The 54441-nt window shown below is 69.1% G+C and carries 50 protein-coding genes and 1 pseudogene; 50 read left to right on the top strand and 1 reads right to left on the bottom strand.

The genetic code is table 11. The annotated features are described in order from the left end of the window. Window positions 1–194 precede the first annotated feature (194 nt). From fliD to SLW55_RS20225, 17 genes are all read left to right on the top strand, one after another. Window positions 195–1517 (top strand): flagellar filament capping protein FliD, encoded by a 1323-nt coding sequence (gene fliD, locus SLW55_RS20305; protein ID WP_152236986.1) that lies wholly within the window; start codon window positions 195–197, stop codon window positions 1515–1517. 151 nt (window positions 1518–1668) lie between these two features. Continuing rightward, on the top strand, window positions 1669–2088 hold the full coding sequence (fliS, locus tag SLW55_RS20300) for a flagellar export chaperone FliS (RefSeq protein WP_010341674.1): 420 nt from the start codon (window positions 1669–1671) through the stop codon (window positions 2086–2088). Then, window positions 2085–2384: a hypothetical protein gene (locus SLW55_RS20295; protein ID WP_150411152.1), complete on the top strand. Its 300-nt coding sequence runs from the start codon at window positions 2085–2087 to the stop codon at window positions 2382–2384. Before fliS ends, SLW55_RS20295 begins: the two co-directional genes overlap by 4 nt. Further along, the gene (locus SLW55_RS20290; RefSeq protein ID WP_017916432.1) at window positions 2381–2959 is read left to right on the top strand and encodes a PilZ domain-containing protein; all 579 of its coding nucleotides are present in this window, start codon (window positions 2381–2383) and stop codon (window positions 2957–2959) included. Before SLW55_RS20295 ends, SLW55_RS20290 begins: the two co-directional genes overlap by 4 nt. A gap of 92 nt (window positions 2960–3051) precedes the next feature. Continuing rightward, on the top strand, window positions 3052–3684 hold the full coding sequence (locus SLW55_RS20285; protein WP_017908534.1) for a response regulator transcription factor: 633 nt from the start codon (window positions 3052–3054) through the stop codon (window positions 3682–3684). A 267-nt stretch (window positions 3685–3951) separates the two neighbouring features. Next, a complete protein-coding gene (rpoN, locus tag SLW55_RS20280; protein ID WP_017916431.1) occupies window positions 3952–5355 on the top strand; it encodes an RNA polymerase factor sigma-54 in 1404 nt (467 codons plus the stop codon). A 15-nt stretch (window positions 5356–5370) separates the two neighbouring features. Then, window positions 5371–5754, top strand: coding sequence for a response regulator transcription factor (locus tag SLW55_RS20275; protein ID WP_010341669.1), 384 nt, complete (start codon window positions 5371–5373; stop codon window positions 5752–5754). Then, the gene (locus tag SLW55_RS20270) at window positions 5751–7235 is read left to right on the top strand and encodes a sigma-54 dependent transcriptional regulator (protein WP_017908532.1); all 1485 of its coding nucleotides are present in this window, start codon (window positions 5751–5753) and stop codon (window positions 7233–7235) included. The genes SLW55_RS20275 and SLW55_RS20270 overlap by 4 nt, the downstream gene beginning before the upstream one ends. 271 nt (window positions 7236–7506) lie before the next feature. Further along, window positions 7507–8685: a DegT/DnrJ/EryC1/StrS family aminotransferase gene (locus tag SLW55_RS20265; protein WP_320745625.1), complete on the top strand. Its 1179-nt coding sequence runs from the start codon at window positions 7507–7509 to the stop codon at window positions 8683–8685. Beyond that, complete coding sequence (locus SLW55_RS20260) at window positions 8682–8906, top strand: acyl carrier protein (protein ID WP_017908530.1); 225 nt, start codon at window positions 8682–8684, stop codon at window positions 8904–8906. Before SLW55_RS20265 ends, SLW55_RS20260 begins: the two co-directional genes overlap by 4 nt. 1 nt (window position 8907) lies before the next feature. Next, entirely contained in the window at window positions 8908–9948 is a 1041-nt protein-coding gene (locus SLW55_RS20255; protein WP_152246134.1) for a ketoacyl-ACP synthase III, read from the top strand. 2 nt (window positions 9949–9950) lie between these two features. Next, window positions 9951–10712 carry an SDR family oxidoreductase gene (locus SLW55_RS20250; protein WP_152236982.1) on the top strand — a complete coding sequence of 254 codons (762 nt, stop codon included), beginning with the start codon at window positions 9951–9953 and terminating at the stop codon, window positions 10710–10712. Window positions 10713–10726: 14 nt separating this feature from the next. Beyond that, complete coding sequence (locus SLW55_RS20245; RefSeq protein WP_320745624.1) at window positions 10727–11488, top strand: SDR family oxidoreductase; 762 nt, start codon at window positions 10727–10729, stop codon at window positions 11486–11488. After that, entirely contained in the window at window positions 11485–12132 is a 648-nt protein-coding gene (locus tag SLW55_RS20240) for a NeuD/PglB/VioB family sugar acetyltransferase (RefSeq protein ID WP_295963687.1), read from the top strand. The genes SLW55_RS20245 and SLW55_RS20240 overlap by 4 nt, the downstream gene beginning before the upstream one ends. Before the next feature lie 25 nt (window positions 12133–12157). After that, window positions 12158–13297, top strand: a complete 1140-nt coding sequence (locus tag SLW55_RS20235) for an aromatic ring-hydroxylating dioxygenase subunit alpha (protein WP_295963691.1) — start codon at window positions 12158–12160, stop codon at window positions 13295–13297. Then, window positions 13294–13911, top strand: a complete 618-nt coding sequence (locus SLW55_RS20230; RefSeq protein WP_295963694.1) for an acetyltransferase — start codon at window positions 13294–13296, stop codon at window positions 13909–13911. The genes SLW55_RS20235 and SLW55_RS20230 overlap by 4 nt, the downstream gene beginning before the upstream one ends. Window positions 13912–14205: 294 nt before the next feature. Further along, window positions 14206–15339, top strand: coding sequence for an FkbM family methyltransferase (locus tag SLW55_RS20225; protein WP_295963696.1), 1134 nt, complete (start codon window positions 14206–14208; stop codon window positions 15337–15339). 715 nt (window positions 15340–16054) lie between these two features. Here SLW55_RS20225 and SLW55_RS20220 read toward each other — a convergent pair. Continuing rightward, window positions 16055–17014 carry a hypothetical protein gene (locus SLW55_RS20220; RefSeq protein WP_295927308.1) on the bottom strand — a complete coding sequence of 320 codons (960 nt, stop codon included), beginning with the start codon at window positions 17012–17014 and terminating at the stop codon, window positions 16055–16057. 727 nt (window positions 17015–17741) lie between these two features. Between SLW55_RS20220 and SLW55_RS20215 the strand changes: the two genes are divergently transcribed. The 33 genes and pseudogenes from SLW55_RS20215 to SLW55_RS20055 form a co-directional block, all read left to right on the top strand. Continuing rightward, the gene (locus SLW55_RS20215; RefSeq protein ID WP_320745623.1) at window positions 17742–21266 is read left to right on the top strand and encodes a glycosyltransferase; all 3525 of its coding nucleotides are present in this window, start codon (window positions 17742–17744) and stop codon (window positions 21264–21266) included. Between the two features lie 256 nt (window positions 21267–21522). Continuing rightward, window positions 21523–21885 carry a flagellar hook-basal body complex protein FliE gene (gene fliE / locus SLW55_RS20210; RefSeq protein ID WP_010341655.1) on the top strand — a complete coding sequence of 121 codons (363 nt, stop codon included), beginning with the start codon at window positions 21523–21525 and terminating at the stop codon, window positions 21883–21885. Window positions 21886–21897: 12 nt separating this feature from the next. Next, the gene (gene fliF, locus SLW55_RS20205) at window positions 21898–23619 is read left to right on the top strand and encodes a flagellar basal-body MS-ring/collar protein FliF (RefSeq protein ID WP_043091960.1); all 1722 of its coding nucleotides are present in this window, start codon (window positions 21898–21900) and stop codon (window positions 23617–23619) included. Window positions 23620–23629: 10 nt separating this feature from the next. After that, the gene (fliG, locus tag SLW55_RS20200; protein ID WP_017912588.1) at window positions 23630–24619 is read left to right on the top strand and encodes a flagellar motor switch protein FliG; all 990 of its coding nucleotides are present in this window, start codon (window positions 23630–23632) and stop codon (window positions 24617–24619) included. Beyond that, entirely contained in the window at window positions 24616–25239 is a 624-nt protein-coding gene (locus SLW55_RS20195) for a FliH/SctL family protein (protein ID WP_017908680.1), read from the top strand. The genes fliG and SLW55_RS20195 overlap by 4 nt, the downstream gene beginning before the upstream one ends. After that, a complete protein-coding gene (gene fliI / locus SLW55_RS20190) occupies window positions 25236–26612 on the top strand; it encodes a flagellar protein export ATPase FliI (RefSeq protein ID WP_017908679.1) in 1377 nt (458 codons plus the stop codon). Before SLW55_RS20195 ends, fliI begins: the two co-directional genes overlap by 4 nt. Before the next feature lie 3 nt (window positions 26613–26615). After that, entirely contained in the window at window positions 26616–27077 is a 462-nt protein-coding gene (gene fliJ / locus SLW55_RS20185) for a flagellar export protein FliJ (protein ID WP_010341649.1), read from the top strand. Beyond that, entirely contained in the window at window positions 27074–28390 is a 1317-nt protein-coding gene (locus SLW55_RS20180) for a flagellar hook-length control protein FliK (protein WP_320745622.1), read from the top strand. Before fliJ ends, SLW55_RS20180 begins: the two co-directional genes overlap by 4 nt. Window positions 28391–28640: 250 nt before the next feature. Further along, window positions 28641–29159 (top strand): flagellar basal body-associated FliL family protein, encoded by a 519-nt coding sequence (locus SLW55_RS20175; protein ID WP_017909004.1) that lies wholly within the window; start codon window positions 28641–28643, stop codon window positions 29157–29159. Window positions 29160–29172: 13 nt separating this feature from the next. Further along, window positions 29173–30180, top strand: coding sequence for a flagellar motor switch protein FliM (gene fliM, locus SLW55_RS20170; RefSeq protein WP_017909005.1), 1008 nt, complete (start codon window positions 29173–29175; stop codon window positions 30178–30180). A gap of 59 nt (window positions 30181–30239) precedes the next feature. After that, a complete protein-coding gene (gene fliN, locus SLW55_RS20165; protein WP_223875781.1) occupies window positions 30240–30515 on the top strand; it encodes a flagellar motor switch protein FliN in 276 nt (91 codons plus the stop codon). Continuing rightward, window positions 30512–30928: a flagellar biosynthetic protein FliO gene (fliO, locus tag SLW55_RS20160; RefSeq protein WP_017911181.1), complete on the top strand. Its 417-nt coding sequence runs from the start codon at window positions 30512–30514 to the stop codon at window positions 30926–30928. Before fliN ends, fliO begins: the two co-directional genes overlap by 4 nt. Window positions 30929–30930: 2 nt before the next feature. Next, window positions 30931–31761 carry a flagellar type III secretion system pore protein FliP gene (gene fliP / locus SLW55_RS20155; RefSeq protein ID WP_026144375.1) on the top strand — a complete coding sequence of 277 codons (831 nt, stop codon included), beginning with the start codon at window positions 30931–30933 and terminating at the stop codon, window positions 31759–31761. 4 nt (window positions 31762–31765) lie between these two features. Then, window positions 31766–32035 (top strand): flagellar biosynthetic protein FliQ, encoded by a 270-nt coding sequence (locus tag SLW55_RS20150; RefSeq protein WP_010343869.1) that lies wholly within the window; start codon window positions 31766–31768, stop codon window positions 32033–32035. 278 nt (window positions 32036–32313) lie between these two features. Beyond that, window positions 32314–32523: a hypothetical protein gene (locus tag SLW55_RS20145; RefSeq protein WP_267117272.1), complete on the top strand. Its 210-nt coding sequence runs from the start codon at window positions 32314–32316 to the stop codon at window positions 32521–32523. Then, entirely contained in the window at window positions 32523–33314 is a 792-nt protein-coding gene (fliR, locus tag SLW55_RS20140; RefSeq protein ID WP_320741191.1) for a flagellar biosynthetic protein FliR, read from the top strand. The genes SLW55_RS20145 and fliR overlap by 1 nt, the downstream gene beginning before the upstream one ends. A 234-nt stretch (window positions 33315–33548) precedes the next feature. Beyond that, on the top strand, window positions 33549–36437 hold the full coding sequence (locus SLW55_RS20135) for a diguanylate cyclase (protein WP_320745621.1): 2889 nt from the start codon (window positions 33549–33551) through the stop codon (window positions 36435–36437). A gap of 105 nt (window positions 36438–36542) precedes the next feature. After that, complete coding sequence (flhB, locus tag SLW55_RS20130) at window positions 36543–37673, top strand: flagellar biosynthesis protein FlhB (RefSeq protein ID WP_267094063.1); 1131 nt, start codon at window positions 36543–36545, stop codon at window positions 37671–37673. A 17-nt stretch (window positions 37674–37690) separates the two neighbouring features. Then, complete coding sequence (gene flhA, locus SLW55_RS20125; protein ID WP_026143395.1) at window positions 37691–39751, top strand: flagellar biosynthesis protein FlhA; 2061 nt, start codon at window positions 37691–37693, stop codon at window positions 39749–39751. A gap of 170 nt (window positions 39752–39921) precedes the next feature. Then, window positions 39922–41547: a flagellar biosynthesis protein FlhF gene (gene flhF / locus SLW55_RS20120; RefSeq protein WP_320745620.1), complete on the top strand. Its 1626-nt coding sequence runs from the start codon at window positions 39922–39924 to the stop codon at window positions 41545–41547. Then, on the top strand, window positions 41534–42418 hold the full coding sequence (locus SLW55_RS20115; protein WP_010341540.1) for a P-loop NTPase: 885 nt from the start codon (window positions 41534–41536) through the stop codon (window positions 42416–42418). Before flhF ends, SLW55_RS20115 begins: the two co-directional genes overlap by 14 nt. Further along, window positions 42415–43164, top strand: coding sequence for an RNA polymerase sigma factor FliA (locus tag SLW55_RS20110; protein WP_010341541.1), 750 nt, complete (start codon window positions 42415–42417; stop codon window positions 43162–43164). Before SLW55_RS20115 ends, SLW55_RS20110 begins: the two co-directional genes overlap by 4 nt. Window positions 43165–43183: 19 nt before the next feature. After that, the gene (cheY, locus tag SLW55_RS20105; RefSeq protein ID WP_010341542.1) at window positions 43184–43576 is read left to right on the top strand and encodes a chemotaxis response regulator CheY; all 393 of its coding nucleotides are present in this window, start codon (window positions 43184–43186) and stop codon (window positions 43574–43576) included. Further along, the gene (locus SLW55_RS20100; protein WP_010341543.1) at window positions 43577–44188 is read left to right on the top strand and encodes a protein phosphatase CheZ; all 612 of its coding nucleotides are present in this window, start codon (window positions 43577–43579) and stop codon (window positions 44186–44188) included. It begins immediately after the preceding gene. Window positions 44189–44192: 4 nt separating this feature from the next. Then, the gene (locus SLW55_RS20095; RefSeq protein WP_043091957.1) at window positions 44193–45944 is read left to right on the top strand and encodes a chemotaxis protein CheA; all 1752 of its coding nucleotides are present in this window, start codon (window positions 44193–44195) and stop codon (window positions 45942–45944) included. A gap of 330 nt (window positions 45945–46274) precedes the next feature. Next, window positions 46275–47015 carry a flagellar motor protein gene (locus SLW55_RS20090; RefSeq protein WP_010341770.1) on the top strand — a complete coding sequence of 247 codons (741 nt, stop codon included), beginning with the start codon at window positions 46275–46277 and terminating at the stop codon, window positions 47013–47015. 1 nt (window position 47016) lies between these two features. Next, window positions 47017–47826 (top strand): annotated as a pseudogene (gene motD, locus SLW55_RS20085) (flagellar motor protein MotD); the annotation flags it as partial. A 143-nt stretch (window positions 47827–47969) separates the two neighbouring features. Then, a complete protein-coding gene (locus tag SLW55_RS20080) occupies window positions 47970–48752 on the top strand; it encodes a ParA family protein (protein ID WP_017910758.1) in 783 nt (260 codons plus the stop codon). 224 nt (window positions 48753–48976) lie between these two features. Further along, complete coding sequence (locus SLW55_RS20075) at window positions 48977–50227, top strand: chemotaxis protein CheW (protein WP_320745626.1); 1251 nt, start codon at window positions 48977–48979, stop codon at window positions 50225–50227. Window positions 50228–50336: 109 nt separating this feature from the next. Next, a complete protein-coding gene (locus SLW55_RS20070) occupies window positions 50337–50645 on the top strand; it encodes an STAS domain-containing protein (protein WP_010341777.1) in 309 nt (102 codons plus the stop codon). Then, complete coding sequence (locus SLW55_RS20065) at window positions 50642–51007, top strand: response regulator (protein ID WP_010341778.1); 366 nt, start codon at window positions 50642–50644, stop codon at window positions 51005–51007. The genes SLW55_RS20070 and SLW55_RS20065 overlap by 4 nt, the downstream gene beginning before the upstream one ends. A gap of 31 nt (window positions 51008–51038) precedes the next feature. Beyond that, window positions 51039–53042 (top strand): chemotaxis protein CheA, encoded by a 2004-nt coding sequence (locus SLW55_RS20060; protein WP_148827701.1) that lies wholly within the window; start codon window positions 51039–51041, stop codon window positions 53040–53042. A gap of 431 nt (window positions 53043–53473) precedes the next feature. Continuing rightward, a partial coding sequence (locus tag SLW55_RS20055) for an MCP four helix bundle domain-containing protein (protein WP_320745619.1) occupies window positions 53474–54441 on the top strand: 968 nt, incomplete at its 3' end.

The following is a 54441-nucleotide window of genomic DNA, read 5'->3' as shown; positions in this document are numbered from 1 at the left end:
GGCAAGACGCAACGCACCACCGGGCCCCTCCGCAAGGAGGGGCTTTTTTTTGACGCCCTGGATGCGGCACAGGATTTGCATGGCAACGGGGAGCCGTCGCAACGCGCAGGCGCCGCTCAAGAAGCGCTCCCGCGCGCCGATACTCCCCTCAGCCGCTGGCGCACTGCGTGCCGGCCACCTCAAGGACCGCCACCATGTCCACCACTGGAATCGGCTCAGGCCTGGACATTCCCAGCTTCGTCGCCAAACTGGTGGCGAAGGAACGCCAGCCGCAGGAAGACCGGATCAACCGCGACGGTACCGCTTCCAGCGCGCAACTGTCGTCCTTGAGCACGATCAAGAGCGCGCTGTCCAACCTGCAGACGGCGATGAGCACGGTGTCCGACAGCGCCGACAAGGGCGCCTACAAGGCGACCATCGACGACGGCGCCGGCTATACCGCCACCGTGACCTCCAGCGCCAACGCCGGCAGGTACGGCATCGAGGTGGTGAAACTGGCGCAGTCCCAGAAACTGACCTCGTCGGCCTATGCCAGCGGCGCCGTCGTCGGTGGCGGCACCCTGACCATCGCCTACGGCAGCACCACGCTCAACATCAACGTCGATGCCGGCAGCAAGCTCAGCGACGTGGCGGCCTTCATCAACAAGGCCGCCAACGGTGCCGGCGTGACCGCCAGCGTGGTCACCGCCGACGATGGCGACCACCTGGTGCTCAATGCGGTCGACACCGGCACCAAGGGCGCCCTGACCATCACCACGTCCGGTGGCGACGGCGGCCTGGCCAAGCTCACCTACCCGCCCGGCAACAACGGCGGGCTGACCCAGACCATCGCCGCCGCCGACGCGGTGGTGAAGGTAGACGGCTTCCAGCGCACCTCCAGCAGCAACACCATCGCCGACCTGGTGCCCGGCGTGGCGATCAATCTCACCAAGGCCGTGGCCGGCACCAGCTTCAATCTCAACATCACCAACGACAACACCCCGCTGAAGGCCAATCTGACCGCCCTGGTCAGCGCCTACAACTCCGCCAACAGCGTGCTCAAGTCCTCCAGCGCCTACGACGCCACCAACAAGAAGGCCTCGCCGATGACCGGCGATGCGATGGTGCGCGGCCTGCAGCAGTCGCTGCGCCGGCTGGTCAGCGACAACGTGAGCGGCCTGATGGCGATGGGCGTGACCATCGACAAGGACGGGGTGATGAGCTTCGACAGCGCCAAGTTCGACACCGCGGCGGCCGCCGATCCGTCGGCGGCCAAGACCCTGCTCGGCAACAACGGCAGTTTCGGTACCGGCATGAGCACGCTGCTGAAGAGCAACCTGGACAGCACCAGCGGCACCCTGACCCAGCGCACCAACTCGCTCAACAAGCACATCTCCGACCTGACCGACCAGCTAAGCGATCTCGACAAGCGCATGCAGACCCTGACCGATCAGTACACCGCACGCTTCACCGCAATGAACCAGCTGGTCACCCAGATGCAGGGCGTGAGCGACAGCCTGACCAAGCAGTTCAGCTGACGCGCACGCGGCCGCGCGACTCAAGTCGAGACGCGTCGCGGCCGATAGAAAGAGTATCGACAGTCATTACGGATTGGCCGCAGCAACCGCCACAGCGTCGCCGCTCACCGGCGCGGCGCGGAGGCCAGCCGATCCACCCGAGGAGTTTTCCATGTACGGTTCCAGCCGCCAGTACGCCGAGCAATATCGCAAGATGGGCATTTCCACCAGCGTCACCGATGCCGATCCGCACAAGCTGGTCGCCATGCTGTTCGCCGGCGCCTGCCAGCGCATCCGCCAGGCCCAGGCCTGCCTCGCGCAGGGCGACCAGGCACGCAAGGGCAAGGCGATCGGCGAGGCCTGCGCCATCGTCGGCCATCTCAACGGCTCGCTCGACCACGAGGCCGGCGGCGAGATCGCCGGCAATCTGTCGGCGCTCTACGACTACGTGATGCACCGCCTGACCGAAGCCAACCTGCACAACGACGACGCCGCGCTGACCGAAGCGCTGGAACTGCTCAGCGAGATCGACGCGGCCTGGGCCGCCATTCCCGCGCAGCAGCGCGAACTGGCCACGGCGAACGCGTCGTGAGCATCCAGCTCGCCGACCTGCACAACGACCTGCACGAGTTGCGCGAGGTCCTGCGTGGCGACGACTACGCGCTGGCCCAGGCCATGGTCGCCGACCACGCGCGGCACCTGCAGGCGTATCTGCAGCAGGACGGCGCCGACCGCTCGCGCGAGGCATTGAAGCCGTTGCTGGCCCTGCAGCAGGCGGTGACCGCGCAGATGCGCATGGAGCGCGACCATGCCGCGGCCTGGCTGCGCAGCAGCCGCCAGTCCAGCCACGCCGCGCGGCTCTACTCGCAGGCCGGACTGCTGGGATGAACACCGGCTCGGACGGCGCGGCGCAGCACCCGGCCGACGCCGAGCTGTTCCACGACACCCTCAGTTGCGAACTGGCGCTGCCGGCGGATTTCCGCCTGGGCAACGGCGCCGGCCGGCTCGCTGCCGGCGAAGCGCTGTTGCGCAGCCTGGCGCAGATCGAGGATCTGCGTGGCGAGGACGGCAGCGACGACCGCAGCGAGTCAACCGCGCAGACCCAGCGGATGGAGGCCAAGCTCGACCTGATGCTGGTGCTGCTGGGCCGGCTGGCCCGCCAGCACGAGGATGCCCTGCCGCTGCGGCCGCTGTGCTGGTCGCGCCGGGGCGTACGGCTGGAGTTGGGCGCGCGCTCGGGCGCCACGGCCGGCGCCGCCGGCCTACTGCGCCTGCAGCCCTCGGACTGGCTCCCGGACCACCTAGAACTGCCGGTGCGGGTGCTGGCCGAGGCCGCCACCGCGGGCGTCGTGCAACTTTGGCTACGGTTCGAGACACAGCCGCCGGGCCTGGAAGAGGCCCTGGAACGCCACCTGTTCCGGCTGCACCGCCGGCAGATCGCCGACAGCCGGCGCGCGCGCTGAGCCGGCACACCGCCCCCCCGGACCGTCGCGGCGAGGTTGGCGGCGGCGGGCGGCTCGGCTAATGTGCGGCTCTGAATAGAAGGACCTGCACCGTGCGAGTCATCATCGTCGACGATCACACCCTGGTACGCGCCGGCCTGAGCCGGCTGCTGCAGACGTTTGCGGACGTCGACGTGGTCGCCGAGGCCAGCAACGCGCAACAGGCCGTGGACCTGGCCACCCTGCACCGCCCCGACCTGGTGCTGATGGACCTGTCCCTGCCGGGGCGCAGCGGCCTGGACGCGCTCACCGACGTGCTGCACAGCTCGCCCAAGACCCGGGTGGTGATGATGTCGATGCACGACGACCCGGTGCATGTGCGCGATGCGCTGGACCGCGGCGCCACCGGCTTCGTGGTCAAGGACGCCGCCCCGCTGGAGCTGGAGCTGGCATTGCGCGCGGCCAGCGCCAACCAGGTGTTCCTGAGCCCGCAGATCTCCTCCAAGATGATCGCGCCGATGCTCGGCCGCGAGCGCCCGGTCGGCATCGCCGCACTGTCGCCGCGGCAGCGCGAGATCCTGCGCCAGATCGGCCGCGGCCAGAGCAACAAGGAAATCGCCTCGGACCTGGGCATCAGCGTCAAGACCGTCGAGACCCACCGCGCGCGGATGATGGAATCGCTGGGCTGCCGCCGCGCCAACGATCTGGTCCTGCTGGCCGCACGCCATCAGGGCGAGCTGAGCTGAACTGGGGACGGCATCCCGACACGGGACATTGGCATGGCGCTTGCCTTAATCGGTCAGCAGGCGTGACGCTTCCGCCGGACCCCGTTGCATCGGGCATTTCGCCGTCGACTGTCCGGCGCCCACGCGCCGCACGTCGGGAAATCCCTGACACCCTGTCGGGAATTTGACTACCCTACTCAGGAACCCCCCGATTCTGTTACCGTCGGGCGACAAGCACTATGCGTTCCACGGGCGCCAGAGGGTTGGCGCCGAACCGAGGAAGTCCGCATGAAGCCGACCGTTTCCGCCCAACTGGGCCAGCAACTGCATCTGACCCCGCAACTGCTGCAGTCGATCCGGCTGCTGCAGCTCGATGGCATGCAACTGGAACTGGAAATCCGCCGCGCGCTGGAGACCAATCCGCTGCTCGAGCTGGAAGAGCCCGAGGGCGTGATCGAGCCGGTGGTCAAGCATGAGGACGCCGCGCTGGAAACCGCGGCATTCGACGAACTGCCCGAATCCTCGATGTGGGACATCCCGGCCGCCGGCTGGAACGACGGCGAAGACGACCGCATGCAGCGCATCGCCGCGGGCGAGTCCACCGATCCGCACCTGCGCGTGCTGCAGCGGCTGGCCCTGGAACTGCCGGCGGCGGAACTGGCGGCGGCCGCGTTCTGGCTGGAACACTGCGACGATGCCGGCTACCTGGACGGCCCGCTCGACACCCTGCAGCAACTGGCCAGCGCCCGGCTGGGCCTGTCGGTGGCGCAGGCCGAAGCCGTCCGCCAGCGCCTGCTGCACGGCGACCCGGGTGGCCTGGGCGCCTGCGACCTGCGCGAGTGCCTGCAGGCGCAGCTGAGCGACCTGCCCGGCCGCGTGCCCGGCCGCCACCTGGCCGGGCGCATCCTCGCCGGCGACCTCGACCTGCTCGCCAGCCACGACTACGCCCTGCTCGGTCGCCAGCTCGACGCCGAGACCGACGACGTGCGCGAGGCGGTGCGGCTGATCCTGTCGCTGCAGCCGCGCCCCGGCGACAGCCTGCAGCCGCAGGATCTGGGCCATGTCCTGCCGGACGTGGTCGCCTGGCACGCCGACGGCACCTGGCGTGTCGCGCTGAACCCGGCCACCACCCACCGCGTCACCGTCAACCCGATGCACGAGCGCGCCCTGGCCGAGGCCGGCGACGCCGCGCAGCCGCTGCGCGAAATGCTGCAGGAAGCGCGCTGGCTGACCCGCGGCCTGTCGATGCGCTACGAGACCCTGCTGCGCACCACCCGCGCCATCGTCGAGCGCCAGTCGGCGTTCCTGGTCAAGGGCGAGGAAGCGATGGCGCCGCTGACCCTGAAAGAAGTGGCCGAGGCGATCGGCATGCACGAGTCGACCATTTCCCGCATCACCACCGGCAAGTACCTGCAGACCCCGCGCGGCACGTTCGAGCTGAAGCACTTCTTCGCCGTGCGCCTGGAAGGCGCGGCGGTGTCCGGCCAGGCGGTGCGCGCCATGGTCCGGCGCCTGATCGAATCCGAGCCGGCGGGGCGGCCGCTGGCCGACGAGGCCATCGCCGGGCTGCTGTCGCGACAGGGCGTGAACGTGGCAAGGCGCACTGTCGCCAAGTATCGTGAACAATTGGACATCGCTCCCGCACGCGAACGCCGCCGCGGCAGCAAACCGCTGCTGGCCCGTGCGGGCTAAGGAAAAACGACGCATATGAACAAACTGTCCGTGCTTCTGGTCGACGACCACGAAGGTTTCATCAACGCCGCCATGCGCCACTTCCGCAAGCTCGACTGGATGGAAGTGATCGGCAGCGCCGCCAATGGCCTGGAGGCCATCGAGCGGTCGGAGTCGTTGCGCCCGCAGGTGGTGCTGATGGACCTGGCCATGCCCGAGATGGGCGGTCTGCAGGCCACGCGCCTGATCAAGACCCAGGACCAGGCGCCCTACATCGTGATCGCCAGCCATTTCGACGATGCCGAGCACCGCGAGCACGCCATGCGCGCCGGTGCCGACAACTTCGTCAGCAAGCTGTCCTACATCCAGGAAGTGATGCCGATCCTGGAGGGGCTTCGGACCGAAGGAGTGCCGGCATGAGCGAATCGCGGATCCTGGTGATCGATGACGACGCGGTGCGCGCCGAGCGGACCGTCAGCCTGCTCGAATTCATGGACCTCAACCCGCGTTGGGTCACCGACGTGGCCGACGTCCAGCCCGGCCGGCACCGGCAGACCGAGTGGATGGCGATTCTGGTCGGCGGGCTCGACGACCAGGACCAGGCCGATGCCTTCTTCGGCTGGGTGGCGCGCAGTTCGCTGCCGCCGCCCGTGCTGCTGCTCAACGGCGATGCGCAGGCCTTCGCGCAGCGCCATGGCCTGCACGAAGCCAACGTGTGGCAGCTGGAAGCGCCGCTGCGCCACGCGCAACTGGAAACCCTGCTGCGCCGCGCCAGCCTCAAGCGGCTGGACGCCGAGCACCAGGCCGGCGCCGCGCAGGACAACGGCCCGACCGGCACCAGCGCCGCGGTGACCCGCCTGCGCCGGCTGATCGACCAGGTCGCCGCCTTCGACACCACCGTGCTGGTGCTGGGCGAGTCCGGCACCGGCAAGGAAGTGGTGGCGCGGGCGATCCATCAGCAGTCGCCGCGCCGCGACGGTCCGTTCGTGGCGATCAACTGCGGCGCAATTCCGCCGGATCTGCTGGAAAGCGAACTGTTCGGCCACGAAAAGGGCTCGTTCACCGGCGCGCTGAGCGCGCGCAAGGGCCGTTTCGAGATGGCCGAGGGGGGCACCCTGCTGCTCGACGAGATCGGCGACATGAGCCTGCCGATGCAGGTCAAGTTGTTGCGCGTCCTGCAGGAGCGCAGCTTCGAGCGGGTCGGCGGCAACGTCACCATCCGCTGCAACGTGCGGGTGATCGCCGCGACCCACCGCAACCTGGAAGAACGCATCGCCGGCAACCAGTTCCGCGAGGACCTGTTCTACCGGCTCAACGTGTTCCCGATCGAGATGCCGGCGCTGCGCGAACGCAGCGACGACCTGCCGGCGCTGGTGCACACCATCGCCGCGCAACTGGCGCGGACCGGGCGCGGCGAAGTGCGCTTCTCCGAAGAGGCCTTGCAGGCGCTGCGCAGCTACGAGTGGCCGGGCAACGTGCGCGAGCTGACCAATCTGGTCGAGCGCCTGGCGGTGCTGCACCCGGGCGGCCTGGTGCGGGTGCAGGACCTGCCGGCGCGCTATCGTGGCGACTTCGCCTCGTCCATCGACGTCTCGGCCCCGCCGGCGCCGATCGCAACGGATCCGCGGCGGGTGCCCAACGTGGTCGACCTGCACGTCGGCGGCAAGCCGGGGACGGACGCGGATGCGCCGGCCCAGGCCGCGGCGACGCTGCCGGAAAGCGGCCTGGACCTGCGCGGGCACATGGCCAACATCGAGCTGGCGCTGATCAACGAGGCGCTGGAGCGCACCCAGGGCGTGGTTGCGCATGCGGCGCAGCTGCTGGGCCTGCGGCGCACCACCCTGGTCGAGAAGCTGCGCAAGTACGGCATCGACCGCGACCAGACCGAACTGGCGAGCTGAGCCGGCGCACGGTGTCGGGTGCGGCCGCACCCGACGCGCCCCTTGTCCCTCGGAACGCCACGCCCTCTTCCCTTTCCTCGCCACCTACCGGCCCGACGCGGGCGCTGTCGCAGCGCGCGCTCGCGGCAAGCCAGGTTTCGCCTGCACCACATCCCGATCGGCACCGCCGACAGTGGACAGGCACCTTTGGCATGTGGCTTGCTTCACGTTTCCACAGCACCGGGCGGCACGTTCCGCACCGGGGACTTCCACCCGTCGCCAGGCAGGTCCCATGTCCATCCCCGTCACCAGTCCGCTGCTGCCGCCCCTGGAGGCGTTCGTCCCCTACCTGGAGCAGATCTGGCGCAGCCGCATCCTGACCAACGGCGGCGACATGCACCGCGCACTGGAAAAGGCGCTGGCCGAATATCTGGGGGTCAACCACCTGGCGCTGCTGACCAACGGCACCCTGGCGCTGCTGACCGCGCTGCAGGCGCTGCGCATCACCGGCGAGGTGATCACCACGCCATACTCGTTCGTCGCCACTGCGCATTCGCTGCTGTGGCGCGGCATCAAGCCGGTGTTCGTGGACATCGATCCGCAGACCATGAACCTGGATCCGCTCAAGATCGAGGCGGCGATCACCCCGCACACCACCGCGATCATGCCGGTGCACTGCTACGGCACGCCTTGCGACACCACCGCGATCGAGCGCATCGCCGATACCTACAACCTCAAGGTCATCTACGACGCCGCGCATGCGTTCGGGGTCAAGGACGCCGGCGGCTCGATCCTGCGCCACGGCGACCTCAGCGTGCTCAGCTTCCACGCCACCAAGGTGTTCAACACCTTCGAGGGCGGCGCCATCGTCTGCCCGGACGCCAAGACCTACCAGCGCATCAGCCGCCTGAAGAACTTCGGCTTCGTCGACGAGACCACGGTGGTGGCCACCGGCATCAACGGCAAGATGAGCGAGATCAACGCCGCCTTCGGGCTGCTGCAACTGCAGCACATCGACGACGCACTGGCGCAGCGCGGGGCGATCGACGCGCAGTACCGACGGCGCCTGGCGCAGGTGCCAGGGATCCGCTGCCTGACGCCGCGGGAACCGGGACTGTCCAACTACGCCTCGTTCCCGATCCTGGTCGAGGACGCCTTCCCGCTGGTGCGCGATGAACTGCACCGGCTGCTGCGCGGCCACGACATTCTGGTGCGCCGCTATTTCTACCCACTGATCAGCGACTTCCCGATGTACCGCGGCCTACCCTCCTCGGCCCCGGCCGGCCTGCCGGTGGCGCGGCAGATGGCCGAGCGCGTGCTGTGCCTGCCGATCTTTCCCGGACTGGCGGCCGAGCAGGTGGACGCCATCGTCGACCTGATCGCCGCGGCGGGCGGCGTCATGCCCGCGTCCGATTCCCGTCGCACCCTGGTCCCTCCCTCCTTCGCCCAACCCGTGGAACCCGCAGCATGAGCCAAGAGACGTTTATCGAGAATTTCCTGTCGGCCACGGATTTCCAGAATCCGGTCGAGGTGACCATGGACACGGTGTTGCGCGAGCTGCCTGAGTGGGATTCGTTGGCCGCGCTGGGCGTGATCGTGATGTTCGACATGGAGTACGGCAAGACCATCACCGGCGAGCACCTGGCCGCCGTGGTCACCCTGGGCGATCTCTATCAGCTGACCGAGGCATAGCATGCCGACCTCCACGTTGCACAACGTGCGCTTCGCCGGCATGGCGACCTGCGTGCCCAGGCGCGTCGTCTCCAACCTCACCGATTGCCGGCCGCAGATCCGCTCCGAGCGCGAGCGGCTGGTGCGCAACATCGGCATCCACACCCGGCGCATGGCCGCGGACTGGCAGTGCTTTTCCGATCTGGCCTTCGACGCGGCGCAGGTGCTGCTGGAGCGCCTGCAGTGGCAGCGCGAGGAGGTCGATGCGCTGATCGTGGTCACCCAGTCGCCGGACTATCCGATCCCGGCCACGGCGATCATCCTGCAGGACCGCCTGGGCCTGTCGCACGCCACGGTGGCGTTCGACGTCAACCTGGGCTGCTCGGCCTACCCGTTCGGCATCAACCTGCTCGGCTCGATGATCGCCGCCGGCGGGGTCAAGAAAGGCCTGCTGCTGGTGGGCGACCGCAGCGCCACCTTCGACGATCCGATCTTCTCCGATTCCGGCACCGCCACCGCGCTGGAGTTCAGTGCCGACGCGGCGCCGATGCATTTCGACCTCAACAGCGACGGCAGCGGCTATCGCGCGATCATCCTGCCGGTCGGCGGCCATCGCGAGCCGGTCGGGGTGCAGCACCTGATCCCGTATCGCGCCGACGAGAACGACCACTGGCACCGTGGCGTGGACCTGCAGCTGGACGGCGTGGCGGTGCTGAGCTTCTCCACCCAGCGGGTGCCGCCGGCGGTGCAGAAGCTGCTCGACTACAGCGGCGTGTCCAAGGACGAAATCGACTACTTCGTGTTCCACCAGGCCAACCGGATGATCAACGAGACCATCCGCAAGAAGCTCGGCCTGCCGCCGGAAAAGGTGCCCTCCACCCTGCACGATTTCGGCAACACCAGCGGCGCCTCGCTGCCGGTGACCATGACCGCGCGGATCAACAAGCAACTGGAAGAGAGCCGCAAGCGCGTGCTGCTGTGCGGCTTCGGCATCGGCCTGTCCTGGGGCACCTGTCTGGTCGATATCGACGGCGCGGTGTTCCCCGACCTGATCGAGTCCTGACGATGGCGCCTGTTGCAACGACCGATGCCTTCGGGCTGCAGGGCAAGACCATCCTGGTGACCGGCGCCTCCTCGGGCATCGGCGCCGCCGTGGCCGCGCTGTGCGCGCGCCTGGGCGCGACGCTGGTCCTCAACGGACGCGATGCGGAACGTCTGCAGGCGGTCGCCGCGGCGCTCCCTGGCGAGGGCCACCGCAGCGTCGTCGGCGACCTCACCGAGGACGCCACCCGCAGGGCCCTGCTGGAAGCGGCCGAGCGCTACCACGGCCTGGCCTCGTGCGCCGGCATCGCCGCGCTGGTGCCGTTCCGGATGGCCGCCGAGAAGCACCTGCAGCAGATGCTGTCGGTGAACTACCTGGCGCCGGTCATCCTGACCCAGCAGTTGCTGGCCAAGCGCCGGCTGCACGAGGGCGCCTCGCTGGTCTACGTCTCGGCGCTGACCGCGCGCGCGGCGCCGCAGGCCAGCGCCGGCTACGCCGGGTCCAAGGCCGCGCTGGAGGCCGCGGTACGCTCCTTCGCGCTGGAACAGGCCCGGCACCGCATCCGCGCCAACTGCATCGCTCCAGGCTACGTCGACACGCCGATGCTGAGCAGGCTCGGCAGCACCGCGGACATGGACGACAAGATCGCGCTGACCCCGCTGGGCCGCATCGACCCGGCCGACGTCGCCAATGGCGCGGTCTACCTGTTGTCCGACGCCAGCCGCTGGATCACCCGCAGCACCCTGACCATCGACGGCGGGCTGTCCCTGCCGATCCGCCTATGAGCCCGGAGATCCCCATGTCCGTTGCGGAAACGCCCGCCGCGCTGCTGCAGACGCTGTACGGCGTGCACGGCAAGCGCATCCTGGTGACCGGCGCCTCCAAAGGTATCGGCGAGGCGGTCGCCAAGGCCTGCGCCTGCGCCGGCGCACGCCTGCTCGTCGCCGGTCGCGACCTGCCGCGGCTGCAGGCCCTGCTCGACGCCTTGCCGGGCGACGACCACCGCCTGTTCTCCGGCGACCTGTGCGACGCCGCCACCGTGCAGCGCCTGGCCGCCGAGAGCGGGCCGCTGGACGGCGTGGTGCACAGCGCCGGCATCCGCGGCCTGTCGCCGATGAAGCTGGTCAGCGAGCGTTTCCTCACCGAGGTGATGACGATCAACTACGTGGCGCCGACGATGCTGACCCGCCACCTGCTCGCGCGGCAGGCGCTGCGCCCCGGCGGCTCCATCGTGTTCCTCGCCTCGATCGCCGCGCTGACCGGCACCGTCGGCGTCGGCCCCTACGCCGGCTCCAAGGCGGCGCTGATCGGCATGCTGCGGCCGTTGGCGCTGGAACTGGCGCGGCGCCAGATCCGCGCCAACGCACTGTGCCCCGGCCTGGTCGAGACCACCCTGATCAACGAGGACAAGGCCTGGTTCGAGGAGAGCCGCAAGCGCTATCCGCTGGGCATCGGCGACCCCGAGGACGTGGCCCTGGCCTGCCTGTATTTCCTCTCCGACGCCAGCAGCAAGATCACCGGCCAGGCCTTCAGCATGGACGGCGGCGTGGAGTTCGCATGAGCGCTGCGCCACCGCAACATGTGCTGATCGTCGGGGCCGGCGGCTTCGGCCGCGGCATCGCGGCGATGGCCTGCAACGACGATCCCGGCTACGGCCAGGCCTGGGACATCAAGGGTTTCCTGGACAGCCGCAGCGCGCTCGGCGCCGGCCTGCGCTGGCCGCTGCTCGGCGACCCGGACACCTACCAGCCGGTGCCCGGCGACCTGTTCGTCTGCGCGCTCGGCGATCCGGCCGCGCGCCGCCGCTACAGCCAGCCGCTGCTGGCGCGCGGCGCCGACTTCATGGTGCTGCGCCCGCGCCTGCGCGAAGCCTCGGACACGCCGATCGGGCGCGGCAGCCTGTTCGAGGTCGGCGTGTCGATCGGCGCCGACAGCCGCATCGGCGAGTTCGTCACCATCCTCGCCACCACCATCGTCGGCCACGACGTGGTGATTGGCGACTATGTGCAGATCGGCAACTTCGTGTTCGTCGGCGGCGGCGCGCGCATCGGCCACGATGTGGTCATCCACCCACACTCGACTGTGCTGCCCGGCATCGCGATCGGCGACGGCGCGGTGATCGGCGCCGGCAGCGTGGTGGTCAAGGACGTGCCGCCCAACGTCACCGTCGCCGGAAATCCGGCACGCACCATCTTCAGCCGTTGACCCCGCACCCAGGACGCCGTTCCGCATGACCCGCCACGCCCTCGACGCCGAGCACTACATCAGCCCGCACAGCCTGCGCCTGGAACAACAGCGCCTGTTCGGCACACTGTGGATCTTCGCCGGCTTCGCCTCGATGGTGCGCGAGCGCAATCAGTTCTTCGCCAGGCAGATTGCCGGGGTGCCGGTGCTGGTGCAGCGCACCGAGGCCGGCATCCGCGCCTTCCTCAACCAGTGTCCGCACCGGCAATCGGCGATCCAGACCGAATCGCACGGCAAGCGCCCGCTGGTGTGCCCGTACCACGCCTGGTCGTTCGGCGCCGAGGGCGAGCTGCGCGGGCTGCCCAACTCCGGTCTGTACCAGTTCACTGCCGAGGAGAAGGCCGGCATCTGCCTGACCAGGCTGCATGTGCAGCAGGTCGGCGAACTGCTGTTCGTGAACCTGGCCGAGCACCCGCTGCCGCTGGAGGAGCAGTTCGAGACGGCCTTCCTGGAGGATCTGCGCGCGGCGGCATCGCACGTGGATTCTCAGCTGATCTACAGCTGCCACCGGGTGCGCTACAACTGGAAGCTCAATATGGAGAACGTGAAGGATTACAACCATATCCCGTTCATCCATCCCAAGACCTTCAACCCGTTGATGACCGCCGCGCCCAAGCCCTCGGCGCATGTCGAGCGCTCCGCCGAGGTGCCCTCGGTAGTGGAACAACTGCTGCAGGGCGGCGCGCCGGTCCCGCTGCAGGCGCTGAGCTTCCCCGCCAAGGCCGAGATCGCGGTGCAGGATCACTGGTATCGGCCACTGTGCGAGCGCTACGGCGAGGACTCGGCGTTCTACAACTGGTTCCTGTATCCGAACGTGAACTTCTACAGCGTGCGCGGCGACTCCTTCGTGCTGCAGCAATACGACCCGGTCTCGCCGCACGAGACCGATTACCACCTGTGGGTCGCCACCGCCCGGCGGAAAAGCGAGCGGACCGATTTCACCGCCCTGTTGAGCACGCTGATGCGCATCGAGCACCAGGTGATCGCCGAGGACACGGCGGTGCTGGAACGCCTGCAGGCTGGTTTCGGCCCGCATTCGCGCTCCTTCATGCATGGCGACTATGAGACCGAGCTGGTGCGCCAGCACCTGTGGTACCGCGCCAATGTGCTGGAGCAACCGGCATGAAGACGCTGGTGTTGATCGGCCAGGGCCATGCGCTGGAGCAGGCGCAACGCACCGCACAGGCCTGCGGCCTGGCGCACGTGGGCATCGCCCTGGAGTCGCCTGACCGCTACAACTTCGACCTGGGCGCCCTGCACGCAAGCCATGCGCCCGCCGCGACCGACGTGTTCGTCGCGATGGACGAGCGCGCAGTCAACCAGTCGCGGCACAAGCTGCTCGCCGACGTGCGCCTGGCGGGCTACGGCAGCGTCGATCTGGTGTGGCCGCAGTCGCATGTCGACGACGGCGTGCGCCTGCTCGGCAACGTACACGTCGGACCGGGCTGCAACCTCGCGGCCGGCAGCAGCATCGGCGCCGGCAGCTGGCTGGAACGGCAGGTGATCGTCGAACAGGACGTCCGTGTCGGCGCCTGCGTCACCCTGGATGCCGGCGTCCACCTCGGCCGCGGCACCCAGATCGGCCAGGGCAGCACCCTGGGCGGCGGCAGCATGACCCGCAGCGACGCGAAGATCGGCCGGCACTGCGAATGGCTGCTGCCCGGCACCGTGCCGGACATGCTGCCGGACCGCTGCTTCTACGACGCGCTGATGCCTGGCGGCGCCCGCATCCTGCGTTGATGCAGGCGCGCGCCAACGCGCGAGTCGCGGTGCCGCTTAACGATACGTTCCGCCAGTGACGGAAGTGGCGTCGCTGTGCCGACGTCTCCGATTCACTTTGCCAAAAGCGGCGCCACGTGCGACAGCACGCCGGGCTGGGATGCATGCACGCTTCCGGCGCAACGGGCTTCGCTAGGATCGCTCACGGGCGGCAATCGCCGCGCGGCCTGATCGCGTTACTACGCGACATGCTCCTCGTATCCGTCTTTCCAGCATTCGCGCGCCTCCTATGGCGTGCCCCTTTCGAGTGGATCCATGACCGACCACCTGGCCGCGCATCAGCGCGAAGCCGACCTGATCGATGCCTGCAAGCGCGCCGGCGGCGCGATCTTCCTGGCCCCCAGTTCCAGTCTCGGCGGTCTGTACGCGGCCCGCGCCGCCGCGCTGTTGGCCGAGCGCGTCCCTGGCATCCGCATCGTCGCCCTGGACGATGTGTTTCACGAACGCCGCATCACCGATGCGGGCTTCGACGACGTGCGCCCGACAGCGACCTTCCTGCGCGACCCGGACCTGGCCGGGTTGCCCACGATCAACTGCGCCTACATGCCGACCGCATGGCTGCACTTCGACCAACTGCAGCGCCTGGGCAGCGGTCGCCGCGTCGATCTGCCGCAGTTGATGTATGCCCTGGACATTCCGCTGGTGTATCAGAGCGGACAGGTGACGCGGGAACAGACGCTTGCGCACGCCGCGCAGTTCGACGCGATGCGCGGCCGCTTCGCCGATGCACTGAGCGAGCGTACGCTGGACGCGATCCTGCAGATGCGCATGGACGGCGACCGGCGGCCGCTGCTGGACGTCCTTTGCCCGATGGAGCAGGAGTACTACTCGGTGTATTCGGCGCTGGAGCATCCGCTGCGGATCGGCGCGGACGAACACTATGTGGACATCGGCGCCTATCGCGGCGACACGGTCAAGAAGTTTCGCGCCGCTTCGCGCCACCACTATGCTGCCATCCATGCCTTCGAACCGGATCCAGCGAACTTTGCGGCCCTGCAGCATGGACTGGCGGAGGACGGCGGACGCACTACCCTGTACAACGCGGCGGTGGCCGATGTCGCAGGGACCCTGGCGTTCGACGCCCAGGGCACCATGGGCAGCCGGCTCGATGGTAATGGCTCAGCTCGCGTGGATTGCCTGCGGCTGGACGACATGGTCGAGCAAGTCACCGTGCTGAAGATGGACGTTGAGGGAGCCGAGCCAAAGGTACTGCGCGGCGGCGCCGATCTGATCCGACGCTGCCGCCCGCGCATGGCAATCACCTGCTACCACCATGCGCTCGATTTGGTGGACATCGTTGCCGAGTTGGACCGCATCCTGCCGGATGCAAAGCTGCGCCTGCGCCAGTACGCCATGTACTACTTCGATAGCGTGCTTTATGTAGAGTGAAACCGGAAGAAACAATGAGTCTTTTAATACGCAGCATGCTTTTAGGGCCAGCCAATTTCCACTTGACAGCGAAGTGCTCGATCAACTGCTGAAGACACTCGGTTCGCCTGATCCACCTATCCCAGGATTGGCTACCGGCGCTTACCGATTCTAAAACGACACACTACGAAAGGCTCACGGCTGTCCGCTGCAAGAAGACTGCAGCGGACTCCGTAGGCGCAAGCACTAAGCGCTCTGACTCAGAAATTGCTTCGTATGGAAGGCGCGGCCGCATTTCCGCCGACTTCCACGCACATGCTCTTCCCAATACAGGTCATTGCTCACGCCCATCCGCAAGCTTCCTTACTTCGAGCGGACGCTGGAAAGCGTGCCCGACTAGACCTATCCGATATTGTATCTGTGCTATGCGACGACAACCCCGATGGCGAAATTGCCGCCGCATTGAAGCACAAACCGGCTACGGTGTGGCTCTCGATCCGCTAACAACTCAACCAGTCGATTGGGCGAATTCGGCAGGTGTCATCCTGGCGAAGTGCGACTACGTCAAGTTCCAGCGCGACGAGTGCTGGAACCGGGCTGTATCGCCTAGTCGATATAAGCCATCGATTTCCGCCAGGGCGTGCTCAACCTGGTATCGACAGCGTGGACAGGCCCAACATCTGAATCCAAAACGCAAGCCGCCACGAGACCAAACATCCTTCGCAAGTGCTGAATGTCAGTAATAATTACCTCCGGTGTTCAAAACTCCGGCCGCATTTCCCGGAAAAACATTTTGACCCTTTCCATTGAACCAAACAGCCCCATTAAGATAGACCTTATAACGTAAACCGGTAGCCGCTCCGGAAAAGGCAAATGTCGCGTCGCCACCATTTATGCCGCCCACGCGGCCAATGTCAGCGAAAGCAATAGTAAAAGCCGGCGTACCTGTCAAGGTAACGGTGATACCACCAATAACAAGCTGACCACCATCGTATACTCCGTAATGCGTCGTGCCACCTCCAGTGATACTGTAGCTGCCTGAAACGTAGCAGACGCCATTGGTCACCGTGGTGATTTGAGAACCGGCCATCGCTGCAAACACGTGGCCACCCAAGAAACTGCATGCTGCTCTATTGCCGATCAAGACACCGTTTGCTGTGCTCCCGCCGCCGAAAGTGAAACCAGACACCTGAACCCTGCTGGCATCGCCCATCGTCAGGATCCATCCCGAAGTATTGCGCCAAATAGCCGACGTGCTACCTACAAACCGAACGACGCCTCCTGGGACGTTGCCCACTGAAACATTCTCCACATACGTCCCATCCGCGACATTGATGAATACCGTATAGCCGCACAGCGAGTAACGCGTCCGCACTACATCCACAGCGCGCTGAATCGTCTGGAATGCAGTCCCAGCAGTTAGCCCATCATTGGAATCGCTACCCGCACTGGAGACATATAAGGACAAGTTCTGAGTCAATGCAATGGCGCAAGTCACGTAGCTATTTGCACTGGTACCGATTGCGAACCTTCCTTCATCACTGATGAAGTATGGCTCGCGGGCAGCAAGTTCACCAGCCGTTGCAGCAGCGTCAAATTGCGCACGCGTGCCACTTTTCACATAGATATTGGCGCTCGAGATTACGTCCGACATGATAAGAGACTCCTTCGATTTTAATTGGAAATTAAACGCCATATAACCAACCCACCACAACGCCTCTACTGCTGACAACCTCCTTAGCCCAGACCGCGTTCAACATAACCCTTGAGCATTAGCCGCCCTTCCAAATAAAGCAGCCTCAGTAATTAAAAAACCTCGAAATAACCCCCCAATAATCCAGGCCCTTAGTTGAGGCCAGACAGACAGCACAGCCACCAAGCATTAGGCGCTTCCATGCAGGCTATTCATCCCAAGAAACAGCATGATGCAGCTCGCATCGGAATGTTTGTTGCGAACCTCTGAACTCCGCGCCTCATCCGGTGTGGACACTCTACGGCCCTGCAGGATCAAATCCTGCGACTGCATTGAGCATGCATCGACAAGACGTTCTGGAGTCGAATTAGTGTAGGCAGCCCGCTAATTGAAGCTATTTCATTCCAGCTCATGAGGCGAAGCGAAATCACGTTATCAACATGAGAAAAGGTAACCATCTCAGATTTCGAAGGAACCGCTTCACGTTCTTCAACCACGTCGCTATTGGACGGCGTCTATATGGGGTTATGACCGAACATGAAGAGCGAACTCCGGTTTTTACCGATCCTGCATACAGCCTGCCACTCGCCACCGGGTCGGCACCCGCCCCATCCTATTTCACAGGGCCGACATCTATCGGCATGCTTATTGCATGATCGGGAAACTGCCCCACTTGGTCGCGACCGCCCTCGCGACCGAGCCCGCCCCCTCCCGACACGGTCCATCGTTCATGCCCCACCCGCCCCTGGTCAGCGTGGTCATGCCGGCCTACAAGCTGCGCTACTTCGAGCAGGCGCTCGACAGCGTGCTGGCCCAGACCTATCCGGCGCTGGAACTGGTCATCTGCGACGACAACCCCACCGAGGCGATCGCCGAGGTGGTGGAACGCCGCGCCGCGATGGCCCCGTTCCCGATCCGCTATCACCGCAATCCGGAGCGCTACGGCGAACTCGGCAGCACCGCGCGCGGCATCGCCCTGGCCCAGGGCGAGTACGTCAAGTTCCTGCACGACGACGACGTGCTGGCGCCGGACTGCATCGCCGCGCTGGTCGCGGCGATGCAGAGTGCACCGGACGTCCTGCTGGCGTCCTCGCGCCGCCAACGCATCGACAGCCACGGCGCGCCGCTGGAGGACATCCCGGCCACCGCCTTCCCGTTCGCCGGCGACGTGCTGCTGGACGGGCCGGAGCTGCTGTCGTTCCTGGCCGACCACACCATCAACTTCGTCGGCGAGCCCAGCTGCGTGCTGTGCCGGCGCAGCGACCTGCTGGAGATCGGCGACGAGCTGATGACGCTGGCCGGCAAGGTCATCAACTGGGTCGGCGACCTGGCGCTGTACGCCAAGCTGCTGCACCGCGGCCACCTGGCGCTGCTGGCAAAGCCCTTGACCCGGTTCCGGGTATCGGAAGAGCAATACAGCCAGGCAGGCCGCGACCAGCCAGGCATCGGCGACCAGGGCCATGCCAACTTCCGCCAGGGCGTGCGCGCCATGGGCTGGTACCGCGGCGATGGCGACGTCCGCCAGGTCACGGTGACGCCGCTGGGCGGCGGCCCCGGCACGCCGGTGGACCTGCTGCAGGCGATCCAGGACGCCTACGCGCGGGTCTGCGTACAGGCGACGCTGCGCGACTGGCAGGCGCAGCGGACGGTGACGCCGGCGCAACGTGACCTTCTCGACGCGCGCCTGGACGCCCTCGGCGGCGCGCCGCGGCTCGCCGTGCTGGTCGACGCACGCGGCGCAGACCGTGCCGCGCTGGACGCCACGCTGGACAGCCTGCTGCTGGAGGGCACGCCGTTCGCGCAGGTGCAGGCGCTGGTGCTGGGCGATGCCTCCCTCCCCGCGTGGCCCGACCCGCGGGTCCGGATCCTGCCACCGCTGCCGGCCGCGGCCGATGCGGCGGCGCTGTCCGCCGCACTGGATGCCTCGCCGGGCAGCGACTGCTGCCTGCGCGTGGTCGCGGGCACCCGGTTCTACGCCGGCGGCCTGCTGCGGCTGCTGCTGGAACTGGCACAGCAACCGCAGTGCAACGCACTGTATGCGGACGAATGGCTGGCTGTGGACGCGGACACCCTGGCGCCGCTGCTGCGGCCCGACCCGGACCTGGACCTGCTGCTGGGCAACCCGCTGGCCACGGCCGGGCACTGGGTGTTCCGCTGCACGGCGGTGCAGGCGCTGGGCGGTTTCGACCCGGCCCACGACGGCGCCAGCGAACTGGACCTGATTCTGCGCCTGTTCCTGCGCGACGGCGGCGACGGCATCGCACACCTGCCCGAGCCGCTGCTGGTCGCCACGCCGGCCAGCGCCGAGGCCGGCGGTCCGGCGCGCCAGCGCGCGATCGCCGCGCACCTGCAGGCCCGCGGCTATCCGCAGGCCACGATCGAGCCGTTGCCGGGCGGCCTGTTCCGCATCGACTACGGCCACCCCGCGCAGCCACCGGTCTCGATCGTGCTGCTGGCACAGGACAATCTGCCGGCGCTGCAGCGCGCGGTGGTCAGCCTGCTCGAACAGACCGCCTACCCCGCCTACGAACTGCTGCTGGTGGACAACGCCAGCCACGCCCCGGAGATCACCGCGTGGATGCAGGCCGTGGCCGAGCTGGGCAACGGCCGCATCCGCGTGTTCGCGCTGGAACAGCGGGTCTGCCAGGCCGAGGCGCACAACCTCGCCGCCACCCAGGCGCAAGGCGAGTACCTCTTGTTCCTGGACGCCGACAGCGCCGCGGTGCAGGACGGCTGGCTGCACGCGCTGATGAACCACGCGCAGCGGCCCGAAGTCGGCATCGTCGGCGCCAAGGGCGTGTCCGCCGACGGCCGCATCACCCATGCCGGCCTGCTGCCGGGCCTGCTGGCCGGCGCCGGCCACGCCTTCGCCGGCGAGGCGATGGCGCAGCCGGGCTACATGGGCCGGCTGCAGGTGGCACACCGCTACAGCGCGGTGTCGGCGCATTGCCTGCTGGTGCGGCGGGCGCTGTTCGAACACCTGTGCGGCTTCGACGCGGCCGGCTTCGCCGCCGGCGGCGCCGACGTGGACCTGTGCCTGCGCGCCGCGGCGACGGGCGCCTGGACCGTGTGGACGCCGCAGGCGCTGCTGCTGCAACCAGCCTCGGCCACGCGCAGCGAGGTGGCCGACGAGGCGCTGCTGCAGCGCTGGCTGCCGGCGCTGGCGCAGGATCCGGCGTATTCGCCGAGCCTGGGCCTGGACCAGCCCGGCGGTTTCCAGTTGACCGAGTCCGAATTCTCTTGGCAGCCGCTGGCCTGGAAACCGCTGCCGCGGGTGCTGGCCCATCCCGGCGACACCTTCGGCAGCGGCCAGTACCGGGTGATCCAGCCATTCCAGGCGCTGGCCGCGGCCGCGCAGATCGACGGCCTGTACTACGCGCGCCTGCTCGATCCGGTGGAGCTGCAGCGCATCGGCGCCGACGTGGTGGTGCTGCAGCGCCGGGTCGGCGATGCGGAATTGGCGCGGATGGAGCGCATGCGCCGGTTCGGCCCTGCCTTCATGGTCTACGAGCTGGACGACTACCTGCCGAACCTGCCGTTGAAGAGCGCGCATCGCGAGCACATGCCCAAGGACGTGCTGCGCTCGCTGCGGCGCGCCGCCACGCTGGTGGACCGGGTCACCGTCTCCACGCCGGACCTGGCCGAGGCGCTGGCCGGCCTGCACGGCGACATCCGCGTGGTGCGCAACCGGCTGGAGCCGCAACTGTGGGGCGCGCTGGCGCCGCCGGCGGCATCCGCCTCGGCCAAGCCGCGGGTCGGCTGGGCCGGCGGGCTTAGCCACACCGGCGACCTGGAACTGATCGCCGACGTGGTGCAGGCGCTGGCCGGCGAGGTGCACTGGGTGTTCATGGGCCTGTGCCCGGAGCGGCTGCGCCGGCACGTGCACGAGGTGCACGCGGGCGTGGACTTCGCTCGCTATCCGCAGGCGCTGGCCGCGCTGGGCCTGGACCTGGCGCTGGCGCCGCTGGAAGACAACCTGTTCAATCGCTGCAAGAGCAACCTGCGCCTGCTCGAGTACGGCGCCTGCGGCTATCCGGTGGTGGCCAGCGACCTGCCGCCCTACCGCGATGGCGCGCTGCCGGTCACCCTGGTCAAGAATCGCTTTCGCGACTGGGTCAATGCGATCCGCGCGCACCTGGCCGACGCCGACGCACGCACCGCCGCCGGCATGGCCCTGCGCGCGACGGTGCAGCGCGACTGGTTGCTGCACGGCGCCAATCTGCAGGAGTGGCGGGCGGCCTGGCTGCCGGACTGAGTCGGCCCCCTCGTCCACCATGAGGCCGCCGCGCGGCACCCGCGTCCGACCGTGACGCGGCGCACGGCGTCAACCTGCCGACACCTTGCCGGCGCGCGGTCCGTGCCGGCCGTGCCGCCGGCGCCAGGAACCCGTCACCGGGTGCCGGCCTTGCCCGCGCATGCCTGTCCGGAGGCTGCGCGACACGTGAGTGCCGTTTCGGCACACCGCTTGCATTGCATACGGGCAAGCCGTCTCCCGGCAGGGACTTCACCGTATGAGCGACTCCATCAGCTCCATCCTTTCGCAGATCCGCAGCTACCAGGGCCAGGTCGGCCAGGCGGCGCAGACGCGGGTGGGCGATGTCGGCCGCAGCAATGCGATCGAAGGCCTGGGCGGCAGCCAGGGCGTGCAGGGCCCGAGCTTCACCGAGACCCTGCGCAACGCGATCGGCGGCGTGAACGAGGCCCAGCAGAAGTCCGGCGACCTCGCCAAGGCCTTCGAACTGGGCGACCCCAGCGCCGACCTGGCCAAGGTGATGCTGGCCGCGCAACAGTCCCAGGTGGCGTTTCGCGCTACCGTGGAAGTCCGCAACCGACTCGTCCAGGCGTACCAGGACGTGATGAACATGCCGCTGTAAGGGTAGAAGACGATGGCGCTTGCGATCAGCAAAGACACATTCAACAGCGAAAAGGCCGGGGCCTGGTTCGACCGCCTGCAGAGCCTGCAACTCACCCGGCGCATCGGCCTGATGGCGATGATCGCGGTGGCCGTGGCCGCCGGCCTGTTCGTGTTCTTCTGGTCGCAGAAGCCGGCCTACACTCCCCTGTACACCGGCCTGGACGAGAAGGGCACGGCCGAGGCCACCGACCTGCTGCGCACCGCGCAGATCCCGTTCAAGCTCGACCAGGCCACCGGCGCGATCACCGTGCCGGAGGACAAGCTGTACGACGCGCGGCTGAAGCTGGCCGGCGCCGGCCTGACCGACAACGGCAACATGGGCTTCGAAGTGATGGAAAAGGATCCCGGCTTCGGGGTCAGCCAGTTCGTGGAGAACGCGCGCTACCAGCACGCCCTGGAAACCGAACTGGCGCGCACCATCGCCAGCCTGCGCCCGGTGCGCGAGGCGCGGGTGCATCTGGCCATCCCCAAGCCGAGCGCGTTCACCCGCCAGCGCGAGGCCGCCAGCGCTTCCGTGGTGCTGGAACTGCGCGGCGGCACCACCCTGGAACGCAACCAGGTCGATGCGATCGTCAACATGGTCGCCTCCAGCATCCCCGACCTGGCGCCGGACCGCGTCACCGTGGTCGACCAGAGCGGACGCATGCTGACCATCGCCGACCCCAACAGCGATGCCGCGCTCAACGCCGCCCAGTTCGATCAGGTGCGCCGCCAGGAAAGCGCCTACAACCAGCGCATCCGCGAACTGCTGGAGCCGATGACCGGCCCGGGCCGGGTCAACCCGGAAGTGAACGTGGACATGGACTTCTCGGTGGTCGAGGAAGCGCGCGAGCTGTACAACGGCGACCCGCCGAAGCTGCGCAGCGAGCAGGTCAGCGACAGCAGCACCAGCACCAGCGGTCCGCAGGGCGCGCCCGGCGCGACCAGCAACTCGCCGGGCAGCGCGCCGGGCCAGCCGGGCGCCACCGGCGCCCCGCCCGCCGCGGGCACCGCCGGCACCCAGCAGGCCGCCGCCGCGACCCCGACCGAAAGCTCCAAGAGCGCCACCCGCAACTACGAGTTGGACCGCACCCTGCAGCACACCCGGCAGCCGGCCGGGCGCATCAAGCGCGTCTCGGTGGCGGTGCTGGTGGACCACGTGATGCGGCCGGGCGCCAAGGGCAAGATGACCGAGCAGGCGCTCAGCGCCGCCGAGCTGACCCGCATCGAAGGCCTGGTCAAGCAGGCGGTGGGCTTCAACGCCGAACGCGGCGACACCGTCTCGGTGATGAACGCCCCGTTCGTCCGCCAGGCCCCGGAAGCGGCCGACAAGCCCGGTTGGTGGGAAGATCCGCGGGTGATGAACGTCGCGCGCCTGGTGCTGGGTGCGGCGGTGGTGCTGGCGCTGCTGTTCGGCGTGCTGCGCCCGGCGCTGCGCCAGATCGCCGGTCCCGCGCCGGCCGCGTCGGTGGGCCACGACCGCGACGGCAACGAGCCGCGCGACGCCAAGCTGTCGATGCTCGACGACGACAACCCGCTGCTGCCGTCGCTGGGCGAGGACACCGCCAGCCTCAGCGGCGGCGCTGGCGGCAACCCCGCCATCGCCCTGCCCGACGCCTACGAGGAGCGGTTGCGTCAGGCCCGCGAAGCGGTCAAACAGGATTCCAAGCGCGTGGCGCAGGTCGTGAAGGGATGGGTCGCCAGTGAAGCCTGATGCGAATGCAATGAATGGCACCCAGCGCGCCGCCGTGCTGCTGCTGTCGCTCGGCGAGGCCGACGCGGCCGAGGTGCTCAAGCACATGGACCCCAAGGAGGTGCAGAAGATCGGCATCGCCATGGCGACGCTGAGCGGCATCTCGCGCGACCAGGTCGAGAAGGTCATGGAAGAGTTCAATGCCGAGCTGGGCAGCAAGACCTCGCTGGGCGTGGGCGCCGACGACTACATCCGCAACGTGCTGGTGCAGGCGCTGGGCGCCGACAAGGCCGGCAGCCTGATCGACCGCATCCTGCTGGGCCGCAACACCACCGGCCTGGACACCCTGAAGTGGATGGACCCGCGCTCCATCGCCGACCTGGTGCGCAACGAGCATCCGCAGATCATCGCCATCGTGATGGCGCACCTGGACAGCGACCAGGCCGCCGAGGCGCTGAAGCTGCTGCCCGAGCGCACCCGCGCCGACGTGCTGATGCGCATCGCCACCCTCGACGGCATCCCGCCGCACGCGCTCAACGAGCTCAACGAGATCATGGAGCGGCAGTTCTCCGGCAACCAGAACCTGAAGTCGTCCAACGTGGGCGGGGTCAAGGTCGCGGCCAACATCCTCAACTTCCTGGACAGCGGCTCGGACCAGGGCGTGCTGTCGGCGATCAGCAAGATCGACGCCGACCTGGGCAGCCGCATCCAGGACCTGATGTTCGTGTTCGACAACCTGGTGGAGCTGGACGACCGCGGCCTGCAGACCATGCTGCGCGAAGTCAGCGGCGACCGTCTCGGCCTGGCCCTGCGCGGCGCCGACATCAAGGTGCGCGACAAGATCACCAAGAACATGTCCCAGCGCGCCGCCGAGATCCTGCTGGAAGACATGGAAGCGCGCGGCCCGGTGCGCCTGTCCGACGTGGAAGCCGCGCAGAAGGAGATCCTGGCGATCGTGCGGCGCCTGGCCGACGAAGGCGTGATCAGCCTGGGCGGTAGCGGTGCGGAGGCCATGGTATGAACGGCAACGTGGTGCGCTGGCTGGCGCCGGAACTCGATGCCCCGTCCGCGCTGGCGGCGCTGCCCTACGAAGACGCGCTGCCGGACGAGCCGGTGCTGCGTCCGCCGAGCCTGGAGGAGATCCAGGCGATCGAGGCCGCGGCCCAGCACGAAGGCTTCGAACGCGGCCACGCCGAGGGCCTGGCCCAGGGCCAGGCCGAGATCCGCCGCCTGACCGCACAGATCGAAGGCATCCTGGACAACTTCTCGCGGCCGCTGGCGCGGCTGGAGAACGAGGTGGTCGGCGCGCTCGGCGAGCTGGCCGTGCGCATCGCCGGCAGCCTGGTCGGCCGCGCCTACCAGGCCGACCCGGTGCTGCTGTCGGAACTGGTCGCCGAGGCGCTGGACGCGGTCGGCGGCGCGCGCCGCGATGTCGAGGTGCGCCTGCACCCGGACGACATCGCCGCGCTGACCCCGCTGCTGACGCTGATGGATCAGGGCATCCGGCTGGTGCCGGACCTGAGCCTGAGCCGCGGCGACCTGCGCGTGCACGCCGAATCGGTGCGCATCGACGGCACCCTGGAGGCGCGCCTGCGCGCGGCCCTGGAAACGGTGATGCGCAAGTCCGGAGCGGGCCTGTGAGCGCGCTGTCCGGCACCCACCCCGCCGACTGGCTGGATGCGCGCAACCTGCGCCTGGCCGGCCGCCTCGGCAAGCTCGATCTGGACGTGGCCGCCGGCCGCGGCCTGATCCGCGAAGGCATCCTGCGCCGCGCGGTCGGCCTGACCCTGGAAGCGGTCGGTTGCGAGGCGCCGATGGGCGCCACCTGCAAGGTCGAGGTCGACGGCGGCTGGGTCGACGCGGAAGTGGTCGGCTTCTCCGGCGACCGCACCTCGCTGATGCCCAGCGCCGAAACCCACGGCCTGCTGCCCAACGCGCGGGTGGTGCCGCTGCACCGCCGCGGCGGCGTCGAAGTGGGCGAAGGCCTGCTCGGCCGGGTGATCGACTCGGACGGCGTGCCGCTGGACGGCAAGGGCCCGATCCGCGCCGAAGGCTCGGTGGGCATGGCCGGCGTGTCGATCAACCCGCTGGCGCGCGAACCGATCACCACCCCGCTGGACGTGGGTGTGCGCGCGATCAACGCACTGCTGCCGATCGGCCGCGGCCAGCGCGTGGGCCTGTTCGCCGGCTCCGGCGTCGGCAAGTCCACCCTGCTGGGCATGATGACCCGCTACACCGCCGCCGACGTGATCGTGGTCGGGCTGATCGGCGAACGCGGCCGCGAAGTGCGCGATTTCGTCGAGACCACCCTGGGCGAGGAAGGCCTGCGCCGCGCCGTGGTGGTCGCCGCCCCCGCCGACCGCCCGCCGCTGGCGCGCCTGCACGGCGCTTACCGCGCCACCGCCATCGCCGAGTGGTTCCGCGACCAGGGCCTGAACGTGCTGCTGCTGATGGACTCGCTGACCCGCTTCGCCCAGGCCCAGCGCGAGATCGGCCTGTCGGTGGGCGAGCCGCCGACCACCCGCGGCTATCCGCCGTCGGTGTTCGCCAAGCTGCCGGCGCTGGTCGAGCGCGCCGGCAACGGCGCCAAGGGCCGCGGCTCGATCACCGCCTTCTACACCGTGCTCACCGAAGGCGACGATCCGCAGGACCCGATCGCCGATGCCGCGCGCGCCATCCTCGACGGCCACATCCTGCTGTCGCGGCGCGTCGCCGACAGCGGCCTGTACCCGGCCATCGACGTCGAGTCCTCGGTCAGCCGCGTGGTCCAGGACATCGCCGACGAGCCGTGGCGGATGCGCATCCGCTCGCTGAAGCGGCTGGTGGCCGCGTACTCGGCCAACCGCGACCTGATCACCATCGGCGCCTACCAGCGCGGCAACGATCCGGCCGTGGACGAAGCGCTGGAGCGCTGGCCGGAGATCATGGAATTCCTCGGACAGGACGTCGCCAAAGCCGCAGATCTGCCCCACAGCCAGGCCGCCCTCAAGCGCCTGGTCGACCGCGAGAACTAAGCCATGATGCAATCGCAACGTCTCGATCCCCTGCTCCGCCGCGCCCAGCAGCACGAAGACGAGGTCGCGCGCGATCTCGCCGAGCGCCAGCGCGCCCTGGCCACCCACGAGTCGCGGCTGGAGGAACTGCGCCGCTACGCCGAGGAGTACGCCAACAGCCAGATGGCCGCGACCAGCCTGGCGCAACTGGCCAACCGCCGCGCCTTCCTGGACCGGCTGGAGAGCGCGGTGCAGCAGCAGTGCCAGACCGTGGACCGCAACCGCGAAAAGGTGGAGATGGAGCGCAGCCGGCTGCTGCTGGCCAGCCGCGACAAGCAGGTGCTGGAACAGCTCGCGGCCAGCTACCGCGCGCAGGAACGCAAGGTCGACGACCGCCGCAGCCAGCGCGAGATGGACGACCTGGGCGCGCGCCGCGCGCGCCTGGCGGCCACCGCCGACGAACACGATGACGGAGACGGACGATGAACAACGCGCTTTCCGCGCTGGGCGGCAGTGGCCGCGCCAGCCAGATCGGCGGCGGCAACGACACGCAGGGCACCGACCGCGCCGGCGGCAAGGACAAGGACTTCGCCAAGCTGCTCGGCGGCGGCGGCTCGGCGCGTACCACCGCGCCCAAGCCCGCCGCCCGCGAGACGCCCAAGCCGGCGCAGAACGCCGGCAAGGACCAGGCGGACAAGCGTCCGGCCGCCGCGGACGACACCGCCAGCGACCCCGCGCGCACCGCGCAGGCCGGCGACAAGGTCGCCCAGGACGCCGAGAAGAGCAGCACCGAGACCAAGGCCTCGGGCAGCGACAAGGGCAAGGCCAAGACCGAAGACAAGCACGAGGACGCCAAGCCCGACGACAGCGCCTGGCCGCCGGCCGGGCTGGCCGGCATCGGCCTGGGCCTGCTGCCGGCGATCGGCGCGGCGGTGCTGCCGGCGGCCACCGCGACCCCGCTGGGCGCAGCGGCCGGGCTGGCGGTCGGCGTCGCCGGCGCCGTGGCCAACGGCGTGGGCGCCCTGCTCGGCGGCGACGCCGCGGCCCAGACCGCGGCCGGCGCCACCGATCCGACTGCCGCCACCGCCGGCACTGCCGCGACGGCCGGCACCGCCCCCGCCTCCGCGGCCGGCGGCTTCGGCGCGATGCTGTTGGCGCAGGCCGGGTCCGCCGACAAGGCCGGCGGCGCCGACACCGCGGCGCCGTTGGCGGCGCTGGCCGCCATCGCCGCCGCGTCCGGCGGCAAGAGTGGCGAGAGCGGCGACGCCGCGCCCGCCACCGACCCCAGCGCGATCGTGCCGACCGCGGCGGCGGCCCCGCTGCACGCCACGGCGCGCCTGGCCGATCCGCAGCCGTTCACCGGCTCGCCCACGCCGACCCCGAACCTGCACGGCAACCAGTTCGACGAGGAACTGGGCGCGCGCATCAGCTGGCTGGCCGACCAGAAGATCGGCCACGCCCACATCAAGCTCAATCCGGCCGAGCTCGGCCCGGTCGAAGTGCGCCTGCACATGGCCGGCGACCAGGTCAACGCCAGCTTCAGCAGCAACCAGGCCGACGTGCGCCAGGCCCTCGAGAACAGCCTGCCGCGCCTGCGCGACATGCTCGGCCAGCACGGCTTCCAGCTCGGCCAGGCCGACGTCGGCCAGCAGCAGCCGCAGCAACAGCAGGCCAATGCGCAGGGCACGCCGCAGGGCGGCGGCCGCAGCGGCGGCGAGCTCGCCGACGACCTGTCCGGCAGCGTCGGGATTCCGGCAGTGGTGTTGCGCCAGCGCGGTCTGCTCGACGCCTACGCCTGACGATCCGGGGCGCGCCAGGCGCCCCTTCACGGCGATCGAGGGAGTGGAACGGGTCTCGGCCTCGACTTTCGTCGGAAGGATACGGCGGGGTTGAGGCCCCTCCGCTGGGCCCGATCCCCTCTCCCACAACGGTCTCGGCCCGCGCCGGCATGGCGCGCGGCGGCGCCGTCAAACACCCGGCGCGCCAGGCGCCCGGTTTCGGCACGGCGATTGCATCCTCAGGGGCAGACCCCCCTCAGGAGCCCGCTCAGTGTCAGCCGCCGACAAATCCAAGAAAGACGCCAAGGACGCCCCGGAAGGCGGCAAGTCGAAGAAGAAGCTGCTGATCATCGTCGTCGCGGCGGTGCTGGTGCTGGGCGGCGGCGGTGCCGGCGCGTTCTTCTTCCTGAAGAAGCCCGAGGGCGGCCACGCCAAGGCCGAGGAAAAGACCGCCGAGATCCCCAAGCCGGCGCAGTACTTCGCGATGGACCCGGCGTTCGTGGTCAATCTCAACGGCGGCGCGGAAGACGGCCCGCATTACCTGCAGCTGGAAGTGCAGTTGATGACCCGCGACCCGGAAGAACTGAAGCTGATCACCGAGAACGCCCCGGCGATCCGTGCGCACCTGCTGATGCTGTTCTCGCAGGTGCAGGCGCAGGACATCGCCAACATCGATGGGCGCAAGAAGCTGCAGGCCGCGGCGCTGGCCGACGCGCAGAAGCTGATGACCGCCGAGACCGGCAAGAAGTGCGTGGAAGAACTCCTGTTCACCAGCTTCGTGACCCAGTAAAGGCGCTGCCGCGATGACCGACCTGCTCTCCCAAGACGAGATCGATGCCCTGCTGCATGGCGTCGACGCGGGCGTGGTGGACACCGAGCCGGCGCCGGCCGAGCCGGGCGAGGCGCGCAGCTACGACTTCTCCAGCCAGGACCGGATCATCCGTGGGCGCATGCCGACCCTGGAGATGGTCAACGAGCGCTTCGCGCGCCTGTGGCGGATCGGCCTGTTCAACCTGATCCGGCGCTCGGCCGACCTGTCGGTGCGCGGCATCGACCTGATCAAGTTCAACGACTACATGCACTCGCTGTACGTGCCGAGCAACCTGAACCTGATCAAGTTCAAGCCGCTGCGCGGCACCGGCCTGATCGTGTTCGAGCCGACCCTGGTGTTCACCGTGGTCGACAACTTCTTCGGCGGCGACGGCCGCTATCCCACCCGCATCGAGGGCCGCGAGTTCACCCCGACCGAGATGCGGGTGATCCAGCTGATGCTCAAGCAGACCTTCGCCGACCTGGCCGAAGCCTGGGCGCCGGTGATGGAGGTGGAGTTCGAGTACCTCAATTCCGAGGTCAACCCGCACTTCGCCAACATCGTCACCCCGCGCGAGTACGTGGTGGTCAGCCGCTTCCACGTGGAGCTGGAAGGCGGCGGCGGCGAGATCCACGTGACCCTGCCGTATTCGATGCTGGAGCCGATCCGCGAACTGCTCGACGCCGGCATCCAGAGCGACCGCGTGGACCGCGACGAGAGCTGGAACATCATGCTGCGCGAGCAGCTGTTCGGCTCGGAGGTCACCATTTCCAGCGTGCTGGCGCAGAAGCAGATGAGCCTGCGCGAGCTGACCCGGCTGAAGATCGGCGACGTGCTGCCGATCGACCTGCCCAAGCAGGTGCCGCTGTGCGTGGAGAACATCCCGGTGTTCACCGGCGAGTTCGGCATCTCGCACGGCCAGAACGCGGTGAAGATCACCGCCACCCATCCCCCCGGCGCGCTGCGCCGCCGACCCGCTCCCCAGGAAGACCTGCCATGACCCAAACCGATCCCACCCAGCCGGCGCCGGCCCAGTTCGACAGCCTGCAGCCGGACGCCATGGCCGAGTCCAACGACCTAAACCTGGACGTGATCCTGGACGTGCCGGTGACGCTGTCGCTGGAAGTCGGCCGCAGCCGCATTCCGATCCGCAACCTGCTGCAGCTCAATCAGGGTTCGGTGGTGGAACTGGAGCGCGGCGCCGGCGAACCGCTGGACGTCTACGTCAACGGCACCCTGATCGCGCACGGCGAGGTGGTGACCATCAACGACCGCTTCGGCGTGCGCCTGACCGACGTGGTCAGCCCCAGCGAGCGCATCCGGAGACTGCGGTGAGCCTGCTGCTCGCCGTCGCCACGCAGACCGCCAAGCACGGCTCGGGCGTCGGCAACGCGGCGCCGTCGGCGCCCAGCCTGCTCGGCGCGGTGTTCGCGCTGCTGCTGGTGCTGGGCCTGATCCTGGCCATGGCCTGGGTGCTCAAGCGCCTGCCCGGCAGCGGCTTCCGCCCGGCGCAAGGCCTGCGCGTGGTCGCCAGCCTGGCGGTCGGCGCCAAGGAGCGGGTGGTGGTGGTCGAGGTCAACGGCGAACAGCTGCTGCTCGGCGTCTCGCCCGGCGGGGTACGCACCTTGCATCAGCTGCCCGAGCCGCTGCCGCAGGCGCCTGCGCCGACCCTGCCCTCGATCAAGCCGTTCAAGCAGCTTCCCGATTTCGCCCAGCTTCTGGCGCAGAAGCTGCGCAAGGACAAATGATCATGCCGTTTTTCTGGAACCGCAACGCCCGCCGGCTGCGCCTGCTGCTGATCCTGTTGACGCTGAGCCTGCTGCCCGCCTTTGCCTGGGCGCAGGCCGCGCAGGCGCCCGCCGCCACGCCGACCGCGCAGAATCCGCAGAACGCCGCGCCCACCCTGCCCTCGCTGCCGGAGGTCAACGTCGGCAAGATCGGCGCGCAGCCGGTGAGCCTGCCGCTGCAGACGCTGCTGCTGATGACGGCCATCACCCTGCTGCCGTCGCTGCTGCTGGTGCTGACCGCCTTCACCCGCATCACCATCGTGCTCGGCCTGCTGCGGCAGGCGCTGGGCACCGGGCAGACGCCGTCCAACCAGGTGCTGATGGGCCTGGCGCTGTTCCTGACCGCGTTGGTGATGATGCCGGTGTGGGAAAAGGCCTGGGGCCAGGGCATGAGCCCGTATCTCAACGGCCAGATCGATTTCCAGACGGCGTGGACGCTGACCACGCAGCCGCTGCGCGCGTTCATGCTGGCGCAGGTGCGCGAGACCGACCTGATGACCTTCGCCGGCATGGCCGGCAACGGCACCTACAGCGGCCCGGATGCGGTGCCGTTCCAGGTGCTGGTGGCCTCGTTCGTGACCAGCGAGCTGAAGACGGCGTTCGAGATCGGCTTTCTGATCTTCATCCCGTTCGTGATCATCGATCTGGTGGTGGCCAGCGTGCTGATGTCGATGGGCATGATGATGATGTCGCCGATGCTGATCTCGGCGCCGTTCAAGATTCTGCTGTTCGTGCTGGTCGATGGCTGGGTGCTGACGGTCGGCACGCTGGCCGCCAGTTTCAACGGGGTCTGAGGCCATGAGTCCGGAACTGGCGCTGACGGAGTTGCGTGGCGGGTTGATCACGGTGTTGTGGGTGGCGGGGCCGTTGTTGCTGGCGATGTTGGCGGTGGGTGTGGTGATCGGTGTGTTCCAGGCGGCGACGCAGCTCAATGAGCCGACCATTGCGTTCATCGCGAAGGTGGTGGCGTTGACGGCGATGTTGTTTGCGACGGGGAGCATGTTGCTGGCGCATCTGGTGGAGTACACGACGATGCTGTTTCAGCGTATTCCGCATTTGATTGGGTAGCGGGGATGGCTGCGCTTCGCCTCCTTGCTGCTGGGAGTCTTTTCTCGGTTGAAGAGCAACAGCTTTCGCCTGGCGGCGAGTCACTTTTCTTTGCTTGTGCAAAGAAAAGTAACCAAAAGAAAGCACACCCCGCCTTCGCGCCCGCTGCGCGGGTCCGCTCCGCTAGCGGGATTTTCGGACGGGGCATCGTGCCCCGGCCGAAAACGGCGCACATCCCTGTGCGCCGCCCCCCTGTGGGGGGTTTTGCCCGCCAGCTCCGCCGCTGCGGAGGGGACCCGGTGGAGCAAGAGCAAAACAACAGCAACGGCAACAGCAACCGCAAAAGCGGCAGCTGCGGCTATCGCAGCTTTGGCTTTGGCGTCGTTGCCAATCGTGCGGTGTCCTTGGTTGGTCAGGGGCCGGCCGGGGCGCCATTGATGGTGGGGCGTTGGCTTCGCGCTGGCGCCACCGGGCGTTCTTTTGTTGCGGTTAACGGGGTCTCGGGCTGATGGATGCCGCCACGCAAATGGTCGTCGATGGGTCGCGGGCGTTCGCGATGATCGGGGCGGTGCTGTGGACGATGCTGCGGATCGGGGCGATGTTGACGGTGATGCCGATGGTCGGGAGCAAGGCGGTGCCGGGGCGGGTGCGGGTGATCCTGGCCGGGACGCTGGCGATTGCGCTGGCGCCGATCCTGCCGCCGGTGCCGGATTGGGACGGGTTCAATGCCGCGGTGGTGCTCAGCGTGGCGCGGGAGCTGGCGGTGGGGGCCAGCATGGGCTTCATGCTGCGGATGATCTTCGAGGCCGGGGCGATGGCCGGGGAACTGGTCTCGCAGAGCACCGGCCTGGGCTTCGCGCAGATGGCCGATCCGCTGCGCGGGGTCAACTCGCCGGTGATCGGCCAGTGGTTCTACCTGGCCTTCGGCATGATGTTCTTCACCGCCAACGGGCATCTGGCGGTGATGTCGCTGCTGGTGGACAGCTACAAGGCGCTGCCGATCGGTACCGCGCTGCCCGATGCGCAGGCCATGGCCTCGGTGGCGCCGAACTTCTTCATGAGCATCATGCGCGGGGCGGTGACCCTGGCGCTGCCGGTCATGGTGGCGATGATGGCGGTGAACCTGGCCTTCGGCGCGCTGGCCAAGGCGGCCCCATCGCTGAACCCGATCCAGCTCGGCCTGCCGGTGGCGGTGGTGCTGGGCCTGGCGCTGCTGGCGGTGCTGGTCGGCGAGATGGGGGCGCCGGTGCAGCGGCTGTTCGATGCCGCCTTCAACGCCGCGCGCGCGCTGACCGCCTAGCCGGCGCTCAAGCTGCGCCGCGACGCGGCCGATACCGACGCCAGGCTACCGTTGGCGAGCCAGGATGGGCGGCGGCAGCGCCGACCGTCCCGGATCCCGTCGATCGCCGCGGTCCGTCCTTCCTTCCATCGCTCGCCGTACGCCATGCCCTATCGCCCGCCAGCGCCCGCTCGTGCCTGCCATCGCCGTGTCCCACGGCGGTGCAGCGGCGGCTGAGCGCGCATGCGCACGGTCATGGGTCGATGCCTGTGGGGGCCGCTGTGGCTGCTGCTGTCGGCACTGACATGCACCGGGGCGACACAGGCCCAGGTGATCCCGTTGCGGCACTATGCGCAGGACCAGGGTCTGCTCGGCCTGGCCGGCACCTGTCTGCTGCAGCGTCGCGACGGCAGCCTGCTGGTCTGCAGCGAAAGCGGCCTGTATGCCTTCGACGGCGACCAGTTCCAGCAAGTGAAGCTGCAGGGCCACGGCGGCCATTACATCTCCGATGCCGCCGAGGACGCCCAGCGGCGGCTGTGGGTAGCCACCTTCGATGCGATCTACGTGGACGACGGCGCGCCGGCACGGTGGCTCCCGCTGGACCACAACAGCCTGCCGTCGCATCGCCAGCTGAACCGCCCGCGCCTGGCCGCACCGGCCTGGGGCACGGTGGTGCTGGACGACCACCGCCTGCTGCGCGCGGTGCGCAAGGCCGATGCGAAGGGATGGGAACTGCAGCCCCTGTTCGATGCGGCGACGCTGGCGCGGCAACCGGAGCTGGCCGACATCCACGACCTGTTCGTCGTCGACGACACACTGTGGCTGGGCTGCGCCAAGGCCTTGTGCCGGATCGATGCCGACGGTCGCGCCACCCGCTACGACCAGGCCCAGGGCCTGCCCGCCGAATTCTGGCGCAATGCGGTGCGCGACCGCGACGGGAACCTGTGGGTCGTCGGCAGCCGCAAGGTGATGCGGCTGCAGGCCGGCGCGACGCGCTTCCAGGAGCAGACACCCCCCGGGCTGGACGGACCGGCCCTGGTGACCTGGCGCACGCCGATCCTGCTGGACCCGCAGCACCGGGTGCTGGTGCGGACCAACCAGGGCCTGGCGCGCTGGGAACAGGGGCGCTGGCGCAGTTTCGACCGTCGCAACGGCCTGCCCGAGGGCAGCATCGTCGCCATGCACTTCGACCAGGCCGGCGACCTGTGGCTGAGCATGGATGGCGAAGGCGTGCTGCGCTGGAACGGCTACGGCTGGATCGAGAACTGGGATGTGTCGCAGGGCATCAGTCGGGCGCCGACCTGGAGCATCCAGCGCACCCAGCGCGGCGACCTGCTGGTCGGTAACGAGGGCGGCGTCGACCGCCTGCGCGAGGATGGCCGTTTCCAGCGCTGGCCCAGCGACAACGGCACGCAGATGATCGGCCTGCAACGCGCCGCGGACGGCACGCTGTGGAGCATCGGCTCGGTCGGCGCGCTGCGCCGATACGACGCGCAGGGCCGGCTGCTGCGCGCCTACCCGCCGCTGGACGGCATCGCCAAACAGCTGTTCGTGGATGCGAGCGGCCGGGTGTGGATCCTAAGCAACCGCGGGGTGTATCTGCTGGCGGCGGCCGACGCCGACGCGGTGCCGCAGAAGGTGCAGGCGCTGCCCGGTGGCGAGTATTCGGACATCCAGCAGCGTGGCGACGGCAGCGTGCTGGCGGTGGGCATGACCGGCGTGTTCCGACTGCGTGGCGAGACCTGGACGCCGATCCGGCTGATCGTGGATGGTGCGCCGGCGCAACCCGTGCTCAGCAAGCTGCTGGTCCTGGACGATGGCCAGGCATGGGCCAGCCTGTATGGACCCGGGGCCTGGCAAGGGCGGCTCGACGGCGACACCCTGTACCTGCAGCCGGCCGATGCGCAGTTGAGCGGCCTGCAGCTGTACAGCCTGCGCCGCACCCGCAACGGGTGGATCTGGATCAGCCACAACCAGGGCGTGGACGTCTACGACGGCCGCGCCTGGTCGCGGCTGACGCAGGCGCAGGGGCTGCTCTGGAACGACATGTCCGAATCGGCCTTCCTTGAAGACCACGACGGCTCGGTATGGCTGGGCAGCAGCCGTGGCGTCACCCATCTGCTGGATCCGGCGCGGCTGTTCCCGGCGCAGTCGCCAAGGCTGGCGCTCAAGGAGTTCAGCCGTGCCGGCGCCGCCATCGCCGCGGGCGCGCGCCTGCGCTGGAGCGAGGATCCGCTGCATATCGCGGTCGGCTCGCCGGACCTGTACGACGAGCGCAACCGCATCAGCTTCCGCTATCGCTTCGAGGGCGCACACACCCGCTGGCTGCACACGCCCAACTTCGAGTTCGAGCAACCGCCGCTGGCGCCGGGCCACTACGTGCTGGAGGTGCAGTTGCTGGACGCCTACCGGCGCAGCGCCTCGGCGCCGCTGCGGGTGGCGTTCTCGGTGGCTCCGGTGTGGTGGCGCAGCCAGCCGATGATCGCGCTGTACCTGGTGCTCGGCGGCGGCCTGGCGGTGGCCCTGCTGCACTGGCGCGAACGCCGCCTGCACCAGCGCCAGCGCGAACTGGCCGAACTGGTGGCGCTGCGCACCGAGGAGCTGGAACACGACAAGCGCGAACTGGAGATCGCCCGCGCCGCACTGGCGGTGAAGGCCTCGCACGACGCCCTCACCGGCCTGCTCAACCGCGCCGGCATCCTCGAGGCGCTGGCGGCGCAGATGCGCCGCAGCGACGCCGAGCAGACCCCGCTGGCAGTGGCGATGATCGACCTCGACCACTTCAAGCGGATCAACGACGAACACGGCCACCTGGTCGGCGACGCGGTGCTGATCGAGGTGGCGCGGCGCCTGGGCGCCAACCTGCGCGACGCCGACCTGGTCGGCCGCTACGGCGGCGAGGAACTGCTGGCCGTGCTGCCCGGCTTGCCGCCGAGCTGCGGCGAGCGGCTGCAGGCCCTGCGCGCCACCATCGCCGGGCAGCCGCTGCGCATCGGCGAGCGGCAGTTGGCGATCACCGCCTCGATCGGCGTGGCCTGGTATCGACCGGGCGAACCGCTGCAGCACCTGCTGGCGCGCGCCGACGCGGCGCTGTACCAGGCCAAGCGGCTGGGCCGCGACCGGGTCGAGCTGCAACTCGCCTAGCCACCGCCGCGGCCGAGAGGCGCGGCGGCAGCGCCCGGAATCCGGGCCAGGGACCGGCACGGTCCTTGCAGTGCGCAGGGTCGATCCTGGCCGAGCGCACCCCCGATGTCCGAGAGCGAAGAAGGCGCAGAGCGCACAGAACAGCCAACAGACAAACGTCTGCGCGAAGCCCGCGAACAGGGCAACATCCCGCATTCGCGCGAACTGGCGACGGCCGCGGTGTTCAGCGCCGGCGTCTTCGCCCTGATGGGCCTGTCCACCTCCATGGCCGCCGGTGCGGTGGCCTGGCTGAAACAGGCGCTGCGCCCGGACCTGTCGCTGCGCGAGCATCCGCAGGCGATGTTCGGCCATTTCGGCGACCTGCTGCTGAACCTGCTCTGGGTGGTGCTGCCGCTGGTCGGCATCTGCCTGGCGGCCAGCTTCGCCGCGCCGGTGCTGATGGGCACCCTGCGCTTCTCCGGCCAGGCGCTGATCCCCAAGTTCGACCGGCTCAACCCGATGAATGGGCTCAGCCGCATGTACGGCGCCGAGACCATCGTCGAACTGCTCAAGTCGATCCTGCGCATGGGCTTCGTCGGCGGCGCCGCGATGCTGTGCCTGTGGGGCAGCACCGACTTCCTGCGCGGCCTGCTGCTGCAGCCGCTGGAGCAGGCCATCGGCCACGGCCTGGGCTTCACGCTGAAGCTGCTGCTGTACACCGCCGGCGCGCTGGCGCTGCTGGCGGCGATCGACGCGCCCTATCAGAAGTGGAATTACATCCGCAAACTGAAGATGACCCGCGAGGAAGTGCGCCGGGAAATGAAGGAAAGCGACGGCAGCCCCGAGGTCAAGGGCCGCATCCGCCAGATGCAGATGCAGATGTCGCAGCGGCGGATGATGGAAGCCGTGCCCAAGGCCGACGTGGTGGTGGTCAACCCGACCCACTATGCGGTGGCGCTGAAGTACGAGAGCGGGCGCATGCGCGCCCCCACCGTGGTCGCCAAGGGCGTGGACGAGATCGCCTTCCGCATCCGTGAGGTCGGCGAGCAGCACCGCGTGGCGGTGATCTCGGCGCCGCCTTTGGCACGCGCCTTGTATAGGGAAGGCCAACTCGGCAAGGAAATTCCCGTGAGACTGTATTCCGCGGTGGCGCAGGTCCTCTCGTACGTCTACACGCTGCGCGCCTGGCGCAGCGGGCCGATGCCGCCGTTGCCGCCGCTGGAAGTGGATGAATTCGCCCCGGGGAGCCAGCCATGAGTCAGCCTGCCGCGCAGATGAACACGCGCAAAGTCATGGACATGATCAAGCACGGGCTCGGCGCCCCGGTGATCGTGTTGCTGATGCTGGCGATGGTGGTGGTGCCGCTGGCCGCACCGGTGCTGGACGCCCTGTTCACCTTCAACATCGCCATCTCGCTGATGGTCCTGCTGGCGGTGGTGTACGTGAAGCGGCCGCTGGAGTTCAGCATCTTCCCGATCGTGCTGCTGATGACCACGATGCTGCGCCTGGCGCTGAACGTGGCCTCCACCCGCGTGATCCTGATCAACGGCCAGGGCGGCCACGGCGCCGCCGGCAAGGTGATCGAGGCCTTCGGCGAATTCGTGATCGGCGGCAACTATGCGGTCGGGATCGTGGTGTTCGCGATCCTGACCATCATCAACTTCGTGGTCATCACCAAGGGCGCCGGGCGCGTGTCGGAAGTGACCGCGCGCTTCATCCTCGACGCCATGCCCGGCAAGCAGATGGCGATCGACGCCGACCTCAACGCCGGTCTGCTGACCCGCGAGGAAGCCAAGGCCCGCCGCGAGGAAGTGCGCGAGGAAGCGGACTTCTACGGCTCGATGGACGGCGCCAGCAAGTTCATCCGCGGCGACGCCATCGCCGGCATCCTGATCCTGTTCATCAACCTGATCGGCGGCATGGCGGTCGGCGTGCTGCAGCACGGCATGCCGGTGGCGCAGGCCGCCTCCACCTACACCCTGCTGTCGATCGGCGACGGCCTAGTCGCGCAGCTGCCGGCGCTGCTGGTGTCCTCGGCGGTGGCGATGCTGGTCACCCGCGCCTCGCGCTCGCAGGACATGGGCGCCTCGATGATGGGCCAGGTGTTCGGCCAGCATAAGGCGCTGGCGGTGGCGGCGGCGATCCTGGGCCTGGTCGGCCTGATCCCGGGCATGCCCAACGTCGCTTTCTTGACGCTGGCGCTGATCCTGGGCCTGCTGGCCTGGAAGATGTGGAAGCGCAGCCTGCTGCCGCCGCCGGCTGCGGCCGAGGCGGCGCCGCAGGCCGCGGCCGCCGCTCAGGCCAATGCCGAACTGGGCTGGGACGAACTGCGTCCGATCGACCCGCTGGGCCTGGAGGTCGGCTACCGGTTGATCCCGCTGGTGGACAAGACCCAGGGCGGCGAGTTGATGGCGCGGATCAAGGGCGTGCGCCGCAAGCTGACCCAGGACATCGGTTTCCTGGTGCCGCCGGTGCACATCCGCGACAACCTGGAACTGCCGGCCAACGCCTACCGCCTGCTGGTGCACGGCGTGCCGGTGGCCACCGCCGACATCCACCCGGACCGCGAACTGGCGCTGGACCCGGGCGGCGCGCTCGGCAAGATCGACGGCATCCCCGGCAAGGACCCCGCGTTCGGCCTGGATGCGATCTGGATCCAGCCGCACCTGCGCGCCCAGGCCGAGACCATGGGCTACACCGTGGTCGACCCGGCCACGGTGATCGCCACCCACCTCTCGCACCTGATCCGCGAGCACGCCCCGGAACTGCTCGGCCACGAGGAAGTGCAGCAGTTGCTGGCGACCCTGGCCAAGAGCGCGCCCAAGCTGGTTGAGGACCTCACCCCCAAGGCGCTGCCGCTGTCGGTGGTGGTGCGGGTGCTGCAGAACCTGCTCATCGAGAAGATCCCGGTGCGGCAGCTGCGCAAGATCGTCGAGGCCCTGGTCGAGCACGCCCCGCAGAGTCAGGAACCCGGCGCGCTCACCGCCGCGGTGCGCAACGCCCTGGGCCGGTTCATCGTCCAGGAGATCGCCGGCATGGCCCCGGAACTGCCGGTGTTCACCCTGGCCCCGCAATTGGAACGCGTCTTGCAGGACTCTACCCAGGGCAACGGCGCGGCGCTGGAACCCGGACTGGCCGAACGCTTGCACCAAAGTCTGGCGGACTGCGTGAGCAAGCAGGAGGCGCGCAACGAACCGGCGGTGGTGCTGGTGCCGGCGCAGGTCCGCGCCGCCCTCGCCCGCCTGGTCCGCCACAGCGTCCCCGCGCTGTCGGTCCTGTCCTACAGCGAAGTGCCGGAGGACAAGCGGCTGAAGCTGGTGGGCACGATCAGTTGAGATGACGGGAAACGGGAACAGGGAATGGGGAATCGCACCCTTGCCCCGGCAGCGGAGAGAGCAATGAACACGATCACGAAAAACCGGACACGACACCGCGGCCCGCCACGTATCGGCACCGATCACGCATCCATTCCCCATTCCCCATTCCCCATTCCCGGCTCCCACCCATGAAGATCAAACGCTTTGTCGCCCCCGACATGCGCACCGCCTTCCGGATGGTGCGCGACGAGCACGGGCCGGATGCGGTGATCCTGTCCAACCGGCGCACCGACGAGGGCATCGAGATCGTGGCCGCCAGCAACTACGACGAGGCCCTGGTGCAGCGGGCGCTGGATGCGGTGCGCCCGGACGAGGCGCCGCGCGCCGCCGCGGCGAGCCAGGCGCCGGCCGCTGCGGCCACGCGTGCCGCACGCGGCGACGCCGCCGCCAGCCCGGCGATGGCGATGATGGCCGCGATCAGCGAGCGCCGCGGCAGTGCCGCGCCGGCCGCCCCGGCCGCTTCCCCGGCACGGCCGCTGACCCAGCCGGCGGCGCTGGCCGCCTCGGCGATGCCCGCCGCGGCCGCCCCGGCTGCCGCCGCACGCCAGGCCGCCCCGGCCAAGGTCGCAGCGCCGGTCACCGGCCGCGCGGAGTTCAGCATCCCCGAGGACGTGTTCCGCAACGCCCCGATCAGCGTGCCCATGCCCAGTCCGTTCGCCGCCGCCACCGCGGCGCCGGCCGCCGAGGCCGTGCCGGCCTGGCGCGACGACGTGCCCGCGGTGGCGCTGACCCCGGTGGCGAGCCCGGCCCCGGCCGCGCCCGTCGCGACCGCCGATGCGCCGGCCGCTGCCGGGATCCCGGCGGCCGCGGCGCTGGCGGCAGTGCCGACCTTCCCCGCCCCGCAGAACGACGAACAATTGACGCAGCTGCGCGACGAACTGTCGCTGATGCGGCAGATGATCGAGCGCGAGATGAACCGCCTCACCGACGAGCGCCTGCGCGGCTCGCCGGTCCGCGCCCAGGCGCTGGAGCTGATGGACGACTACGGCTTCGACAGCGGCATCACCCGCGACGTGGTCATGCAGATCCCCGCCGACCTGGAGCTGCACCGCGGCCGCGGGCTGATGCTGGGCCTGCTGTCCAAGCGCCTGCCGATCGCCGCGCTGGACCCGCTCGAGGAAGGCGGCGTGATCGCCCTGATCGGCCCGACCGGCGCCGGCAAGACCACCACCATCGCCAAGCTGGCCTCGCGCTTCCTGGAGCGCCATGCCGCCCGCGACGTGGCCCTGGTCACCACCGACACCATCCGCGTCGGCGGCCGCGAACAGCTGCACAGCTACGGCCGCCAGCTCGGCATCGCCGTGCACGAGGCCGACAGCGACGCCGCGCTGCAGCAGCTGCTGGAGCGCCTGGCCGACTACAAGCTGGTACTGATCGACACCGCCGGCATGGGCCAGCGCGACCGCGCCCTGGCCGCCCAGCTGCACTGGCTGCGCGCCTCGCGGGTGGTCCGATCCTTGCTGGTCCTCCCCGCCAACGCCCATTTCTCCGACCTGGACGAGGTGGTGCGCCGGTTCGCCGGCGCCGACCCACAGGGAGTCATCCTGACCAAGTTGGACGAGACCGGGCGGTTCGGCAGTGCCTTGTCGGTGGTCGTGGACCACCGCCTCCCCATCACCTGGGTGACCGATGGACAGCGTGTGCCGGACGACCTGCACCGCGCCAACGCCGCCAGCCTGGTATTGCGCCTTGAAGATTTGCGGCGCGCTGCCGATAAGCCCTGTACTCCGGAGCAGACCCATGCCGTCGCGTGACTACGTCAATCTGACCAATGCCTTCCCCCTGTCGGCGACGCGCAGCGAACCGCTGGGTCCGGTGCGCACCATCGCCGTGACCGGCGGCAAGGGCGGCGTGGGCAAGACCAACATCTCGGTGAACCTGTCCATGGCGCTGGCCGACATGGGCAAGCGCACCCTGCTGCTGGACGCCGACCTGGGCCTGGCCAACGTCGACGTGCTGCTCGGGCTGACCCCCAAGTTCACCGTGGCCGACCTGGTCGCCGGGCGCTGCACCCTGGAAGAGGTGCTGATCGACATGCCCAACGGGCTCATGGTGGTGCCCGCCGCCTCCGGCCGCCGCTACATGGCCGAGCTGCCGCCGGCCCAGCACGTGGGCCTGGTCAACGTGTTCTCCGAGCTGCAGCGCGAGCTGGACGTGATGATCGTCGACACCGCCGCCGGCATCACCGACAGCGTGCTGACCTTCTGCCAGGCCGCGCAGGACGCGGTGGTGGTGGTCTGCGACGAGCCGGCCTCGATCACCGACGCCTACGCCCTGATCAAGGTCCTCTCGCGCGAGCGCGGCGTGGACCGGGTGCAGATCGTCGCCAACATGGTCCGCGACCTCAACGAAGGCCGCCTGCTGTACGACAAGCTCAGCCGGGTCTGCGAGAAGTTCCTCGGCGATGTGTCGCTGAACTACCTGGGCTGCGTGCCGCAGGACGACTGGCTGCGCCTGTCGGTGCAGCGCCAGCAGCCGGTGGTCAAGGCCTACCCGTCCAGCCCGTCGGCGCAGGCGATCTCCGAGATCGCCCGGCGCACCGCGCGCTGGCAGGCGCCGACCGCCCCGCGCGGCAACGTCGAGTTCTTCGTCGAACGCATCATCCAGCGCGGGGTGGCCGCATGAACGCCGCCGCCCACTACCGCGCCGTCCAGCGCAACAGCGCCAACGACTACATCACCCAGCACTCGGACCTGGTCCGGCGCATCGCCCACCACCTGGCGGCGCGGCTGCCGGCCAGCGTCGAGATCGACGACCTGATCCAGGCCGGCATGATCGGCCTGATCGAGGCCTCGCGCAGCTACGACGCCGAACAGGGCGCCTCGTTCGAGACATACGCCTCGATCCGCATCCGCGGCGCGATGATCGACGAGATCCGCCGCGGCGACTGGGTGCCGCGCTCGGTGCACCGCCGCGCCCGCGACGCCGCCTCGGCGATCCGCAAGATCGAACAGAGCACCGGCCGCGCCGCCGCCGCCAACGAAGTGGCCGCGGCGATGGACATGCCGCTTCCCGAATACCTGCGTTTGATGGAAGATGCCGCCCGCGGCCAGGTGCTGAGCCTGGAGTCGCGCATCGAGGACCATGGCGAGCTGGATACCATCGCCAAGGGCGGACCCAATCCGCAGCAGATGCTCGAGCGCAGCGAATTCGGCCGCGAGCTGGGCAAGGCCATCGCGCAGTTGCCCGAACGCGAGCAGTTGGTGCTGTCGCTGTACTACGAGCAGGAATTGAACCTCAAGGAAATCGGCGCGGTGCTCGGGGTCAGCGAGTCGCGCGTGTGTCAGATCCATGGCCAGGCCACGGTACGGTTGCGCGGACGCCTGAAGGCGTTCGAGGTCGCCGATGCCGGTCTGGAAGACGAAGAATAGGAACCCTTAGGAGTCAGTGGTGAACAAGAACATGCGGATTTTGATCGTGGACGATTTCTCGACGATGCGACGCATCGTCAAGAATCTGCTCGGCGATCTGGGCTTCACCAATACCGCCGAGGCCGAAGACGGCAACAGCGCCCTGGCCGCGCTGCGCTCGGCGCCGTTCGAGTTCGTGGTCACCGACTGGAACATGCCGGGCATGACCGGCATCGATCTGCTGCGCAACATCCGCGCCGACGACAAGCTCAAGCACCTGCCGGTGCTGATGGTCACGGCAGAGGCCAAGCGCGAGCAGATCATCGAGGCCGCGCAGTGCGGCGTGAACGGCTACATCATCAAGCCGTTCACCGCGCAGACGCTGCAGGAGAAGCTGGGCAAGATCTTCGAACGCCTGGGAGCGACCGCCTAAATGGAAGCCACCGCCGAACGTACCGCCCTGATCGAACGCCTGCAAGGCGCGCTGGACGCGCTGGAAAACGGCGACGAGGCCGGCTGGCGCAGGGAGATCGACACCCTCGCCGCCTGGCGCACGCGGCCGATGATGCAGGGCCTGAGCCGGCTCGCACGCGACCTGGGGCAGGCGCTCGGCGAACTGCCGGTGGTGCCCAGCGAGGCCGGCGAGCTGGACGACGCCTGCTCGCGCCTGGACCACGTGGTGGAGATGACCGAACAGGCCAGCCACCGCACCCTGGACCTGGCCGAGGAATGCCGTGCGCTGGCCGACCAGCTCGCCGCCGGCGGCCTCAGCGGCGACCAGAGCGAGATCCTCGACAAGATCCGCCACAACCTCACCGAAATGGCCCTGGCGCAGAGCTTCCAGGACCTGACCGGGCAGATCATCCGTCGCGTCGCCGGCATCGTGCGCCGCGTGCACGAAGGCTTCGGCGCGCTGGGTCTGCCGCCGAAGGAAGAAAACAAGAAGGCCGACGGCAGCCTGGCCGGCCCGGCCCTGCCCGGCCTGGACCGCCACGGCGTGTCGCAGCACGACGCCGACGACCTGCTCTCGGGCCTGGGACTGTAACGCTATGAGCGCCGTACCCGACGACATCGCTGCCGACTTCATCATCGAGGCCCAGGAGATCCTGGACCGGCTCGGCGAGCAGTTGGTGTCGCTGGAGCAGGCGCCCGAGGACAGCGGCCAGCTCAACGCCGTGTTCCGCGGCTTCCACACGCTCAAGGGCGGCGCCGGCTTCCTGGCGATCAACGCCATGGTCGAGCTGTGCCACGCGGCGGAGGAAACCCTGGGCATGGCCCGTGCCGGCCAGGCCACCCTGCAGGCGCGGCACTTCGACGCCGCGCAGCAGTCGCTGGACTACCTGCAGTCGATGCTCGATGCCTTCGGCAGCGGCCAGGAGCCGCCGCGCGCGCCGCCGGAGCTGATCGCGCAGTTCGACGCGCACGGCGACGACGCGCCGGCGCCGGCACCCGCGAAGAGCGCCGCGCCCGCGCCCGCCGCCGTCCCGGCCACCGCCGCGGCCGCGGGAGACCTGATCAGCGACGACGAATTCGAAGCGCTGCTGGACCAGTTGCACGGCGATGCGCCGCCGACGGCCACGCCGCAGGCGCTGCAGCCGGCGCCGCGCGCGCCCAGCGCCGCGCCCAAGGCCGCGGCCGCCCCGGCCAAGGCCGCCGAGCCCGAACACACCGTGCGCGTGGACACCAAGCGCCTGGACGCGATCGTCAACCTGATCGGCGAACTGGTGCTCTCGCGCAACCGCCTCAAGACCCTGCGCGTGCGCCTGCGCGACGAGGAACTGGACCGCGCGGTCAGCAGCCTGGACATCGCCACCGCGCGCCTGCAGTCGGCTGTGATGCGCACGCGCATGCAGCCGGTCGGCAAGGTGTTCTCGCGCTTCCCCAAGGTGGCGCGCGACGTCGCCCGCTCGCTCAACAAGGAAGTGGAGCTGGAGCTGATCGGCGCCGACACCGAACTGGACCGCAACCTGGTCGAGGCGCTGGCCGATCCGCTGGTGCACCTGGTGCGCAACGCGATCGACCACGGCATCGAAGCCCCGGCGCTGCGCGAAGCCACAGGCAAGCCGCGCGGCGGCCATGTGCGCCTGTCGGCGCAGCAGGAAGGCGACTACGTCAGCATCGAGGTGCAGGACGACGGCGCCGGCATCGACCCGGAACGGCTGCGCGCCAAGGCCCGCGAGAAGGGCCTGATCGACCCCGAGGCCGCCGCCCGCCTGACCACCGAGGAATGCCTGCACCTGGTGTTCCTGCCCGGCTTCTCGACCAAATCCGAAGTCACCGACATCTCCGGCCGCGGCGTCGGCATGGACGTGGTGCAGTCGCGCATCCGCGAACTCAGCGGGCAGATCCAGATCCAGTCGGAACTGGGCCGCGGCAGCCGCTTCCTGATCCGCGTGCCGCTGACCCTGGCGATCCTGCCGACCCTGCTGGTGCAGGCCGGCGATACCGTCTACGCGCTGCCGCTGGCGCGCGTGGTGGAAGTGCTGCACGCCCCGCGCCGCTCGCTGGGCTGGTTCGACGGCCGCGCCGTGCTCGACCGGCAGTCGCACACCCTGCCGCTGGTGGACCTGCGCCAGTGGCTCAACATCGACGCCCCGCAACTGCCGCTGCTCACCGTGGTGGTGCTGCAGGCCGGCGAATCGCGCATGGGCCTGGTCGTGGACCAGGTCCGCGGCCGCGAGGAAGTGGTGATCAAGCCGCTGCCGCGCTCGCTGCGCGGCCTGCCCGGCTACGCCGGCGCCACCCTCATCGGCGACGGCCGCCTGGCGCTGATCCTGGATGTGGATGGCTTGAAGGCTTGAGGGCCGGGATTGGGGAATGGGGAATGGGGAATCGCAGGAGCGGGTTCCCTGGCGCTTCGTTTTCCCCTGATTCCGCCGTAGAAGCGGCTTCAGCCGCGACGCGGTGAGGCTGGGATTCGGGAATCGCAACAGCAGCTCCCGTGTACCTCACTCCCCAATGTGGGAGCGGCTTCAGCCGCGACGCGATAGAGCCGGGATGAACGGTTGGCGTGCGCGCGCTTTTGCGATTCCCGAATCCCCATTCCCGAATCCCGGCTTCATCGGCTCCCCATTCCCCATTCCCGGCCCCCAACCCATCAAGTCCCAAGCCCCCTGGCCGATACCTCCTGCATGGACAAGCTCAGTCTCATCGGCCTGCTGTTGGCGATTCTGTCGCTCATCGGCGGCAGCATCCTCAAGGGCGCCGGCATTTCGGCGCTGTGGTCGCCGGCTGCGTTCGTGATCGTGATCGTCGGCACCGTCGCGGCGATCCTGGTGCATACCCCGCCGTCCGTGTTCCGCCGTGCGTTCCAGATCGCCAAGTGGATCCTGTGGCCGCCGCCGAGCGACCGCCAGGCGTTGCTCAAGCAGATCGTGGAATGGAGCAACATCGCGCGCCGCCAGGGCCTGCTCGGGCTGGAGAACCAGGTGCCGCAGCAGCAGGATCCGTTCGTGCGCAAGGGCCTGCAGATGCTGGTGGACGGCGTGGAGCCGGAAGCGATCCGGCACATGCTGGAGATCGACCTGGAAGGCCAGGAACATTGCGACCTGGCCGCGGCCAAGGTGTTCGAGGGCATGGGCATCTACGCGCCAACACTGGGCATCATCGGCGCGGTGCTGGGCTTGATCGCGGTGATGAAGAACCTGGCCGACCCGAGCAAGCTCGGCCACGGCATCGCCGCCGCGTTCACCGCCACCATCTACGGCATCGCCTCGGCCAACCTGCTGTTCCTGCCGATGGCCGCCAAGCTCAAGAGCGTGATCAAGCACAGCTGCGGCGAACGCGAAATGATCATCGAAGGGTTGATCGCCATCGCCCAGGGCGAGAACCCGCGCAACATCGAATCGAAACTGGCCGGATTCTTGCATTGAGTTGCCAATGGCCCGCAAGCACTCCCACGACGAGCACGCCAACCACGAGGCATGGGCCATCCCCTATGCCGACCTGATGACGTTGCTGCTCGCCTTCTTCGTGGTGATGTACGCGCTGTCCACGATCAACGAAGCCAAGTACCGGGTCATGGCCGACGCGATGAGCGCCGCGTTCGGCGGCACCCCGACGACCCTGCGTCCGGTGCAGGTCGGCGACCACGCGCTGCAGGGCCAGGGCGGCGAGCGGCCGACCCCGATCAAGTCCAGCCCGGCGCTGACCCTGCCCGATCCCAACCGCCTGCCCTCGGGCAACGCGCAGCGCGGCGACGACCTGCGCGACGCGCAGCAGCTGCGACGCGCGCAGCGCCAGCTCGACAGCATCGCCGATCGCCTCGGCGCCGCGCTGGCGCCGCTGATCCAGAAGAAGCTGATCACCGTGCGCCGCGCCGGGCTGTGGATCGAAGTGGAGATCAACAGCGACATCCTGTTCGGCTCCGGCTCGGCCGCGCTCGACCAGAGCGCGCGCGCCACCCTGTCCGAACTGGCGCAGGTGCTGTCCGGCGTGCCCAACGGGGTGCGCGTGGAGGGCTACACCGACAACACCCCGATCGCCACCGCGCAGTTCCCCTCGAACTGGGAACTGTCGGCGGCGCGCGCGGCCAGCGTGGTCCACCTGTTCGCCGACCAGGGCCTGCAGCCCTCGCGGCTGTCGATGATCGGCTACGGCCAGTTCCGCCCGCGCGCCAGCAACGACACGCCGGCAGGCCGCAACGCCAACCGCCGCGTGGTGCTGGTGATCCTGGCCGACTCCGGCGACAGCGGCGATGCGACGCCGTCGGCCTCCGATCGTTTGAGCGCCGGCGCCGCACCGGCCACCCCGACACCCCCCGCCGCGGCGGCCCCCGGCAACGCCGGCGGCCCCCGCGCAGTACCTGCCATTGAAGGAGTCAACTGATGCGCATCTGGGCGATCGCCAACCAGAAAGGTGGCGTGGGCAAGACCACCACCACGCTGGCCCTGGGCCGTGGGCTGGCCATGCTCGGGCACCGCGTGCTGATGCTCGATCTCGATCCGCACGCCTCGCTGACCCGGGCCTTCGACGTGCCGCAGGAACCGCAGCCGCCGGGCGTGCTCGACCTGTTCGCGACCCCGCCGGGCGAACTCGCCGCGCTGGCCCGCGACACCGCGGTCGAGCGTCTGAGCTTCGTCTGCGGGCAGACCGCGCTGGCCACGCTGGAACGGCGCAGCGCCAACCAGCCCGGCCTGGGCCTGGCGCTGCAGCAGGCCATGGCCCGCCACGCCGGCCAGCACGACTACATCCTGCTCGACTGCCCGCCGACCCTGGGCCTGCTGATGATCAACGCGCTGGCGGCGGCCGACCGCGTGATCATCCCGACCCAGGCCGAGCCCCTGGCCCTGCACGGCCTGGCCAGCATGGTCCGCACCGTGGACATGGTCGAGCGCTCGCGGCGCCGGCCGCTGCCCGCGTCGATCCTGCCGACCCTGTTCGACAAGCGCACCCGCGCCGGCAACGAGACCTTGCGGCAGATGCAGGACAGCTACGGCGAGCGGGTGTGGGAAGACGCCATCCCGGTCGACACCAAGATCTGCAACGTCAAGGCGCTGACGGTGGCCGGCGTGCCGGGCGACTACCCGGGTCGCGGCCTGGCCGCCTACCGCCGCGCGCTGGAATGGCTGATCGCCAGCGACGCCACGCCGATGGAGCAAGCCGCATGAGCACCCCCGGGGTCATCGACGATTATCTGGAAGGCCTGCTCCACGACGTGATCGCCGAGGAACAGAAGGCCGTGCCGCCGAGCCCAGCGCCGGTCGCGGTCGCCGACGTGCAAGCGGACGCCGCGACGACGGCGCCCGCCCCGGCCGCGGCCGGACCGACCCCGGAGCAGATCGCTGCCGCGGTCCTGGCCGAAGCCGACTCCGATCCGGCCCTGGCCGGCATCATGTCGCAGCAGGCGCTGGCGCCCGCACCGGCCGGCCCGACCCCCGAACAGATCGCCGCCGCGGTCCTGGCCGAAGCCGATGCCGATCCGGCCCTTGCCGGCATCATGTCGCAGCAGGCGCTGGCGCCCGCACCGGCCGGTCCGACGCCCGAACAGATCGCCGCCGCGGTCCTGGCTGAAGCCGACTCCGATCCGGCCCTGGCCGGCATCATGTCGCAGCAGGCGCTGGCGCCCGCGCCGGCCGGTCCGACGCCCGAACAGATCGCCGCCGCGGTCCTGGCCGAAGCCGACTCCGATCCGGCCCTGGCCGGCATCATGTCGCAACAGGCGCCCGCGCCTGCCCCGACCGGCCCGACCCCCGAGCAGATCGCTGCCGCGGTGCTGGCCGAAGCCGATTCCGATCCGGCCCTGGCCGGCATCATGTCGCAGCAGGCGCTGGCGCCTGCCCCGGCCGGCCCGACGCCCGAGCAGATCGCTGCCGCGGTCCTGGCCGAAGCCGACTCCGATCCGGCCCTGGCCGGCATCATGTCGCAAGCAGCACCGGCGCCCGCCGCGCTGACGCCGGCCCAGCAGGCCGAGCGCCAGGCCGACCTGGACGCGGTCGCGGCGATGGAGCGGCAGCGTGCCGCCGTGCCGCGCGATCTGGCCGCCGAAGACGATGCCGCCGCCGCGCGCGCGGTCAAGCGTCCGCCGATGGCGGTGCCGCCGGAACGCCGCGCCGAAGCCAGCCGCGCCCAGGCCGCCGGCGCGAAGCTGCCGCCGAACCTGCAGGCCTTCATGGCGCCAAGCGTGCCGCATGGCTCGGCCATCGCCCCCGAACGCCTGGCCGAGCGCCGCACCCGCTGGCTGCGCCTGCGCTGCGGCGAGCAGGCCTACGCCCTGGAGCTGCTGAAGGTGCAGGAAGTGGTGCTGCCGGTGCCGCTGCTGGCGCTGCGCGGCACGCCGCCGGCCATGCTCGGCATCATGAACCTGCGCGGCCAGGTGGTGCCTGTGCTCGACCTCGGCGTGCACCTGGGCGCAGCGCCGATTGAGATGGACATGCAGACCCGGGTGGTGGTGCTGGAAGAGAACGGCGAGACCCTGGGCCTGCGCGTGTCCGCGGTGGAAGACGTGGCCAGCCTCAGCGACCAGCAGATCGAGCCGCCGGACAACGCCCGCATCTGCCGCATTTCCAACCATCTGTTCCGCGGCGTGGCGCGGCTGGCGCAGCAGCCGATGATCCTGCTCGACGCCGAGCAACTGCTGCACTGACCCGGGCCGGCGGGCGGCAACTGGGAACGGTGCCGCACTTTCCAAGCGCCGCTAAAGCTTTTCAGGCCACGGCCGTTATCTGCCATAGAACCATTGGTGCGGAGCAATGATGAGCACAGTCCCACTTGGCGAAGATCTCGGTATCGAGACCAGCGCCGACCTGAAACAACGCCTGACCGCGTTCCTTGCGTCGGACGACGTGCTGCGGCTGGACGCCGGCGAAGTCCGCCGCATCCATACCGCATCCGTACAGGTGCTGTGCGCATTCGTCGATGCCCGTCGCAAGGACGGCAAGCGCACCGAATTCGAGGCCTGCAACGCCACCTTTCGCGACGCGGCACGCCTGCTAGGGGTCAGCGAATCGCTGGGCCTTCCTGCAACCCCTGACAATCTGAAATCTGTGGAGAACGCGGCATGAGCGCACGTATCTTGGTAGTGGACGATTCGGCGTCGATGCGCCAGATGGTCTCCTTCGCCCTCACCTCGGCCGGCTTTGCCGTCGAAGAAGCCGAAGACGGCGCGGTCGCGCTGGGCCGCGCCAAGGGCCAGCGCTTCAACGCGGTGGTCACCGACGTCAACATGCCGAACATGGACGGCATCACCCTGATCCGCGAACTGCGGCAGCTGCCGGACTACAAGTTCACCCCGATGCTGATGCTGACCACCGAGTCGGCGGCGGAGAAGAAGTCCGAGGGCAAGGCGGCCGGTGCGACCGGCTGGCTGGTCAAGCCGTTCAATCCCGAACAGTTGATCGCCACCGTCCAGAAAGTCCTGGGCTGATCCCTCCCCTCCTTTTCCGGATTCCCGCCCCATGAGCATGGACCTGCAACGTTTCCACGCCACCTTCTTCGAGGAAAGCCGCGAAGGGCTGGATGCGATGGAAGCCGGATTGCTGTCGCTGGAAGAAGGCAATCGCGACCCCGAGACCATCAACTCGGTGTTCCGCGCCGCGCACTCGATCAAGGGCGGCGCCGCCACCTTCGGTTTCGAGGCGATGGCCGGCCTCACCCACGTGCTGGAGACGCTGCTCGACGAACTGCGCGCCGGCAAGCGCGAAGTCGAAGCGCACGCGATCGACGCCATCCTCGGCTCGGTGGACGTGCTGCGCGCCCTGCTGCGCGAAGCCGAACACGGCGTCCCGGCCGATCCGGCCGCGGTCAAGGCCGTGCACGAGCGCCTGCAGCACGCGTTGAACGGCGGCCCGGCCGCGCCCACCGTCGCCACCCCGGCGGCGAACCAGCCGGCCGAGCCGGAAGCCTGGCAGATCGGCTTCACCCCGGCGCCGTCGCTGTTCATGAGCGGCAACGACCCGCTGCGCATCATCCGCGAACTCGAACACCTCGGCCCGCTGCAGGTCGCCTGCCGCAGCACGCGCCTGCCCGGCTTCGCCGAACTCGATCCGCTCGAGGCCTACCTGGCCTGGGACCTGGGCCTGGTCGGCAAGATCCCGCGCAGCGCGATCGAAGACACCTTCGCCTGGGTCATCGACGATTGCGAACTGGAGATCCGTCCGGTGCCGCCGCCGAGCCTGGCCACCGCGCCGGCGCCGGTGCTGACCGCGCCGCCGACCGCCGCCACCGCGGCGCCGGCCGCTGCCGTGGCTGCCAACGCGCCGGCCGGCAACGCCGCCGCCGCGCACGAAGCGGAAAGCTCAATCCGCGTCAGCGTCGACAAGGTCGACGCGCTGATCAACCTGGTCGGCGAACTGGTCATCACCCAGGCCATGCTCAAGCAGGTCTCCACCGGCCTGGACCAGGCGGTGGCCGAGCGCCTGTTCGCCGGTCTGGACCTGCTCGAACGCAACACCCGCGACCTGCAGGAAGCGGTGATCGGCGTGCGCATGCTGCCGGTGGACGCGGTGTTCCGCCGCTTCCCGCGCCTGGTCCGCGACCTCTCCACCCGCCTCGGCAAGCAGGTGCGCCTGCGCACGATCGGCGAGGGCACCGAGCTGGACAAGGGCCTGATCGAGAAGATCGCCGATCCGCTGGTGCACCTGGTGCGCAACTCGATCGACCACGGCCTGGAACTGCCGGAGGCGCGCCGCGCCGCCGGCAAGGACGAGACCGGCACCATCACCCTGGCGGCCTCGCACCAGGGCGGCCACATCGTCATCGAAGTCAGCGACGACGGCGCCGGCCTCAACCGCAACCGCATCCTGGCCAAGGCCGCCGAACGCGGCATCGCGGTGCCGGACAACCCGAGCGATGCGCAGGTCTGGGACCTGATCTTCGCCCCGGGCTTCTCCACCGCCGACGCGGTCACCGACCTGTCCGGCCGTGGCGTCGGCATGGACGTGGTCCGCCGCAACATCCAGGGCCTGGGCGGCGAAGTGCAACTGGAAAGCGAATCCGGCCGCGGCACCCGCGTGCTGATCCGCCTGCCGCTGACCCTGGCGATCCTCGACGGCATGACCGTGGCGGTGTCGGGCGAGACCCTGATCCTGCCGCTGGCCTACGTCATCGAGGCGCTGCAGCCCAAGGCCGACGACATCCGCACCATGGCCGGCGAAGGCCGCGTGCTGCGGGTCCGTGGCGAATACCTGCCGATCCTCTCGCTCAGCGACTCCTACGGCTTCGGCCGCATCGAGCAGAGCGAAGAACCGCTGGTGGTGGTGGTCGAGGCCGACGGACAGAAGCTGGCGCTGGAAGTGGACGAACTGATCGGCCAGCAGCAGGTGGTGGTCAAGAACATCGAGAACAACTACCGGCGCATCAGCGGCATCTCCGGTGCCACCATCCTCGGCGACGGCCGCGTCGCCCTGATCGTGGACATCGGTGGCCTGGTCCGCTCGCTGCGGGTGCAGCAGGCGGCCTGACCGCCCCGCCCTCCCGCACCACGCCACACACGAGCCCCGGCAGCGATGCCGGGGCTTTTCGTTTGCGGTGCGCGCTGCACGCAGATGCCCGCCATCCGACCTGCAAACACCGCAACGCGGCCCTAAAGAACCCGCCGCGATTGCCGATAGCCCATTGAGCGCACAGTTTTTGTCTACATGTGCGTGCCGGTCACACCTGGGGAGGTGGAACCGGCGCTTCAGGGGAGCGATCGGAGGAGCTGCCGGTCGCTGAAGCCGTGCCGCAGCAACGGGGAAAACGGGTCGTGTGTCGTGTTGGCGTGGCTTGAGCGCATGTTTTCGCATGCCTCTCGCCTGTTTTTCGCACTTCATCACAGATGAAACCAGCATTACGACCGGTTTTCCCTGCTACCGATCACGCCGTGACTCGTCCATTTTCAGGGGGTTCCAACATGACGTCGCTCTTGCAACGCTACAACGTGGGCCGCCGCCTCGGCGGCGCGTTCGGCCTATTGATCCTGCTGTCCTGCCTGCTGGTCGCGGCCGGCCTGCTGTCCATGTCGCGGGCGCGGAACGAGCTGGACCATATCGTCAAGATCAACGTCGAGAAGATCCGCATCAGCAACGGCATGCTCGACGACAACGCCAACATCCTGGTCGCCCTCGGCACCTTGGCAATGGTGAGCAGCGACCAGCTCAACCGGGAAGCACTGGCGGAAATCAAGCAGCATCGCGCGCACTACATGGAGATGCGCAGGCAACTCGATGCGTTCCAGGACACCAGCGAGCGCATCCGCACGCTGCGCGCGGAGATCGATGCGCAACGGGCGGTCGCAGGCAAGCTCAACGATCAGGTGATTGCGCTCGGCGCGGCCAATCGCAACGACGAAGCGCAAGCCCTATTGAACGAAAAGGCGCGACCGGCCACCGCCGCCTGGCAGGCCAAGATTCGGGAAAACGCCGATATCCAGGACGCGCAGATGAAGCAGGCCTATGCCACGGCCACCGAGGCGATGACCGATGGCCGCAACATGCTGCTCGGCGGCGGCCTGGCCGTGCTGATCGTCAGTGGCCTGCTGGCCTGGACCATCACCCGCAGCCTGACCGGACCGCTGAACCAGGCCACCCGCGCCGCCGAAGCCATTGCCGATGGACGCCTGGACAACGACGTGGCCACCGATGCGCGCGACGAACCCGGCCGCCTGCTGGTCGCGATGGGCCGCATGCAGACCCAGTTGCAGCGCTTCTCCAGCGAAACCGCGTTGATGATCGAACTGCATGCCGACAAGGACATGTCCCACCGCATGCCGCAGGACTTCCCGGGCGTGTACGGCGAGCTGAGCAAGGGCATCAACACCATGATGTTCGAGCACCTGGACGCCATCGTCGACGCCATCGGCGTGCTCAACGAATACGCCAA

The sequence above is a fragment of the Xanthomonas sp. LF06-19 genome (genome assembly GCF_034105425.1).
Taxonomy (GTDB): Bacteria; Pseudomonadota; Gammaproteobacteria; order Xanthomonadales; family Xanthomonadaceae; genus Xanthomonas_A; species Xanthomonas_A sontii.
Note: the sequence above shows the minus strand (reverse complement) of the source record. Positions and strands in the feature narration are given on the sequence as shown.

Bases quoted from the DNA above. Each gene is read 5' to 3' on its own strand.
- SLW55_RS20250 (WP_152236982.1), top strand. From the start codon at position 9,951: ATGGCGCCTGTTGCAACGACCGATGCCTTCGGGCTGCAGGGCAAGACC.
- fliM (WP_017909005.1), top strand. From the start codon at position 29,173: ATGACCGACCTGCTCTCCCAAGACGAGATCGATGCCCTGCTGCATGGC.
- SLW55_RS20090 (WP_010341770.1), top strand. From the start codon at position 46,275: ATGGACAAGCTCAGTCTCATCGGCCTGCTGTTGGCGATTCTGTCGCTC.
- SLW55_RS20265 (WP_320745625.1), top strand. From the start codon at position 7,507: ATGTCCATCCCCGTCACCAGTCCGCTGCTGCCGCCCCTGGAGGCGTTC.
- rpoN (WP_017916431.1), top strand. From the start codon at position 3,952: ATGAAGCCGACCGTTTCCGCCCAACTGGGCCAGCAACTGCATCTGACC.
- SLW55_RS20220 (WP_295927308.1), bottom strand. From the start codon at position 17,014: ATGGCGTTTAATTTCCAATTAAAATCGAAGGAGTCTCTTATCATGTCG.
- fliJ (WP_010341649.1), top strand. From the start codon at position 26,616: ATGATGCAATCGCAACGTCTCGATCCCCTGCTCCGCCGCGCCCAGCAG.
- fliF (WP_043091960.1), top strand. From the start codon at position 21,898: ATGGCGCTTGCGATCAGCAAAGACACATTCAACAGCGAAAAGGCCGGG.
- SLW55_RS20075 (WP_320745626.1), top strand. From the start codon at position 48,977: ATGTCGCAGCAGGCGCTGGCGCCCGCACCGGCCGGCCCGACCCCCGAA.
- fliE (WP_010341655.1), top strand. From the start codon at position 21,523: ATGAGCGACTCCATCAGCTCCATCCTTTCGCAGATCCGCAGCTACCAG.
- SLW55_RS20230 (WP_295963694.1), top strand. From the start codon at position 13,294: ATGAAGACGCTGGTGTTGATCGGCCAGGGCCATGCGCTGGAGCAGGCG.
- flhA (WP_026143395.1), top strand. From the start codon at position 37,691: ATGAACACGCGCAAAGTCATGGACATGATCAAGCACGGGCTCGGCGCC.
- SLW55_RS20135 (WP_320745621.1), top strand. From the start codon at position 33,549: ATGGGTCGATGCCTGTGGGGGCCGCTGTGGCTGCTGCTGTCGGCACTG.
- SLW55_RS20110 (WP_010341541.1), top strand. From the start codon at position 42,415: ATGAACGCCGCCGCCCACTACCGCGCCGTCCAGCGCAACAGCGCCAAC.
- fliP (WP_026144375.1), top strand. From the start codon at position 30,931: ATGCCGTTTTTCTGGAACCGCAACGCCCGCCGGCTGCGCCTGCTGCTG.
- SLW55_RS20255 (WP_152246134.1), top strand. From the start codon at position 8,908: ATGCCGACCTCCACGTTGCACAACGTGCGCTTCGCCGGCATGGCGACC.
- SLW55_RS20180 (WP_320745622.1), top strand. From the start codon at position 27,074: ATGAACAACGCGCTTTCCGCGCTGGGCGGCAGTGGCCGCGCCAGCCAG.
- SLW55_RS20060 (WP_148827701.1), top strand. From the start codon at position 51,039: ATGAGCATGGACCTGCAACGTTTCCACGCCACCTTCTTCGAGGAAAGC.
- SLW55_RS20070 (WP_010341777.1), top strand. From the start codon at position 50,337: ATGAGCACAGTCCCACTTGGCGAAGATCTCGGTATCGAGACCAGCGCC.
- SLW55_RS20150 (WP_010343869.1), top strand. From the start codon at position 31,766: ATGAGTCCGGAACTGGCGCTGACGGAGTTGCGTGGCGGGTTGATCACG.
- SLW55_RS20290 (WP_017916432.1), top strand. From the start codon at position 2,381: ATGAACACCGGCTCGGACGGCGCGGCGCAGCACCCGGCCGACGCCGAG.
- SLW55_RS20245 (WP_320745624.1), top strand. From the start codon at position 10,727: ATGTCCGTTGCGGAAACGCCCGCCGCGCTGCTGCAGACGCTGTACGGC.
- SLW55_RS20225 (WP_295963696.1), top strand. From the start codon at position 14,206: ATGACCGACCACCTGGCCGCGCATCAGCGCGAAGCCGACCTGATCGAT.
- flhF (WP_320745620.1), top strand. From the start codon at position 39,922: ATGAAGATCAAACGCTTTGTCGCCCCCGACATGCGCACCGCCTTCCGG.
- SLW55_RS20215 (WP_320745623.1), top strand. From the start codon at position 17,742: ATGCCCCACCCGCCCCTGGTCAGCGTGGTCATGCCGGCCTACAAGCTG.
- SLW55_RS20080 (WP_017910758.1), top strand. From the start codon at position 47,970: ATGCGCATCTGGGCGATCGCCAACCAGAAAGGTGGCGTGGGCAAGACC.
- SLW55_RS20275 (WP_010341669.1), top strand. From the start codon at position 5,371: ATGAACAAACTGTCCGTGCTTCTGGTCGACGACCACGAAGGTTTCATC.
- SLW55_RS20095 (WP_043091957.1), top strand. From the start codon at position 44,193: ATGAGCGCCGTACCCGACGACATCGCTGCCGACTTCATCATCGAGGCC.
- SLW55_RS20235 (WP_295963691.1), top strand. From the start codon at position 12,158: ATGACCCGCCACGCCCTCGACGCCGAGCACTACATCAGCCCGCACAGC.
- fliS (WP_010341674.1), top strand. From the start codon at position 1,669: ATGTACGGTTCCAGCCGCCAGTACGCCGAGCAATATCGCAAGATGGGC.
- SLW55_RS20260 (WP_017908530.1), top strand. From the start codon at position 8,682: ATGAGCCAAGAGACGTTTATCGAGAATTTCCTGTCGGCCACGGATTTC.
- SLW55_RS20240 (WP_295963687.1), top strand. From the start codon at position 11,485: ATGAGCGCTGCGCCACCGCAACATGTGCTGATCGTCGGGGCCGGCGGC.
- fliD (WP_152236986.1), top strand. From the start codon at position 195: ATGTCCACCACTGGAATCGGCTCAGGCCTGGACATTCCCAGCTTCGTC.
- fliR (WP_320741191.1), top strand. From the start codon at position 32,523: ATGGATGCCGCCACGCAAATGGTCGTCGATGGGTCGCGGGCGTTCGCG.
- SLW55_RS20100 (WP_010341543.1), top strand. From the start codon at position 43,577: ATGGAAGCCACCGCCGAACGTACCGCCCTGATCGAACGCCTGCAAGGC.
- fliG (WP_017912588.1), top strand. From the start codon at position 23,630: ATGAATGGCACCCAGCGCGCCGCCGTGCTGCTGCTGTCGCTCGGCGAG.
- fliN (WP_223875781.1), top strand. From the start codon at position 30,240: ATGGCCGAGTCCAACGACCTAAACCTGGACGTGATCCTGGACGTGCCG.
- SLW55_RS20065 (WP_010341778.1), top strand. From the start codon at position 50,642: ATGAGCGCACGTATCTTGGTAGTGGACGATTCGGCGTCGATGCGCCAG.
- SLW55_RS20270 (WP_017908532.1), top strand. From the start codon at position 5,751: ATGAGCGAATCGCGGATCCTGGTGATCGATGACGACGCGGTGCGCGCC.
- SLW55_RS20115 (WP_010341540.1), top strand. From the start codon at position 41,534: ATGCCGTCGCGTGACTACGTCAATCTGACCAATGCCTTCCCCCTGTCG.
- flhB (WP_267094063.1), top strand. From the start codon at position 36,543: ATGTCCGAGAGCGAAGAAGGCGCAGAGCGCACAGAACAGCCAACAGAC.
- SLW55_RS20195 (WP_017908680.1), top strand. From the start codon at position 24,616: ATGAACGGCAACGTGGTGCGCTGGCTGGCGCCGGAACTCGATGCCCCG.